This is a genomic window from Rhodococcoides sp. S146-33 (assembly GCF_059489205.1).
Genome location: NZ_JCAJWY010000002.1, coordinates 1375292 through 1432962 on the forward strand (window position 1 = coordinate 1375292; position 57671 = coordinate 1432962).

Annotated in this window: 28 protein-coding genes (2 of these 28 running past the window's edge); 19 read left to right on the forward strand and 9 right to left on the reverse strand. The window is 64.7% G+C overall.

Features of this window, described 5'->3' with window-relative positions:
• From tatC to AC5WEY_RS14980, 3 genes are all read left to right on the forward strand, one after another.
• Positions 1-854, forward strand: partial view of a twin-arginine translocase subunit TatC gene (gene tatC / locus AC5WEY_RS14970; protein ID WP_495646405.1) — the 3' portion only. The gene continues 118 nt to the left of window position 1, outside the view; 854 of the gene's 972 nt are visible here — the last part of the coding sequence; its start codon lies beyond the left edge, outside the window; its stop codon occupies positions 852-854.
• Positions 855-881: 27 nt separating this feature from the next.
• A complete protein-coding gene (locus AC5WEY_RS14975; protein ID WP_495646406.1) occupies positions 882-3656 on the forward strand; it encodes a DEAD/DEAH box helicase in 2775 nt (924 codons plus the stop codon).
• Between the two features lie 99 nt (positions 3657-3755).
• The gene (locus tag AC5WEY_RS14980) at positions 3756-4781 is read left to right on the forward strand and encodes a DUF4333 domain-containing protein (protein ID WP_495646407.1); all 1026 of its coding nucleotides are present in this window, start codon (positions 3756-3758) and stop codon (positions 4779-4781) included.
• Between the two features lie 18 nt (positions 4782-4799).
• On the opposite strand, the gene AC5WEY_RS14985 is transcribed toward AC5WEY_RS14980, so the two are convergent.
• Positions 4800-5777: a 5'-3' exonuclease gene (locus AC5WEY_RS14985; RefSeq protein WP_495646408.1), complete on the reverse strand. Its 978-nt coding sequence runs from the start codon at positions 5775-5777 to the stop codon at positions 4800-4802.
• A gap of 27 nt (positions 5778-5804) precedes the next feature.
• Here AC5WEY_RS14985 and AC5WEY_RS14990 point away from each other — a divergent pair, with 27 nt between their 5' ends.
• Together AC5WEY_RS14990 and AC5WEY_RS14995 are read left to right on the forward strand one after the other, a co-directional pair.
• Entirely contained in the window at positions 5805-6947 is a 1143-nt protein-coding gene (locus AC5WEY_RS14990; RefSeq protein ID WP_495646409.1) for a M24 family metallopeptidase, read from the forward strand.
• The gene (locus AC5WEY_RS14995) at positions 6944-7522 is read left to right on the forward strand and encodes a nucleotidyltransferase family protein (protein ID WP_495646410.1); all 579 of its coding nucleotides are present in this window, start codon (positions 6944-6946) and stop codon (positions 7520-7522) included. The genes AC5WEY_RS14990 and AC5WEY_RS14995 overlap by 4 nt, the downstream gene beginning before the upstream one ends.
• 21 nt (positions 7523-7543) lie before the next feature.
• Here AC5WEY_RS14995 and AC5WEY_RS15000 read toward each other — a convergent pair whose 3' ends face one another.
• On the reverse strand, positions 7544-7957 hold the full coding sequence (locus AC5WEY_RS15000) for a TIGR03618 family F420-dependent PPOX class oxidoreductase (protein WP_495646411.1): 414 nt from the start codon (positions 7955-7957) through the stop codon (positions 7544-7546).
• 64 nt (positions 7958-8021) lie between these two features.
• Here AC5WEY_RS15000 and dprE2 point away from each other — a divergent pair, with 64 nt between their 5' ends.
• The 3 genes from dprE2 to AC5WEY_RS15015 are packed head-to-tail and all read left to right on the forward strand — an operon-like array spanning position 8022 to position 10752.
• Positions 8022-8780: a decaprenylphospho-beta-D-erythro-pentofuranosid-2-ulose 2-reductase gene (gene dprE2 / locus AC5WEY_RS15005; protein WP_495646412.1), complete on the forward strand. Its 759-nt coding sequence runs from the start codon at positions 8022-8024 to the stop codon at positions 8778-8780.
• The gene (cbiE, locus tag AC5WEY_RS15010; RefSeq protein ID WP_495646413.1) at positions 8753-10009 is read left to right on the forward strand and encodes a precorrin-6y C5,15-methyltransferase (decarboxylating) subunit CbiE; all 1257 of its coding nucleotides are present in this window, start codon (positions 8753-8755) and stop codon (positions 10007-10009) included. Before dprE2 ends, cbiE begins: the two co-directional genes overlap by 28 nt.
• Positions 9988-10752, forward strand: a complete 765-nt coding sequence (locus AC5WEY_RS15015; protein ID WP_495646414.1) for a cobalt-precorrin-6A reductase — start codon at positions 9988-9990, stop codon at positions 10750-10752. Before cbiE ends, AC5WEY_RS15015 begins: the two co-directional genes overlap by 22 nt.
• On the opposite strand, the gene cobJ is transcribed toward AC5WEY_RS15015, so the two are convergent.
• From cobJ to cobG, 3 genes are read right to left on the reverse strand one after another with little or no spacing between them, the layout of a single operon-like run.
• Positions 10735-12243 carry a precorrin-3B C(17)-methyltransferase gene (cobJ, locus tag AC5WEY_RS15020; protein WP_495646415.1) on the reverse strand — a complete coding sequence of 503 codons (1509 nt, stop codon included), beginning with the start codon at positions 12241-12243 and terminating at the stop codon, positions 10735-10737. The genes AC5WEY_RS15015 and cobJ overlap by 18 nt on opposite strands.
• Entirely contained in the window at positions 12240-12866 is a 627-nt protein-coding gene (locus AC5WEY_RS15025) for a precorrin-8X methylmutase (protein ID WP_057478755.1), read from the reverse strand. The genes cobJ and AC5WEY_RS15025 overlap by 4 nt, the downstream gene beginning before the upstream one ends.
• Before the next feature lie 54 nt (positions 12867-12920).
• Positions 12921-14051, reverse strand: coding sequence for a precorrin-3B synthase (cobG, locus tag AC5WEY_RS15030; protein WP_495646416.1), 1131 nt, complete (start codon positions 14049-14051; stop codon positions 12921-12923).
• Between the two features lie 232 nt (positions 14052-14283).
• On the opposite strand from cobG, the gene cobN reads away from it, so the two are divergent.
• The 3 genes from cobN to AC5WEY_RS15045 all read left to right on the forward strand — a co-directional run bounded on the left by cobN (position 14284) and on the right by AC5WEY_RS15045 (position 18798).
• Positions 14284-17889 carry a cobaltochelatase subunit CobN gene (cobN, locus tag AC5WEY_RS15035; protein ID WP_495646417.1) on the forward strand — a complete coding sequence of 1202 codons (3606 nt, stop codon included), beginning with the start codon at positions 14284-14286 and terminating at the stop codon, positions 17887-17889.
• A gap of 18 nt (positions 17890-17907) precedes the next feature.
• Positions 17908-18288 carry a PPOX class F420-dependent oxidoreductase gene (locus AC5WEY_RS15040; RefSeq protein WP_495646418.1) on the forward strand — a complete coding sequence of 127 codons (381 nt, stop codon included), beginning with the start codon at positions 17908-17910 and terminating at the stop codon, positions 18286-18288.
• Positions 18289-18372: 84 nt separating this feature from the next.
• Positions 18373-18798, forward strand: coding sequence for a VOC family protein (locus tag AC5WEY_RS15045; protein ID WP_495646419.1), 426 nt, complete (start codon positions 18373-18375; stop codon positions 18796-18798).
• A 12-nt stretch (positions 18799-18810) separates the two neighbouring features.
• Here AC5WEY_RS15045 and AC5WEY_RS15050 read toward each other — a convergent pair whose 3' ends face one another.
• From AC5WEY_RS15050 to AC5WEY_RS15060, 3 genes are read right to left on the reverse strand one after another with little or no spacing between them, the layout of a single operon-like run.
• On the reverse strand, positions 18811-20178 hold the full coding sequence (locus tag AC5WEY_RS15050; protein ID WP_495646420.1) for a metallopeptidase TldD-related protein: 1368 nt from the start codon (positions 20176-20178) through the stop codon (positions 18811-18813).
• Positions 20175-21701 (reverse strand): TldD/PmbA family protein, encoded by a 1527-nt coding sequence (locus tag AC5WEY_RS15055; RefSeq protein WP_495646421.1) that lies wholly within the window; start codon positions 21699-21701, stop codon positions 20175-20177. Before AC5WEY_RS15055 ends, AC5WEY_RS15050 begins: the two co-directional genes overlap by 4 nt.
• A 10-nt stretch (positions 21702-21711) precedes the next feature.
• On the reverse strand, positions 21712-22479 hold the full coding sequence (locus AC5WEY_RS15060) for a TSUP family transporter (RefSeq protein WP_057478761.1): 768 nt from the start codon (positions 22477-22479) through the stop codon (positions 21712-21714).
• Between the two features lie 17 nt (positions 22480-22496).
• Between AC5WEY_RS15060 and AC5WEY_RS15065 the strand changes: the two genes are divergently transcribed.
• From AC5WEY_RS15065 to AC5WEY_RS15100, 8 genes are all read left to right on the forward strand, one after another.
• On the forward strand, positions 22497-23660 hold the full coding sequence (locus tag AC5WEY_RS15065; protein WP_495646422.1) for a sensor histidine kinase: 1164 nt from the start codon (positions 22497-22499) through the stop codon (positions 23658-23660).
• 33 nt (positions 23661-23693) lie between these two features.
• Positions 23694-24350 (forward strand): response regulator, encoded by a 657-nt coding sequence (locus tag AC5WEY_RS15070; protein WP_057478763.1) that lies wholly within the window; start codon positions 23694-23696, stop codon positions 24348-24350.
• 81 nt (positions 24351-24431) lie between these two features.
• A complete protein-coding gene (locus AC5WEY_RS15075; RefSeq protein ID WP_495646423.1) occupies positions 24432-24968 on the forward strand; it encodes an FxsA family protein in 537 nt (178 codons plus the stop codon).
• Positions 24969-24985: 17 nt separating this feature from the next.
• A complete protein-coding gene (locus tag AC5WEY_RS15080) occupies positions 24986-26581 on the forward strand; it encodes an amidohydrolase (RefSeq protein ID WP_495646424.1) in 1596 nt (531 codons plus the stop codon).
• On the forward strand, positions 26571-28160 hold the full coding sequence (gene lnt, locus AC5WEY_RS15085) for an apolipoprotein N-acyltransferase (RefSeq protein ID WP_495646425.1): 1590 nt from the start codon (positions 26571-26573) through the stop codon (positions 28158-28160). Before AC5WEY_RS15080 ends, lnt begins: the two co-directional genes overlap by 11 nt.
• Before the next feature lie 516 nt (positions 28161-28676).
• Complete coding sequence (locus AC5WEY_RS15090) at positions 28677-28835, forward strand: hypothetical protein (RefSeq protein WP_156399624.1); 159 nt, start codon at positions 28677-28679, stop codon at positions 28833-28835.
• Positions 28836-55604, forward strand: coding sequence for a non-ribosomal peptide synthase/polyketide synthase (locus AC5WEY_RS15095; protein ID WP_495646426.1), 26769 nt, complete (start codon positions 28836-28838; stop codon positions 55602-55604).
• 100 nt (positions 55605-55704) lie between these two features.
• The gene (locus AC5WEY_RS15100; protein WP_495646427.1) at positions 55705-56301 is read left to right on the forward strand and encodes a DUF8020 domain-containing protein; all 597 of its coding nucleotides are present in this window, start codon (positions 55705-55707) and stop codon (positions 56299-56301) included.
• Positions 56302-56367: 66 nt separating this feature from the next.
• On the opposite strand, the gene pabB is transcribed toward AC5WEY_RS15100, so the two are convergent.
• Positions 56368-57671, reverse strand: the 3' portion of a protein-coding gene (pabB, locus tag AC5WEY_RS15105; protein ID WP_495646428.1) for an aminodeoxychorismate synthase component I. 757 nt of this gene lie beyond the right edge of the window; 1304 of the gene's 2061 nt are visible here — the last part of the coding sequence; its start codon lies beyond the right edge, outside the window; its stop codon occupies positions 56368-56370.

Genomic DNA, 57671 nt, shown 5'->3' on the forward strand with positions numbered 1-57671 from the left:
TCGCCGTCACCACGTCGTTCGGGTTCTTCTGGTACTCGCACACGATCCTCGGCGTCGAAAGTCTCGGTGACCTTCTGCGAGGGCCGTACTGCACACTCGATCCGAACCTTCGCGCGAACTTGAGCAACGACGACCAATGTCGCCTGCTCGCGACCGGACCGTTCGATCAATTCCTGCTGCGATTCAAAGTCGCGTTCACCGCCGGGGTCGTACTTGCCTGCCCCATCTGGCTCTATCAGATCTGGGCGTTCATCACGCCCGGCCTGTATGCCAACGAGCGGCGGTACGCCGTCTCCTTCGTCACCGGAGCGGCTGCTCTCTTCGTCACGGGCGCCGTCTTGGCGTACTTCGTGGTGGCCAAGGGCCTGCACTTCTTGCTGTCGATCGGCGACAACGTACAGATCACCGCGTTGAGTGGCGATCAGTACTTCGGATTCTTGATCAACCTCCTCATCATCTTCGGTGTCAGCTTCGAGATTCCGCTGCTCGTGGTTGCTCTGAATTTCGTCGGCGTGCTGACCTACGAGCGACTCAAGGCGTGGCGTCGCGGTCTGATCTTCGGTCTTTTCGTTTTCGCCGCCATTGCGACACCGGGGCAGGACCCGTTCTCGATGTTGGCGTTGGCGTTGGCGTTGACGGTCCTCTTCGAAATGGCAGTGCAGATTGCGCGAATTCACGACAAGCGTAAGTTGCGCAAGAGAAGAGACGAATGGGGTGATGTGTCAGATGACGAAGCAACACGTATCGAAGGCGCAAGTACGATCGAGTCCCCACACGCTGTCGCTCCGACACCGCCGCCCAGCGGATTCGGTGCAGCAACCCGTACCGAGTCACAGTACGAGGACACCATCTGACGTCCGCCGATGCGTCGGGACCGACGCATGACGGAGACCACGGCCGACGTCCAGCCGAGCACGACACCCACCGAGCTGCAACGTTTCTCGGCCGAACTTGGCTTCCCGCTCGACAGGTTCCAGGTCGATGCATGTACCGCGTTGGAGAACGGCCACGGCGTTCTGGTCTGTGCCCCTACCGGTGCAGGCAAGACGGTGATCGGTGAGTTCGCCGTTCACCTGGCCCTCGCAGCCGGGCGAAAGTGCTTCTACACCACACCGATCAAGGCGCTCAGCAATCAGAAGTTCGCTGAGCTGACCGCACGGTACGGCCGCGACACAGTGGGCCTGCTCACCGGTGACTCTTCGATCAACCCCGATGCCCCCATCGTCATCATGACGACGGAGGTTCTGCGAAACATGCTCTATGCATCGTCGGACGCGCTGCGAGGACTGTCACACGTCGTGATGGACGAGGTGCATTATCTGGCCGATCGCTTCCGGGGGGCGGTGTGGGAAGAGGTCATCCTGCACCTGTCCGACGACGTGCGCCTGGTGAGTCTGTCGGCCACGGTCAGCAACGCCGAGGAGTTCGGCGCGTGGATGAGCACGGTGCGCGGTGACACCACGGTCGTAGTGGACGAGAACCGACCGGTACCGCTCTCTCAGCACATCATGGTGGGGCGCCGGTTGTTCGACTTGTTCGACACCAGAGCGCAGTCACCCGACGGTAGCCAGAAGGTAGTGGTCGACCGCGAGCTCGTCCGGCACGTCAAACAGCGCCAATCTCTCGACTCGATGGACCGCTGGCACGCACCGCACAGCCGAGGCCGCGGCGGTCGAGGTGGCGGGGGAGGCCGCGGTGGCGGTCAGGGCAGCGGGGCCAACAACCGGCCACTGGCCCGGCCGGATGTGATCGCCAAACTCGACGAAGAGGGTTTGCTCCCCGCGATCACGTTCATCTTCAGCCGCGCCGGGTGCGACGGTGCGCTCACCCAGTGCATGCGCTCGCGTCTGGTGTTGACCACGCCCGAGCAGGCCGAAGAAATTCGGTACATCGTCGAGAAGCACACCTCGGAACTTCCGCGCGAGGACCTCGAGGTTCTGGGCTTCTGGGAATGGCGTGATGCACTCGAGCGTGGCTTTGCCGCCCATCACGCCGGTATGTTGCCCGTCTTTCGGCACACCGTGGAGGAACTGTTCGTCAAGGGCCTGGTCAGAGCCGTGTTCGCCACCGAGACACTGGCGCTCGGTATCAATATGCCGGCCCGAACGGTAGTACTGGAAAAGCTGGTCAAGTTCAATGGTGAAACCCATGCGGAGCTGACCCCGGGGGAGTACACACAGCTGACCGGTCGCGCCGGACGACGTGGCATCGATGTCGAAGGCCATGCCGTCGTGCTGTGGCAGCCGGGTACCGAACCGACCGAGGTGGCGGGTCTCGCGTCGACCCGTACATTCCCGCTACGCAGCTCGTTCGCGCCGGCATACAACATGTCCATCAACCTGATCGAGCAATTCGGTGCCGCGGATTCGCGTCTGTTGCTCGAGCGATCTTTCGCCCAGTTCCAGGCCGACCGCTCGGTGGTCGGCATGGTCCGGGGCATCGAGAAGAACATGCAGACGCTGGACGCGCTCGGTGCACGCCTGGGCGGACCCGACGGCGAATACTTCGAGTATGCGCTGCTGCGAGAACGCCTCAAAGACCGCGAGAAGACTCTCGAACGCCAGAGCCGCTCGGATCGACGAGACAACGCGGTCGATTCGCTGCGTGCCCTACGTCGCGGCGATGTGATCTCGGTGCCGACCGGTCGCCGCAGCGGCCTTGCCGTCGTCTTGGAGCCGGACGACGACCGGGCCGATCCGCGTCCGCTCGTACTGACCGAGGACAAGTGGGCGGGCCGACTGTCCGCAGCCGACTTCCCCTCGCCGGCAACGTCACTCGGAACAATGCGGCTACCTCGATTCGTCGACCATCGCACGGCGAAGACTCGCCGTGATCTCGCGGCGGCGTTGGTCACGCGTGGGATATCGCAACCGTCGGACCGTATCCGACGAAAGTCGACAGCAGCGGACGACAAGGAACTCGCCACCCTCCGCCGGGCCATTCGATCGCATCCGGTGCACGCCCGACCCGATCGTGACGAACTCGGCCGTACCGGCGAGCGCTACAACCGGTTGGCGCGAGAGACCGAAACGATGCGTCAGAAGGTGTCGGCCACGACGAACTCCCTGGCTCGCACCTTCGACCGGATCCTGGCGCTGCTCGCCGACCGCGGGTACGTCACACCGGGTAAAGATCCCAAGGTGACCGACGACGGTGCCAGGTTGAGCCGGATCTATTCCGAGTCCGACCTGCTGGTGGCGGAATGCCTCCGCGGCGGCCTGTGGCAGGGTCTGTCGCCCGCCGAGTTGGCAGCGGTGGTCTCGGCAGTCGTCTACGAATCGAGGTCGGAGGGAGACATCACTCCGCACGGTCCGACGGGTCCGATTCGACACGCACTCACCGAGACGGTCCGGGTATGGCACGAGCTCCGTTCGGACGAAGTTCGGCACAAGCTGCCGCCGACCAGAGAACCCGACATGGGTTTCGTGAAGGCCATCTACAAGTGGGCGTCCGATCACTCGTTGGTCGATGCCCTAGTCACGGCCGGGGACAACGGCAAAGCACTCTCGGGTGGAGACTTCGTGCGGTGGTGCCGACAGGTGATCGATCTTCTCGATCAAGTTCGGCTCGCGGCCCCGGAGCCGGAGCTGTCGAGGACGGCGGCGCGCGCTGTCGCAGCCTTGCGCCGCGGAGTGGTCGCCGTCGATGCCGCATAAGAAGGAACAGCCGAATCGGACTGCCGGGTCGGTACGGCGGAGACTCACGCAGGCGAGCTACTGTACCCCCGACGAATCCAAAATTTCAGTGGAGGCGAGATGAGCGGCCCATACGGTCCGACCGACCCCGACAACGGTTGGTCGCGTACACCCGACCAGCAGGACGGCTCCGCCGAAGACGCACCGGAGACACGCGCCGACACTCCCGGATCTCCTGGTCATTCCGCGGGCTCCACTCCCGGATCTTCACCGGACTCGCAAACCTCGGCACCGTCGGCATGGGGCCAGTACGGACAGCCGCCCGCAGCGTCGACCACGCCGTACGGAGAGTCAGCGCCGGGCGCATACGGGCAGAATCCACAGCAGCCCGGCGGTCAGTACCCACAGGGCCAATACCCACCGACCGGGTATCCACAGGGCCAGTACCCGCACGCCGGCTACCCCCAAGGGCAATACCCGCAGGGGCAATACCCGCAGGGGCAGTACCCTCAGGGCGCGTATCCCCAGGGCCAATACCCCCAAGGCCAGAGTCCGCAGGGCCAGAATCCACAGGCACCGGCCGGTCAGAACCCCACCGATCAGTACCCGGCCGGCCAGCAGTACGGAGCGCCCTATCCCGGGGCGGGCGCACCGCCGTCCGGTGACGCGGGCTATCAAAACCCTTACGCCCCACAGCAATTCGGCGGCGGTCAATACGGTCCCGGTCAGTACGGTGCCACTGCGTACGGACAACAGCCGCAGCAACCATGGAACCCGAACCAGCAGTACCCCAATCAGCAGGTGCCCGGTCAACCGGGCCCGCGGCCGGCCGGATCGCAGTCGAAGAAGCCCCTGATCATCGTCGGTGTCGTCATCGCGGTCGTTGCGGTGCTCGCACTGGTGTTGTTCTTCGCATTCGGCCGCTCGACCACCCTCGATACTGCGGCCGCCCAAGAGGGAGTCCGTAAGGTCGTCACGGAGTCCTACGGAGCGTCCGACGTCTCGGGGGTGTCCTGTCCCCAGGACATCGAGGTGAAGGCCGGCACCAGTGTGGATTGCACCCTGACGGTCGACGGAGCGTTCAAGAAGGTGACGTTGACCTTCCTGGACGACGACGCCAATTACGAGGTCTCGCTACCGAAGTAGTCACCTGAAATTGCTCGGTCAGGTCGGCGATGCCGTGGCCGCCATCGCAGCGACGAGGCGGGCCACGGCATTTTCCACTCCGAGGGTCCCGGCAAGGTCGTTCAGTGCGTCGACGTCGGCGGGCTCGGCCGGGATCTCGTCCGACTTCGACAGCACGACGTCGGCGTCGGTGACCACTCGGACGACAGGAAGGGCCGCGTCGAGGTAGTCGCTCGCGTTGGCCAGTTTCGCCCGGATCCCCTTGGCCATGTCCGACGACGGATCGAGTGCCGCGTCACGCAATGCTGCAACGGACTCGTACTGCAGCATCAGGGTCGAGGCCGTCTTCTCTCCGATTCCCTTGACTCCCGGTAGGCCGTCCGAGGCGTCACCTCTGAGTAGAGCGAGCTCGGCGTACGCCGCGCCCGCGCGGTGCAGAGGGACTCCGTAGCGTTCGGAAACCAGTGCGGGGTCGAACATTTCGGCCTTGGCCAGCCCTCGACCCACGTACAGCACCCGAACCTCGTTCGGTTCGTCTGCCGCGACCTGCAACAGATCTCTGTCCCCGCTGACCACGACCACCGGGTCCTGTCGCTCCCGCGCAGCCAAGGTGCCCAGCACGTCGTCTGCCTCCAGCCCCTCCGCGCCTGCCGTCGCAATGCCCAGCGCGGCGAGAACGTCCATGATCATGTCCACCTGAGGAGTCAACGTTTCCGGAACCTCCTCGCTCTCGGCGACCTCGGGAGCAGCCTCTGCCACCCGGTGCGCCTTGTAGGACGGCACGAGGTCGACTCGGAACTGCGGCCGCCAGTCGAGATCGAGGCACACGGCCAGCCGACTGGGTTCGGTGCGTGCGATCAGCGCCGAGATCATGTCGAGAAAGCCACGGACGGCGTTGACGGGTCTTCCGTCAGGCGCCGTAATCGACTCGGGCAGTGCGTAGTAGGCCCTGAACCACAGGCTCGCGCCGTCGAGGAGCAGTAACGGCGACTTTCCGGGGGCGGTCATGGCGCTCATCTTGCCGTACGGCATTAGCCTGGAGGTATGAGTGTCGATACTTCGGTCAGTTCCTCACGTTTCTCCAGTGATGTCTACGCGTCGCGGCTCGCACGAGCTGCGCGTCTGACATCGGATGCGGGATTGGATGCGCTGCTGATCACCCCGGGTCCGGATCTGCAGTACCTGATCGGCTCGAAGGCCAGTTCGTTCGAGCGTCTCATCGCCCTGGTGGTGCCGGCCGACGGCAGCACCCCCAGTGTTGTCGTGCCGCGGCTCGAGCTGGCCGCGCTGGGAGATTCCGCGGCTGCAGATCTGACGCTGAACCTCGTCGACTGGGTGGACGGCGTCGATCCGTACGCATTGGTGGCTGCGGCGGTTCCGGCCGGAACGAAGACTGCCGTCGCCGACGCGATGCCCGCACTGCATTTCGTGCCGCTGGCCGAGGTGTTGGGAACTGTGCCGGTGCTGGCGACGGATGTGCTCCGCGAACTTCGGATGGTCAAGGACGAGGCCGAGATCGACGCGCTGCGGCGAGCCGGGTACGCCATCGATCGCGTGCATGCCCGCATGGGTGAATGGCTCCGCGTGGGCCGCACCGAGGCTCAGATCGCCGCGGACATTGCTGCCGCCATCGTCGAAGAGGGGCACACGGCTCCCGAATTCATCATCGTCGGGTCCGGCCCGCACGGCGCCGATCCGCACCACGAGGTGTCCGATCGTGTTGTGGAGGCAGGCGACATCGTGGTGATCGACATCGGCGGGCCCGTTGCACCGGGGTACAACTCCGACTCGACCCGCACCTACAGTCTCGGCGAGCCGACGGCGGAGATCGCCGAGCAGTACGCGGTACTCGAACGCGCACAGCAGGCAGCTGTCGATGCGGTGGTGCCCGGTGTCACGGCGCAATCCATCGATGCGGCCGCCCGCGATGTCCTGGTCGACGCCGGGCTGGGCGAGGCATTTCTGCACCGCACCGGTCATGGAATCGGTTTGTCCGTCCATGAGGAGCCGTACATCGTTGCCGGCAACGACATCACTCTGACCGAGGGGATGGCGTTCAGCATCGAGCCGGGGATCTACTTCCGTGGACAGTGGGGTGCGCGTATCGAAGACATCGTCGTCGTCACCGCGGACGGGTGTGAATCGGTCAATCTTCAACCCCACGGTCTGGCCGTCCTCCCGGTGTGACGACCGCGCGCGAGGCCGAGTTCGTGTCGGTCGTTCGATCCAATCCTGCTGTGGCCGAGATACTTCGACGTGCTCCGCAACTCGGCCTTCCCGGGTGGTACCTGACGGCGGGTGGCCTGTTCCAGACTGTCTGGAACCATCTCGCCGATCGGGATCCGCAGGCGGGTATTCGTGACTACGACTTCTTCTACTTCGACGACTCCGATCTGTCCTACGAGGCCGAGAACGAGGTGATCGAGACTGCGGCCTCGCTGTTCGCAGACCTCGGGGTGGACGTCGAAGTGCGCAACGAAGCACGCGTGCATCTCTGGTACGAGCAGCACTTCGGTAGTCGGATCGCACCGTTCGAGAGCACCGAGGATGCGATCGACCATTTCGTGTCCACCACGTGCTGTTTCGGAGTCACGTCCGATGCAGACGGGGGAGATGCCGTGTATGCGCCGCACGGTTTCGAGGATCTGTTCGCCGGAATTGTGCGGCCCAATCCGCGCGTGCCGATGCAGCACGTGTACGAGGCCAAAGCCGCCCGCTGGACGACGGAATGGCCGAACCTGACGGTTCTTTCCTGGCCGTGAAGGACGAGGCGGTGGCTCTCGTCAGCGATCGAGCAGTGAGCGACTACCCAGTACCCGTTGCACCTGAATCTCGATGACGACGCGGGTGGGGTTCTCCCGCGGTACGCGGTAGCGCTGGGCGTATCGGTTCTCGGCGTCGACGACGGATTCGCGATCGTCCCGCACCACGGCCGGCCCCTCCAGCGTCAGCCAGCGGGCACCGTCGATCTGAGTCACGGCCGCGTACGCTCCACGACCGGCGTTGATCGCTTTCTGCGACACGTCGTTGGTGATGACTCGGGCAATCTGCGCGTCGCCGTCGTATGTGAAGCCGACCGCTACGACGTGGGGGGTGCCTTCCGGGCGCAATGTTGTCAGCGTGGCAAGGTGCCTCTCGGTGAGGAATTCGATTGCGTCATCGGTGAGTGAAGTCGCGTCAGCGGGTTGTGCGGCCATAACCCGACTGTAGTGATGTGCCCCGACTGCCACGAGCGGGGTTCGATCGGCCAGACTGATCCGCGTGAGCAGACGAGCAGAACCCGCACCCGGAACGCTGTTGTTGCTGGGTGGACGAAGCGAGATCGGGCTGGAGGTCGCCACCCGATTGGCACCGGGGCGCACCGTCGTACTGGCCGCGAGACGCAGCAACGAGCTGGCAGCAGAACAAGACCGGGTGAAGCAAGCAGGCGCGGGCGCCGTGCACAGTGTCGAATTCGACGCGAACGCAATGGACACCCACGCCGAGTTTCTGAGTCGAATCGCACAGCTGCACGGTCCGATCGGGATCGTGGTTCTGGCGTTCGGTATCCTCGGCGACCAGGCTCGCGCCGAGAACGACGCCCAGCATGCGCTCGACATCATCACCACCGACTTCCTGGCTCAGGTGTCCGTACTCACTCACGCCGCGACGCTTCTCCGAGCACAGGGGAGCGGCGACATGATCGTGTTCTCGTCGGTCGCGGGTGTGCGAGTACGCCGCGCCAACTACGTGTACGGGTCCGCCAAAGCCGGCCTCGACGGATTCGCCAGCGGACTGAGCGATTCGCTGCACGGCACCGGAGTGCACCTGTTGCTCGCCCGTCCCGGATTCGTCATCGGGTCCATGACCGAGGGTATGGACCCGGCACCGATGTCGAGTACCCCCGGTCAGGTCGCCGACGTCGTCGTGTCCGCCCTGAACGAACGACGCAGCAGTGTGTGGATCCCCGGCACCCTTCGCCCGGTCTTCTTCGCCATGCGCCTACTGCCGCAATGGCTCTGGCGCAGGATGCCGCGCTGATGACGGTACCGACGCCCCGACCGATAGTCGTCGTCGGAATCGGCGCGGACGGCTGGGGCGGGCTGCCTGCGACCTCCCGCAGGGCCATCGAGAACGCCGATGTGGTGTTCGGTTCGGTTCGCCAGATCGCGAGTGTCCGGCCACACTGCACCGAAACAAGGACGTGGCCGAGCCCGTTGCTTCCGAACCTGCGGTCGACGCTCGACGCCTACGAGACGTCACTCGTCTGCGTGTTGGCCAGCGGTGATCCGATGTTTCACGGCATCGGGGTGACGTTGACGCGCGAGTTCGGTGCCGAGCGACTACGCGTGCACCCGGCACCGTCCTCCGTGTCGTTGGCATGCGCGCGGCTGGGCTGGGCACTGCAGGACACCCCGACGGTGTCTCTGGTGAACACGCCGGTCGAGACACTGTTGCCGGACCTGGCCGACGGTCGCCGGCTGATCGTGTTGAGTCGGGGGCGCAGTACACCGGGTGAAGTAGCGAGGTTGTTGTCTCGGAACGGGTTCGGCGGCAGCGTGATGGCAGTGCTCGAACAACTCGGCGGGCCGGCCGAACGCGTCGTCCGCGGTCGAGCTCGTGTGTCGGGCTTCGACGACGTCGACCCGCTCAACGTCGTTGCGCTGGAGTGCGTGAGAGATCCCGACGCCCCCCGCCACGGCCGCGTCCCCGGCCTGGCCGATTCCGCGTACACCGGCGACGGCCAGATGACCAAGCATGAGGTTCGAGCACTGACCCTCAGCGCGTTGGCACCAGCGCCCGGAGAACTGTTGTGGGACATCGGAGGCGGATCGGGAACCATTGCCATCGAATGGATGCGCACCGACAGATCCTGCCGCGCCGTGACGTTCGAAAGTTCGCAGGCGCGTCGTGAGCAGATCGAGGGCAACGCCCTGCAGCTGGGAGTTCCGGGACTCGTCGTCCACGACGCGGCGCCCGCGAGCTTCGCGTCCGTCTCGGCCGCGAATGCGGTACCCGACGCGGTGTTCATCGGTGGTGGACTGACCGGTGCCGACATACTCGAGGAGTGCTGGAAGGCGGTGCGCACCGGTGGGCGTGTGGTCGCCAATTCGGTGACCGCAGAATCGGATTCGTTGTTGCTGACTGCGGCAGCGAAGTACGGCGGCGAGCTCCGCCGATTCCAGATCTATCGCGGTGAGCCGTTGGGCGCGTTCACGACGTGGAGACCACAATTGCCGGTCACACAATGGAGTGCGATCAAGCGGTGAAGGTCCTCATTCTCGGCGGAACCACAGAGGCGCGGGCACTCGCGGCAGCGCTGGATCGGGTACGAGGAATCGAGACCGTCACCTCACTAGCGGGGCGGGTCGCGCGGCCGATACTGCCCGTCGGGCAGACGCGAATCGGCGGATTCGGCGGGCCCGATGCCCTGGCGGAGTGGCTGCGAGACAACGCGGTCGACGTCGTGGTGGACGCGACGCACCCGTTCGCATCCACCATCGGAACGCATGCCGAGCATGCCACCGCTGCAACGGGAGCCGCACTCCTCGTACTGACGCGGCCACCGTGGAACGAGATCGAGGGCGATCGGTGGACCGCGGTTGCCTCGTTGCCCGACGCGGCGGCGGCGATCACCCCCGGCAGCCGGGTGTTCCTCACGACAGGCAGGCAGGGCGTTCACCATTTCGCGGGTGTCGACCACTCGTGGTTCCTGGTCCGAGCGATCGACGCACCTACCGGACCGGTGCCACCGCGCATGCGCCTCCTGCTCGACCGCGGCCCTTTCGACCTCGATCACGAGTCGAAGGTGCTCGCAGACAACCGAATCGACTTGTTGATCACCAAGAACAGCGGCGGCGACATGACGCGGGCCAAACTCGATGCGGCGAGGGCAGTATCGATCCCGGTCCTCATGGTTTCCCGTCCCTCGGCAGCGACCTCGGCACCGATCGTGTACGAGGTGGAGACCGCCGTGGACTGGTTGACGAACCGGTTACGCGCTGCCCTCTGACGACTCGAGCCGAGACGGGTACCGCCGGGTGGTGAAGACTTTCGGACCGCTGCCGGTCTCCACCACCGTCGTCATCGAAGATCCGACAATGAGAAGGCACCTCATGTCGATCGACTCGGGGTCGAGGTCGCCGAGCGTCACGGTACGAACGGATTCGTGCTCACTGCCTACCGCACGACCGATCGTCACCGGGGTCTGTGGTGAACGATGCTCGAGCAGAAGATCTTTCATGGCTGCAACTTGCCAGGTTCGCGACTTCGACGCCGGGTTGTAGATCGCGATCGCCATATCGGCTTCGGCCACTGCCGAGAGCCGTCGGGCCACCACGTCCCAGGGCTTGAGGCGATCGGAGAGGGAGATGACGGCGTAATCGTGCCCGAGTGGCGCGCCGACGCGGCTGGCAACAGCATTGGCTGCCGTCATTCCCGGCACCACCCGTACCGGTACCGAACTCCATTGCTGTTCGGCTGCAACCTCGATGACCGCTGTCGCCATCGCAAAGACCCCCGGATCACCCGAGGACACCACAGCGACACGGCGACCCTGCTTGGCGAGGTCGAGGGCGAACGCCGCACGTTCGGATTCGACCTTGTTGTCGCTCGCGTGCCGTATCTGACCCGGCCGCGGCGGTACCCGATCGATGTAGGTGATGTAGCCGACGAGATCGGTGGCTGCGGTCAGTTCGGCTCGGACCTCGTCCGTCGTCCATGCATCGTCACCCGGACCGAGGCCGACGACGACCACTTCGCCCCTGCTGGTGGGCGTCTCGGCTCGGTTGGAGGGGCTCGGCACCACGATCATCGAGAAGTACGGGACGTCGTCCGCGGCGGCGGCATCGAGAACGCGTTGCTCGGGTGTACTGGCCCGCTCGACGTAGTGCGCCTCGTCGAGCCGGCCCGATCGTTCCAGTGCCTCCAGCACCGTCGGATAGGTCCGGCCGAGCTTCATGATGACCGCGGCGTCGGTGCCCCGAAGTCGTCGGGTCAGCTCGTCCACGGGCAAGGTGCCGGGCAGGACCGTCAAAACCTCGTCCCGTTCCACCAGCGGAGTCGCCAATGCGGCCGAAGCGGCACTGACCGAGGTCACGCCGGGGACCACCTCCACATCGAAACGGTGTGCCAGTCGTTTGTGCATGTGCATGTACGAGCTGTAGAACATCGGATCACCCTCGGCCAGAAGCGCAACCGACCGGCCGGCGTCGAGATGTGCGGCGAGTCGAGCGGCAGCGGACTCGTAGAACTCGTCGATCGCCCCCTGATACCCACCGGGATGAGCAGTCGCCTCGGTGGTCACCGGGTACACCAGGTGCTCCTCGAGCTGACCGTCACGCATGTACCCGGCCGCGAGGGCACGCGAGATGCTGCGGCCGTGCCGAGCACTGTGGAATGCAACCACATCGGCCTCGGCGATCACCCGGGCAGCTTTGACGGTCAACAGCTCCGGGTCACCCGGGCCGACGCCGACTCCCCACAACTTTCCGGAGGTGCTCATTCCTGTTCGCTCGCAATGGCATTGACCGCAGCGACGGTGATGGGACTGCCACCTCGTCTGCCCCTGACGACCAGATACTCCACGCCGAGGTCGGCGGCGATCAGATCTTCCTTCGACTCCGCTGCGCCGATGAATCCGACCGGGCCACCGACGATGGCTGCAGGTTTCGGGGCTCCGGCCGCGAGCATCTCCATCAGGTGGAACAGTGCAGTCGGCGCGTTTCCGATGGCGACGACGGCACCGCCGAGCTTCTCACCCCACAACTCCAGCGCGGCAGCAGTTCTCGTGGTGCCCATACTCCGAGCCAAATCCGGTACCCGAGGATCGGACAGGGTGCACAGCACCTCGTTGTCGGCCGGAAGACGGCGACGAGTGATCCCGGCGGCGACCATGTTGGCGTCGCACAGCACGGGTGCCCCCGCGCGCAGAGCGGTTCGGGCGGACCCCACCACGTCGGGCGTGAATCCGATGGTCTCGGTCAGGTCGATCTCACCGACCGCGTGGATCATGCGCACGACGACCTGGGCGACATCCGGCGCGAATCGAGACAGATCTGCTTCGGCCCGAATGGTTGCGAAAGACTGGCGGTAGATCTCCGCGCCGTCGCGGATGTAGTCGTGCATGCGTGTCACGATAGGGGAGAGGGACCCCTCGGCCGGAAGCCGGTCTCCGGGTGCTCAGGACACCTGGTAGCCGATTCCCGTCGCGATCACGTCGGTGACCTCACCTTTCGGCCGCCCACAGCGACGCTCACACCCGGACCAGTGTTGCCGCTCGTCACGCGGAGTCATCCGGGCGTCGACCGCTGCCTTCAGATCGGATCGGACGTCGGCCAACGACTTCGCGCAGCCCGGCGATCCGGTACACGCGCTCACCCGAATCCACGGTGATTCCGCGTCGAAGATCAGGCCCATCGGTGCCAGCACCCGGACCACTTGTTCGGCGGGCTCCTCGTCCAGATCGCACACGATCAACGATCTCCACGGAGTCATGATCACCGGTCGGTCGATGGCGGCGAGGAACTCGGCCAACCGTGCGCCGAGAACGCCGTTGGCGAGTCCCGCTGCCAGTGCCACCGACCCGTCGTCCTGGTCCAGCCAGCCGATCGGTGGCACCTCGACAGGTGCGGGCACGGGCAGCGCAGTGCCCGCAGTGAGTGCGAGCCGCTCGACGATTCTGGCCACCCCGTCGTGGAGTTCGGCCAACCGCCATTCGGAATCGCGAAGTTCCACGAACGCTGCGGCGCAGTTCAGCAACGTCGGCACCACGCTGTCTCGATCCACTCGAACGCCACAGTCTCGGCCTGCGAGCAGCAACGCGTACGACCCGTCGGACTGGGCGTACACACCGAAATCCGGTTCCAGTCCGCACATGTCGCCGCGTCCGTCGTCGAGAGCGAACAGCGTTCGTCCGGGCAGTTCGGCCAGGTCGGGGCGCGCGCAGAGTGCTTCGTCCAGCTCGCCGACGAGCGCACGCACATCGGTGAGACCGCCGACCCGCCCCGAGAGCGGTGAGGCGAGAATGTTGCGCACCCGCTCGTGCGTTGCGGACGGCAGCAATCCGGCGTCGGCCAATCTGCTCGCCAAGGCGACCGGGTCGGACACCGCCCGCAGCTGCACGTTGCCCCGAGAAGTCAGCTCCACCGTTCCGTCGCCGAGTTCCTCGGCGGCCCGTGCCAGGACCTGCATCTGTGCCGGCAGCACGACGCCACCCGGCAGCCTGATCCGCGCGAGCGGACCGTCCGCTGCGAGGTGCGTCGTCAGCGCTCCTGGGCAGCCGTCGGGCACCGATCTGTCAGGCGAACTCATGTTCACCAGGCTACAAGTGCGACGAATGGACCGATGTGGCGCTCACACCGGTAGCATTCTGTGTCACGGCTCAGGCCGGGAGGAAACCGGCGAGAATCCGGTACGGTCGCGCCACTGTGACGGCCCCTGCACTTCGGGTGCACGGGCCCGGAGTCAGACCCTCTCGCCGACGAACCGAAGAGAAGATTCACCTAGGTCAGGGGCGCGAAAACCCCCGAGGAGGGCGTCACCCGTGTTCTTGTTGCTGTCCACGTCCGACACAGATCTGCTCAGTGCCCGTGCCAGTGGTGCCGATTTCACCTGGGGCAACCCCTCTCGCCTACTGGCGCAGGACATCCCGTCGATGGCCGAATCGGCCGAGCTGATCATCGTGCGCATTCTCGGATCGCGCCGGTCGTGGGAGGCGGGCCTCGACGCCGTACTCGCCACCGGGCTTCCCGTTGTCGTCCTCGGCGGTGAGCAGGCACCGGACGCGGACCTGATGGAGGTCTCGACGGTGCCCGCCAATGTCGCGGCGCAAGCACACAACTATCTGGCCGAGGGCGGGTCGGACAACCTGCGCGAGCTGTACAACTTTCTCTCCGACACCGTGTTGCTGACCGGGCACGGCTTCGATGCTCCTCGACACCTGCCGACCTGGGGCCATCTCGAACGGAACTCGACTCCGCGCCCGGGCGGCCCGACGGTGGCGATCCTCTACTACCGCGCTCAGCATCTGGCCGGAAACACCACGTACATCGATGCCCTTGCCACCGCGGTCGAGGACAAAGGTGCCACGGCCCTTCCGATCTACTGCGCGTCGCTGCGCACGGCGGAGCCCGATCTTCTCGAGACGCTGAAGTCGGCGGATGCCCTGATCGTGACGGTGCTGGCAGCGGGCGGAACCAAACCTGCCGGGGCGTCTGCAGGTGGCGACGACGAGGCCTGGGACGTGGCCGAACTCGCGGCTCTCGACGTTCCCATCCTCCAGGGTCTGTGCCTGACGAGTTCACGCGCGACGTGGTCGGAGAACGACGACGGACTGTCGCCACTGGACGTGGCGACACAGGTTGCCGTCCCGGAGTTCGACGGTCGGCTCATCACGGTTCCGTTCTCGTTCAAGGAGATCGACGACGACGGCCTGACCACGTACGTCCCGGACCACGAACGAGCAGCGCGCGTCGCCGGCATCGCCGTTCGCCATGCGCGGCTACGACACATCCCGGCCGCCGACCGCCGCATCGCTCTGATGTTCTCGGCCTATCCCACCAAACATGCGCGGATCGGTAATGCCGTCGGCCTCGACACCCCGGCCAGCGCGATCGCGTTGATGTCGGACATGCGGACTGCCGGTTACGACCTCGGCCCGCTCGACGGCCCGGATTCGGTGCCCGGTCTGGCTGCTCGCGACGGTGACGCTCTCATTCACGCCCTGATTGCCCGCGGTGGCCAGGATCCCAACTGGCTGACCGACGCTCAACTCGAGGGCAACCCCATCCGCATCTCGGCGGCGCAGTATCGAATCTGGTTCGAGCAGCTCCCCGCAGATCTGCGGGACGGCGTGATCGAGCATTGGGGTCCGGCACCGGGCGATCTCTACGTAGACCGGTCTGCGGATCCGGACGGTGAGATCGTCATCGCAGCAATGCAATTCGGCAATGTGGTCATCATGGTGCAGCCGCCGCGCGGATTCGGTGAAAAGCCCGTTGCGATCTACCACGACCCGGATCTGCCGCCGAGCCATCACTATTTGGCGGCCTACCGGTGGATCTCCGCAGCCCGCGAGGACGGCGGCTTCGGTGCCGATGCGATGGTCCATCTGGGTAAGCACGGCAATCTGGAATGGTTGCCGGGCAAGACGCTCGGCATGTCCGCCTCCTGCGGAACCGATGCGGCCCTCGGCGACCTGCCGCTGATCTACCCGTTCCTGGTCAACGATCCGGGGGAGGGCACGCAGGCCAAGCGGCGAGCGCACGCCACTCTGGTCGACCACCTCATACCCCCGATGGCGCGCGCGGAGAGCTACGGAGACATCTCGAGGCTCGAACAATTGCTCGATGAGCACGCGAATATCTCGGCCCTGGATCCGGCCAAGCTGCCGGCCATTCGCCAGCAGATCTGGACGCTCATGACCGCGGCTCAGATGCACAAGGATCTGGGGCTCGAGGAACGCCCCGACGAGGAAGTGTTCGACGACATGCTGCTCAATGTCGACGGATGGCTGTGCGAGATCAAGGACGTGCAGATCCGCGACGGACTGCACATCCTGGGTCAGGAGCCCGTCGGCGACGCCGAGGTCGAGCTGGTTCTGGCGATGCTGCGCGCCCGGCAGATGTGGGGCGGTGAGCAGACGGTCCCCGGACTTCGCGAAGCCCTCGGGCTCAGCGAGGACGGCGACGAGGACCGCACGCGCGTCGACACCATCGAGGCTGTGGCGCACGGGCTGGTCGCGGCCATGCAGGCCACGCAGTGGAGTCCGGACGAAGCCGAGCGCGTGGCCGGCGAGCACGGCGACGTGGTCGCAGAGATTCTGAAATTCGCTGCCGCAGAGGTGGTACCGCGTCTGCGTGGAACCTCTCGCGAGATCGAGCAGGTGCTGCACGCTCTCGACGGCGGTTTCATCGCGGCCGGGCCGAGCGGATCCCCACTGCGCGGACTGATAAACGTGCTGCCCACCGGGCGCAACTTCTACTCCGTGGATCCGAAGGCCGTCCCGTCGAAACTGGCCTGGGAGACCGGACAGGCGATGGCCGAATCACTGCTCGCTCGGTACCGTCAGGATCACGGCGAGTGGCCGAAATCGGTGGGACTGTCGGTGTGGGGAACGTCGGCCATGCGCACGTCCGGCGACGACATTGCCGAGGTCTTCGCGCTGCTGGGCGTGTCGCCGGTATGGGACGAGGCATCACGCCGGGTCACTCGGCTCGAGGTCATCGATCTCGGCGAGCTCGGTCGTCCTCGTATCGACGTCACGGTCCGAATCAGTGGCTTCTTCCGCGACGCGTTTCCTCACGTGCTGGCCCTGCTCGACGACGCGGTTCGGATGGTCGCCGCCTTGGACGAGGAGCCCGAGCAGAACTTCGTCCGCGCACACGCGCAGGCCGACCTCGCCGATCACGGTGACGAGAGACGTTCCACAACAAGGATATTCGGTTCCAAGCCGGGGACCTACGGTGCCGGATTACTTCAGCTCATCGACAGCAAGACGTGGCGCAGCGACGACGACTTGGCGCAGGTCTACACCACCTGGGGCGGCTTCGCGTACGGCCGCGGCCTCGACGGCGTTCCCGCGTCGGACGACATGCGGACCGCGTACAAGCGCATCGCCGTCGCCGCGAAGAACACCGATACCCGTGAGCACGACATCGCTGACTCAGACGACTATTTCCAGTACCACGGCGGCATGGTGGCAACTGTGCGCGCATTGACCGGAAAGTCGCCCGAGGCGTACATCGGCGACAGCACCCGTCCGGAATCGGTGCGCACTCGCACCCTCTCCGAGGAGACCGCGCGAGTGTTCCGTGCCCGCGTGGTGAACCCACGGTGGCTCGAGGCCATGCGCCGACACGGATACAAGGGCGCATTCGAGATGGCCGCAACGGTGGATTATCTGTTCGGCTACGACGCCACCACAGGCGTCGTTCAGGACTGGATGTACGAGAAGCTGGCCGAAACGTACGTGCTCGACGAGCAGAACCAGAAGTTCATGCAGCAGTCGAATCCCTGGGCACTGCACGGCATCGCCGAGCGCTTGCTCGAGGCGGTGGAACGACAGTTGTGGGCCGAGCCGAACGAGCAGATCCTCGACGGGTTGCGCCGGGTCTACCTCGAGGCCGAGGGCGAGCTCGAAGGGGAGTAGCGACGTATCCTGTGCGGTATGGCCACCACGTTCGACACCATTGCCACAGGCAAGTACGTACTACTGACGACGTTCAAGAAGGACGGCACCGGCGTGCCGACCCCGCTATGGGGTGCTCTGGACGGTGACCGGCTGCTCATGTGGACGGTTGCCGATTCGTGGAAGGTCAAACGCATTCGACGCAACCCGAAGGTGACCATTGCTCCGTGCGACATGCGCGGCAACCCTCAGGGCGACGCAGTGGACGCCACTGCCGAGATTCTCGACGAGACCGGTACCGAGAAGGCCCGCGCAGCTGTCGCCTCGAAGTACGGAATCCTGGGTTGGCTCACCGTGAAGGGCAGCGTGCTGCGTCGCGGCAAGAGCGGCTCGGTGGGACTGTCCATCACTGCGGCCTGAAACATACGACGGCACCATCGCTTGCATGCGCGGTTCCGAATACTTCACGAGGCGGCTTCCCCTGCTGCCGGAATGGAGTATCACGTGCCTATCGCAGTGACCGACTACAACCACGTACGTCTCACCGTTCGCGACATCGAGCGCTCGAGGTCGTTCTACGACTCGGTGTTCGGCTTCGAGGTCGCCTACGCCTGGGATCCCGACGCCGACGAAGAGACCAAGAAGGCGCTGTGGTTCCTGTTCGGTGGAGTCATCTACAAGTTCGGCGGGGGACTGCTCGGCCTGCGTCCGGTTGCACCGGGCGACGACACGTTCACCGAAGACCGCTGCGGACTCGACCACCTCAGCTTCACCGTGGACACGCGGGCCGCACTCGAAGATGCAGTCGAGACGCTCGACGAGCTCGGCATCTCGCACGAGGGCATCAAGGACGCAGGGCCCGGTCTGTCCATCGTCGAATTCCGCGACCCGGACAACATCGCGCTCGAGCTCTCCGGACCCGACAAGTAATTCGGACCGGCACTACTGGGCAGCGCTGACCGACGACATGTGAAAGTCGGGAATGCGCAGGGGCGGCATCGCCGTGCGAGTGAACCAGTCCTTCCACTCGCGCGGCAGTGTCGCTTCCGTAGCACCCGCTTCGGTCACGCGGCGCAGCAGATCGAGTGGGCTTTCGTTGAACCGAAAGTTGTTCACAGCGCCGGTGATTCGACCGTTTTCTATTGCGTACACGCCGTCTCTGGTCAGTCCGGTAAGAAGTAGTGACGTCGGATCGACCTCTCGGATGTACCAGAGCGTGGTCAACAGCAGTCCGCGCTCGGTATCCGCCACCATCTTGTCCAGGCTTGCATCGGTGCCGCCCGTCATGACGAGGTTCTCGCCGGGTACCGCAACGGGAGCTCCGTACTTGCGGGCCGCTGCACGCGGATAGGCCAGAGCGGAGACCGATCCGTCCCGTACCCAGTCCACCCGCTCGATGCCCATACCGTTGTCGAACACCGACACCGAATCGCTGGACGATCCCGCCACCACGAACGGCGTGTACTCCAGACCGACTGCACGCGGGTCCGAGTACAACGTCAGCGGCAGAGTGGTGAGCTTCTCGCCCACGCGCGTTTCGCCTGCACCCGACAGTGCGGTGCGGCCTTCCTGCGCGCCACGACCCTCCATGGTCCACATCAGGTAGATCATCAAATCTGCCACGGCCGACGGCGGTAGCAGTGTCTCGTATCGTCCTGCCGGCATCTCGACGGTGTTCTGGGCCCAGCCGAGCCGGGTGGACAGCTCGTCCAACATCTTCTCGGCGGACACGTCCCGAAAGTCCGTGGTGCCGGTTCCGACCCAGGCGCTTGCCCCGGATCGTTTGCCGTTGATCTCGACCGATCCGGTGGGCTGCGTGAACGTACGACGTAGACCGGTCGAGGTGCCGAGCCAGACGTTGTCGACCCGGTGCTGGGCGAAGCCGTACAGGGCGTCGCTACCGTCGAACCCGATGTTCAATTCCGTTGCCAGAGAGCCGAACACATCGATCGACGTGTGTTGTGCGTGGCGGTCCCAGCCCTGCGGGTCCGAGGCCGACTCTCCGGGCAGCAACGGCACCGCGTCGTCGGCGGGCTCCGCCGATCGCGCCGCCGCTTCGCTCGCGCGTACCACGGCCTCGATGTCGTCCGGATCGACACTCGTCGACGACACGGTACCCACGCGCGCGGAGATCGAATCTCGCACGATGGAGACCACTTCCCAGCGTCGCGATGTCGCGATTCCGTTGGTGGTCATCGAGTTTCCGGCCCACCGCAGTGTCGCGTCGCTGGAATCGGTGACGATCACGATCGTGTCGTCGACGCTCGCACAGGCGAGGGCGCGCTCGATCACGTGTTGTGCGGCGATCATCGACCTGCCTCCGATCGGGTGTTGAGGACGTTGACGCCGCGGAACAGCGCTGAGGGGCAACCATGGCTCACAGCGGCGACCTGGCCGGGCTGCGCCTTGCCGCAGTTGAAGGCACCGCCGAGCCGCCAGGTGGACGGTCCGCCGAGCAGCTCCATCGAACCCCAGAATTCGGTGGTGGTCGCCTGGTACGCAACATCGCGTACTTGGCCGTCGAGCACGCCGTTGCGAATGCGGTAGAAGCGTTGACCGGTGAACTGGAAGTTGTACCGCTGCATGTCGATCGACCAGGACTTGTCACCGACGACGTAGAGGCCGTCCTCCACCGCACCGATGAGGTCGGCCGTCGTGCGATCGGTGTCCGGGTCCGGCTGCAGGGATACGTTCGCCATCCGCTGAATTGGTACGTGATGCGGTGAATCCGCGTATGCACACCCGTTGGACCGCTCCAGTCCGAGCCTGGGAGCGAAGACCCGATCGAGCTGATAGCCGACCAGTGTCCCGTCGCGAACCAGATCCCACCTTTGCGAACCCACTCCGTCGTCGTCGTAACCGATGCTGGCCAGGCCGTTGCGTTCGGTACGGTCCGCCGTGACATGCATGATGGGCGATCCGTAGCGCAGCGTCCCCAGCTGGTCCGGCGTCGCAAAGGACGTGCCGGCGTACGCCGCTTCGTAACCGATGGCTCGGTCGTATTCTGTTGCGTGACCGATGGATTCGTGAATGGTCAGCCACAGATTCGTCGGGTCGATGACGAGGTCGGTCGGTCCGGCCACCACCGTCGGTGCCTTCACCTTCTCGGCCAGCCATTCGGGAATCCGGCCCAACTCGTCGGCCCAGTCCCAGGTACCGGTTTCACCGAGGTATTCCCAACCACGTCCCACCGGTGGAGCGAGGGTGCGCATGGTTTCGAAAGCTCCGACGGACCGGTCGACGGTTGTCGCCTCGAACTGGGGATGTAGTCGCACCCGCTGCTGAGTGATGCTGCTGCCGGCCAGATCGGCGTAGAAGGACTGCTCTTTGACCTGAAGTACCGACGCGGTGACGTGGTCCACCCCATCGGACGCCGCCAGGCGGGACGAGTACTCCGCGAGCAGCCCCACCTTGTCGGCGGTGGGCACTTCGAACGGATCGATGTCGTAATCCGACACCCAGGTCGCATTCGAGTAGACCGGCTCGTACGCGAGCTCGACCCGTTCACGATTGAGAGCACGTAATGCCGTCGCCACCTCGACGGCCTTGCGGGCCGTCTCGGCAGCTGCGTCGGTGCCGAGTTCTGCATGGGAGGCGAACCCCCAGGTCCCGTCGACCACCACCCGCACGGCGAGGCCGATCTCACCGGCATCGACCGAGGACTGCACCGAGCCGTCGCGCAACGAGATCGACTGTGTCGTCAAGCGCTGGACGCGCACATCGGCGTGGGTGGCTCCAGCGGAGCGTGCAGTGCTCAGTGCGGCATCCGCGAGATCGTGCAGGGGAAGAGCGAGGAAGTCGGCGTCGACCGACCGATCCGGGTGTCTCGTCACCGCACCGACGCTAGCCGAACTGCTGCCAGCCGAGTCGAACAACCATCCCCACCACGACGACGAGCAGGACAATTCTGACGAAACCGGCCCCTCGTGCCACCGCTGTTCTGGACCCGACCACCGCCCCGACGACGTTGCAGACCGCCATGGCTGCTCCGAGTTGCCAGTACACGCTGCCGGTGGCGGCGAAGAAAGCGAGTGCCCCGACATTGGACCCGACATTGATCACCTTGGCCATCGCAGCGCTTCGCACGAATTCCGTCCCGAGCATCGTGGCGAACACGATGATCAGAAACGTGCCGGTTCCGGGCCCGAGGATTCCGTCGTAGAAGCCGATCCCCGCGGCCGCGAGACCGACGACGATCAGAACCTTGCGATGCGTAGGCGGAGACGACGCCACGGTGAGACCGATGGTGGGGCGACACGTCACGAGCAGCGCCACGCCGACGAGAACGACCATGATGATCGGGATGAACAGGTCGCGGTCGATGAGCGAGACTGCGGCAGCACCGGCCGCCGACGTCACCGCAGCGAGGACACCGGCCGGGACCAGTACCTTCCAGTTCAGCGAGACCTTGCGAGCGAACGTCACCACTGCGGCAACGGTGCCGAATATCGCGGTGGCCTTGTTGGTCGCGAGCGCCGCTTGCTGTGTGAGTTGTGGTGCCACGAGCAGGATTGCGGGCAACAGGATCAGGCCGCCTCCACCGACCACCGCGTCGACCCAACCAGCGGCCGTCGCGGCCACCATCAGCAGTCCCCAGTCCGCGGCAGTCATACGGCAAACTCAATCACATGCGTCGTTTCAGCCTGTGGCTCCGTGGGCAGCCCTTCGTTGCCGATGCATTGCTGGCGGCAGGACTGTTCGTCGTCGAGGTGTTGGTGTTCGTCAGTTCGGCCGATGGACCGAACGGGCCGTTGTTTCTCGTGTTCTCGGTCGTCTTGTCGGTACCCGTTGCATGGCGGCGACGCTGTCCTCGATCGATAGCGGCGTTCACGCTCGTGGCCACGGGCGTGAGCGATATCGCGGGCGCCATGGCGGGCGACTCCGTCAACGGCCACCCCGCGACGCTGGCTCTGCCGATCATGCTGTACACCCTCGTTGCGTACGTCGGACGAGTTCAGGGTGCCGTGTACGCCGTTGCTCTCGCGGCGTATTCGGTGGCGTCCATGCTGCTGTTCGAGCAACCGATCTTCACGACACTGTTGTTCGGTGCGCTTCTCTACGCGCTGTCCTGGCTCGCTGCGGAATTTCTCGGTGCTCGCCGGGCCTACGACGAGGCGACCCAGGCTCGGCTGGTCGTCGCCGAATACGACCGAGACCGCCGCGCCGAGGAAGCCGTGATCGCGGAACGCACGCGCATCGCGCGAGAACTTCACGACGTCATCGCCCACAGCGTCAGCGTGATGGTGGTTCAGGCCGATGGTGCCTCGTACGCCATCCGGCGCAATCCGGAACGAGCGGAGCAGGCCGTCGCCAACATTTCCGCCACCGGTCGGCTTGCGCTGGCAGAGCTGCGCAGAACCGTCGCGCTGATGCGCACCTCCCCGGACTCGGACGACATGCCTCAGTACGGCACAGCCGGGCTCGCCCGGGTGGTCGAGATGATGGGTCGCGCAGGCTTGTACGTCGAGCTCGAGCAGACCGGAAATCTCGACGACATCAGCCCGGCAATCAGCCTGGGGGTGCACCGTGTGGTGCAGGAATCGCTCACCAACGTTCTACGGCACGCCGGCCACGCCCCGCGTGCCGTGGTCAAAGTGGTCCGAGAAGAACAAGCGGTGACCGTGGAGATCTCCGACAACGGCACCGGCACCGGCGCGCTCTCACCCGTGGACGGTGGCGGACACGGACTGCTCGGCATGCGCGAGCGGGTGGCCGTGCTCCAGGGCACGCTGCACGCGGGCCGTACTCCGCACGGCAGCTGGCTCGTGCGGGCGACGCTGCCGATCGAGTGAGGGCTGGGTGCTTTCTACGGCTAGGTTGGATCGGTGCCGATCACCGTTGTCGTCGTGGACGACCAAGAGCTCATGCGCATGGGATTGAACATGGTGCTCGAGGCCCAGGACGACATCGAGGTGGTCGGTGAGGCGTCCGATGGTGCAGGGGCCATCGAGGCCGCACACAGGCTGGCACCGGCGGTCGTGTTGATGGACGTCCGGATGCCCGGCATCGACGGCGTCTCCGCCACTCGAACCATCACCGAATCCGGTTCCGATACAAGGGTTCTGGTGATGACGACATTCGATCTCGACGAGCACGTCCTGGGAGCGCTTCGGGCGGGCGCAAGTGGATTCCTGCTCAAGGACACACCACCCGAGGACTTGGTATCCGCAATCCGCAGCGTGGCCGCGGGCGATGCCGTCGTCTCACCGAAGGTCACCAAGAGGCTGCTCTCGCGGTTCGTCGCCCAGTCCGTCTCGACCGCCGATGCGTCGGTTCTCGACGCACTGACCGGTCGGGAGAGGGAGGTGCTGGTGCACTTGGCTACCGGTCTGTCCAACGCCGAGATCGCGGCGGCACTGCACCTGTCCGAGGCGACGATCAAGACCCACATCGGGCGAATTCTGACGAAATTGGATGTGCGCGACCGAGTACAAGCGGTCGTCCTCGCATACGAGACCGGTCTCGTACGACCGGGTTCCTGAGAATTCTTTGGCAACCAGGGCACCTCGGGAGCGATTTCGTCGCCTCGAGCGTTGTACCGGTGAAGCGAAGAAAGGACCGTCATGCTCGCTCTGTTCGTACTTTATGTCGTCGTCGAGGTGGCGGCACTGGTCGCCGTCGGAAGCGCGCTCGGCGTGCTGTGGACTGTGGTGTTGTTGATCGGTGGATCGCTCATCGGCTCGCTGCTGGTGCGGTCGCAGGGAAAGCGCGTATTGGATGGACTTCGGAGAGCATCGCGCGGCGAACAGTCGGCCGGTGGCGCAGTGGCGGACGGTGCGTTGTTCGCGGCGGGGTCTGTCGCGATGTTCGTCCCCGGACTGGTGACCACGGTGATCGGGTTGCTGCTGTTGATTCCGCCGACTCGGTGGCTGCTGCGCCCGGCGGTGATGTGGGCTGCTGCGCGCTGGCTGCCGCAGGTCGCCACGGCAACGCGACGCATGCGCCCGACGGTCATCGACGGCGAGATCCTCGACGATCGTGCCGACGCCACGGGCACAGCGTCGACGGCGGCGGGTTCTGCACTCGTCCTCGAAGGTCAGGTGATCGAGGCCGACCACATCGATCAGCCGACGGGGGATTTCCGGAAGCCGTACCGGTAAGGGCAGACTGGTCGTTCGTGACCACCGAATTGTTCTGCGGCGGACGGATCTACAGTCCGATGGCCTCCGACGCCACCGCCATGGCCGTGACCGACGGAGTCGTCAGTTGGATCGGTGAGGATCGCACCGGCCGTGCGCTACATCCCGGCGTGCCGGTAACCGACCTGGACGGCTCCTTCGTGGCACCGGCTTTCGTCGACACGCATGTACACGTCACCGATCTGGGGTTGTCTCTGATCGGACTGGATCTGTCCCACTGTCGTTCCCTCGACGACTGCATGCGCGCACTCGCCGAGTACGCCGCGAAGACGTCGGACGCGCTCGTGTGGGGGCACGGCTGGGACGAATCGGAGTGGATCGAACACCGCCCACCGACGACGTCCGATCTCGATGCAGCAGCTCCGGGCCGCCCGGTCTATCTCACGCGTGTCGATTCTCACTCCGCTGCCGTCTCGACTCCGTTGCGGGCAGCGTCATCGGGAATCGACGCCGCGGCGGGGTTCTCGCCGCAGGCCCCACTCACCGCCGATGCACACCACCTTGCGCGGCTGACGGCTCGCGCCATGCTCACCCCGGACACTCGCACTCGGGCCCGGAGGGCGGCGCTCGACCACGCCGCAACGCAGGGAATTGTCGCCGTACACGAGAACGGGGGCCAGATCGTGTCGGGCATCGAGGACTTCCGTGAACTGATGGCAACCGAACACGGCGTGGAAGTTCGCGGTTATTGGGGCGAGCCGGTCGACACGGCCGAACGGGCACGGCAGCTGCTCGCCGAGACCGGGGCCCACGGCCTGGCCGGCGACATCTTCGTCGATGGATCACTGGGATCGCGAACCGCATGGTTGTCGTCGCCGTATGCGGACGACCCCGGAACGGGAGTCTCCTACCTCGACGTCGATGCGATCACCGCGCACATCTCGGCCTGTACCGCGGCCGGAGTCCAAGCCGGATTCCACGTCATCGGAGATGCGGCAGTCACGGCAACCGTGACTGCCTTCGCGCGTGTGGTGGCCGAACTCGGCACACCTGCCGTCGCTGCATGCGGACACCGGCTCGAACATCTGTCGATGGTGACACCGGAACAAGCCGATCTTCTGGCCTCGTGGGGCGTGATCGCCAGCGTGCAACCGCTGTTCGACGCACTGTGGGGCGGTTCGGACCGACTGTATTCAGCACGGCTCGGTGCCGAACGCAGCGCCGCACTCCACCCGTTCGCCCGATTGGCCTCGGCCGGCGTCGCCCTCGCTTTCGGTTCCGACGCACCGGTGACTCGCCTCGATCCATGGGCGACGACGAGAGCCGCCGTCAACCACCACACGCCTGGCAGCGCCGTTTCGCCCCGGGCTGCGTTCTCCGCCGCGACGCGGGGAGCGTGGCGCGCAGGCGGAGTCCGGGACGGCCTGGCCGGCACGCTGGTGCCGGGTGCGCCCGCGTCCTTCGCGGTGTGGGACGTCGACGAACTCGTCGTACGGGCACCGAAAGACAGCGTCCAACGGTGGTCGACGGACCCACGTGCTGGGGTGTCACCGCTGCCCAGCCTCGACGCGTCTGCCGAGAGCCCGCGTTGTTCCATGACCGTGCATCGCGGCAGGGTCATCCATGAAGAGTGACAGCATTCCGGCGGTCCCGAAACCCGCGTCACGGGGTGATCGTCTGCGCAGGGCTGTGGAGTCGACCCTGCTCTCGGTCGGAGCCGGAATTCTGATCTTCGCAAGCTTCCCTCCACGGACCCTGTGGTTCCTGGCACCGATCGGCATTGCGGTCCTGGCGCTGGTCCTGACCGGCTTCGGCGGTCGGCGATCGGTGTCCCTGAAGGCAGGCTTCGGCTGCGGATATGCCGCCGGACTCGGATTCTTCGTTCCGCTGTTGCCGTGGATCGGTGTCTACGTGGGGCCGATGCCGTGGTTGGCGTTGGCCGCTGCCGAGTCCGTCTTCGTGGGATTGTTCGGGGTACTCGCCGTGATCGCGGCGAGAAGTGCCTGGTGGCCACTGTCGATGCCGTTGGTGTGGAGTCTGACCGAATGGCTGCGATCGAGCATTCCGTTCGGCGGCTTCCCATGGGGTCGGCTGGCCTTCGGACAACCCGAGGGCTGGCTGCTGCCATTGGCGAGCGTGGGAGGTGCACCGCTGCTCTCTTTCGGGGTGGCCCTGAGCGGAGCCGGCCTGGCCGCACTGATCCTGGCGAGCCGGCGCCCGCGAAATGTGCGCTCCTTCGTCGTTCCCGTGGCTGCGACGACGGTTGCGTCCATCGTCGCCGTTGCTCTGCTGCCGACTCTGCACACCAACGACGCAAAGGATGGAGAACGCACGGTCACCATCGCTGCGGTGCAGGGCAGCGTTCCGCGGTTGGGCCTGGATTTCAACGCACAGCGCCGCGCTGTTCTGGACAATCACGTTCGGGCGACCATGACTCTGGCAGCCGATGTGGAGGCAGGCAGACAACCGGCACCCGATCTCGTCGTGTGGCCGGAGAACGCGTCCGATATCGACCCGTTGAGAAATTCCGACGCTGCGACTCTCATCACACAGGCATCGGTTGCCATCGGTGCGCCGATTCTCGTGGGCACTGTGCTCGTCAATGCCGATGGTACGAACTCGAATTCCGTCATTGCTTGGAACGGTGACGACGGCCCTGGCGAGCGACACGACAAAAAGATAATTCAACCGTTCGGCGAGTACTTGCCCTATCGAAGCTTTTTTCGTTTGTTTTCCGAATATGCCGACCGGGCGGGATATTTTGTCCCTGGTAGCGGTAACGGAGTGGTCCACGCCGCAGGAATAGCCGCCGGGATAGCGACGTGTTACGAGGTCGCATTCGATCGCGCTCTCGAAGAATCTGTCCGATCCGGCGCAGAATTCATTGCGATTCCGACCAACAACGCGACATTCGGCGACACCGAAATGACCTACCAACAACTGGCGATGTCGCGAGTTCGGGCGGTCGAACACGGACGGACTGTGGTGGTGGCCGCGACGAGCGGTGTCAGCGCAATAGTCGCGCCCGACGGCGACGTGCTGCAACAGACGCCGCTCTTCACACCAGATGTGCTCGTGTCCAGTGTTGCCCTGCGGCGGACGAACACCGTCGCCACGCGGGTGGGCTTCGGATCCGAGCTGGTCCTGTGTCTCGCCGCTGTAGGCGCGCTCGGCATGGTCCTGGTGAACGGGCGTCGCAGGCCTTCATCGTAAACAATCATGAAGTCGGTAAATCGAGCATTTTCCGATCTTGCAGTCGGTTGAATAATCCGAGCCGTTGCATCCGCGTTATCGAGCAGTCATTCGATCGGACGAATTACGCACGTTGGAGTGGCGACCGAGGTCACTCCTGTAACAGGCTGGAAGCGGTCGTCGATGGTCCTTATGACTACTGCACAACAGGCTGCTGCCAATGTTGTATCTTTGTAAGCCGCTGGAGGTGTTGGCGGTGGGTTTTCGAGTATCGGCTTCGGCGCGGCCCAGCACGGTCGCGCTTGTGGGACGTTGGAGATGAATCGAGTATGGATGCGGGCGCTGTGTCCGCGTCGCATACCAGGCCGGGGAGGGGAAGTTCATGTCGCGAGCGACACCGAGTTCGGCAAGTGAGACCCGCCCGTACTGCCAACTCAGGGTTCGGTTCGTGCACTGAAACGGGCAACGTCCCCGTTTCCATCCGCTCGGTTACTCGTGACGAACCAATACGAGCCCTATTCCAGCCGACGAACGTGCGTGAACCGGCACGAACGCAGACCAGAACGGACACCAGAATTGCTCAATCGCGCGCACAAGCCGCCGCGGCTCGACACCCCGAATCGGACCGAAAGCTTCGACTCGATCAATCCGGCGTCGGATTTCGCCGCCGTGACCGTGCCGCCGAAGGGCAAGTGAATGCGCGCAACAACGTCCGGTGGGTCTCAGACGCCTCCGACCGGCACCGGTTTCGAAAACGGCTTTCCACTCTCGTCCGCGCAGCGGGGAATGTGGTTTGCCCAGCAACTCGCACCTGACGTTGCCGTCTGCATCGCCCAGTACGTGGACCTGCGAGGCAACCTCGACATAGCTGTCCTGCAGGAAGCGTCGGCTCGGGCCGGGCACGAATTCCAGTCCGCCTACCTTCGTCTGGCCGAGGTCGACGGAGAGGCCGTTCAGCTGGTCGATCACTCGATCGAACAATCCGTGCACTATCTGGACCTTCGCGGCGAAGACGATCCGATGTCCTCGGCCTTGCAGTGGATCGACCACAACTACGTGCAACCGGTCGACATGGAGAATGATCCGCTCGTCGAGAGCTGGATCATCCAGGTCGAGGACGAGCGCAACCTCTGGTACAGCAAGATCCACCACGTGGCCCTTGACGGCTACGGTGCCATGACGCTCGTCCAACGCACCGCAGCGCTGTACACAGCCGCCGTAGAGCACACCGAACCCGAGCCCAACAAGGCGGCCGAACTCCGTCGCCTGTACGAACTCGATCAGGAGTATCGGACGTCGACGCGTTTCGAATCCGACAAGGAATACTGGGTCACCCGCGCCGCCGACATCCACGACGGAGCAACGCTGTCGAACACGGACGGCCGCACGATTGCCGCCAGCAAGTTGCGCAGCATCGCTCTGCCCGAGGACGTCGTCACCGCTCTCGAAGGGTCCGATTCCACCAAGGGTGGAACCGCAGCCGCAGTGTTCATCGCAGCGTTCGGCTGCTACCTCTCCCGAATGACCGGACGAGACGATGTACTGGTCAACATTCCGGTATCCGCCCGAACCACGGCGCTGCTCCGTCGATCCGGCGGCATGCTGGTCAACGTTGCACCGATCCCGATGCGCGTCCGAGAGGACGCCACCGTCGGTGAACTGGTACAGCAGGTACAGCTGGAATTGATGGGCGCTCTTCGACACCAACGGTTCAGCATCGAGGACATCCGACGCGAGCTGGCGGCCTCGGGCAGCGACAAGCAGCTCACCGGGCCGCTGGTCAACATGATGCTGTTCCACCAGCAGATCAACCTCGGTTCGATCGTCGGCGAGTTCAACATCGTCACGTCGGGTCCGGTGGAGGATCTTCTGGTCAATGTGTACCAGAGTGGTTCTCCGGCAAAAACATTCGTCGACTTCAGGGCAAACCCGAACCGATACGACGACGACGACCTCACGGCGCATCACTCGAGTTTCGTGGACATGGCCGAAGCATTCATCGCGGCTGGGCCCGATGTCGTTGTGTCCGAGGTACATCCGGACAGTGCTCGCGAGGGCCAACGACGCCGACGTGCCACCGCTCAGCTCGCCTACTGGACCGATCGACTCGCCGATTCCCCCGACCTGATCGGTATCCCCAGCGATCGCGTCCGCCCTGCACGCATCGGCCATGTTCGTGCATCGCACGAGATCACTCTCGGATCCACGTCCTGGGCAGCAGTCGAACAGCTGGCCGCCGACCGCGGGACAACGCCGTTCGTGGTGTTCGAATCCGTTCTTGCCGTACTTGTTTCACGCCTGGCCAGCACCGAAGACGTCTCGATTGCCGTGCCCGCCGACCGCGGAGAAACCGTCGTTCTGCGGACCAATCCGGACGGACGCCAGTCTTTCGGCGACTTCGTCGCGACGACCAAGGTCGAATTCGACGCGGCACTCGCACACGGTGACGTGTCGTTCGACGACGTCGTCGAGGCCCTGGGCCTGTCTCGGTCCGGTTCGCACAGCCCGTTGGCTCAGGTTGCGCTTCGTTTCGGTTCCGCGGTTCTGCCGCACGACGGTATCGACATGGATCTGGTAGTCACCGTCGACGAGTCCGATTCGGTCGATGTCGTTTTCGACTACGCCACAGAACTTTTCGACGCTGGAACCATGTCGCAATTCGGCCGCCGAGTGGTACGAATTCTCGAAGCGCTCACAGCTGAGCCCGAGTTGCTGATCGCGGACGTGGACATGCTGTCCGCCGCCGAGCGAGCGCGACTGGCTCCGGTTCGTGGTCCGCGGTCTGTGGTGGGTGTGGTGTTGCCGGAGTTGTTGGCTGGTGCGGTGGGTGTGGCTGGTGTCGGTGGTGTTGCGGTGGTGTCGGGTTCGCGGGTGCTTTCGTATGGTGAGTTGGATGCGGCGTCGTCGCGGTTGGCGCGGATGTTGATGTCGTGTGGTGTGGGTCCGGGGTCGTTCGTGGCGTTGGCGTTGCCGCGGTCTGTGGAGTCTGTGGTGGCGGTGTGGGCGGTGGCGAAGGCCGGTGGTGCGTTCTTGCCGGTGGATCCGAATTATCCGGTGGATCGGATCGAGCACATGTTGGTCGATTCGGGTGCTGTGGTGGGTGTGACGTTGGGTGCTCATGTGGGTGCGGTGTCGGGTGTGGGTGGGGTGTCGTGGGTGGTGCTCGATGATGCGGATGTGGTGGCGGATCTGGCGTTTCGGTCGGCTGCTCCGGTGTTGGATGCGGAGCGTTCGGGTGTGTTGCGTCTCGATGATGCTGCGTATCTGATTTATACGTCGGGTTCGACGGGTGTGCCCAAGGGTGTGGTGGTCACTCATCGTGGTGTGGGGAACTTGGCTGCCGAGGAGCGGGTTCGGTTCGGTGTGGGTCCTTCGTCTCGGGTGTTGGCGTTTGCGTCGCCGAGTTTCGATGCGTCGATTCTCGAGTTCGTGTTGGCGTTCTCGGGTGGGTCGACGATGGTGATTGCTCCGCCGTTGGTGTTCGGTGGGGTGGAGTTGGCGTCGTTGCTCGCCGAGGAGCGGGTCACGCATGCGTTCGTGACGCCGGCGGCGTTGGCGTCGGTGGATCCGGTGGGGCTCGAGTGTGTGGAGGTCGTGGCTACCGGTGGTGATGTGTGTGCGCCGGAGTTGGTGGCGCGGTGGGCGCCGGGTCGGCGGATGTTCAATGCGTACGGTCCGACGGAGGCGACGATTTTCTCGTCGATTTCGTCGGCGTTGGTGGTGGGGGAGTCGGTCGATATCGGTTCTCCGACTATCGGTTTCGCGGAGGTGGTGTTGGATGCGCGGTTGAATCCGGTGCCGGTGGGTGTGGTGGGTGAGTTGTATCTGGCGGGTCCGGCGTTGGCTCGTGGGTATCACGCTCGGTTGGGTTTGACGGCGGAGCGGTTCGTGGCCAATCCGTTCGGTGGTGCGGGGTCGCGGATGTATCGCACCGGTGATGTGGTGCGGTGGAATTCTTCGGGTGCGTTGGAGTATGTGGGGCGTAGCGATTTTCAGGTGAAGGTGCGTGGTTTCCGGATCGAGTTGGGTGAGATCGATTCGGTGTTGGCGGCTGTGCCGGGTGTCGATTTCGTGGTCACCATCGGGCGTGACAATCAGGCCGGGGCGACGGTGTTGGTGTCGTACGTGTTGCCGGTGGTCGGTACCACGCTGGATGCGGCTGTGTTGCGCGAGCATGTGGGGTCGGTATTGCCGGCGCATATGGTGCCGTCGGCGTTGGTGATGCTCGAGTCGATTCCTCTTACTCCGGCAGGCAAACTCGACCGAAACGCACTACCCGAACCCGAACTCGGATCGCAGGGTGCGTTCGAGGCACCGGAGACCGAGTACGAGGCTGCTGTGGCAGCGGTCTTCTGCGATGTTCTCGAGGTGGATCGGGTCGGCGTGACCGACAGCTTCTTCGACCTCGGCGGAAACTCGCTGGTGGCAACGCGATTGATCGCGCGAGCCAACTCTGCCCTCGGAACCGATCTGAAAGTACTCGATCTGTTCGAGGCATCGACGGTGCGGACCCTGGCAGAGCGTGCAGAGGCGAAGGGTGCCTCGTTGCACCGCCGTCCGGCACTCGTGGCGCTCGACCGACCCGAGTCTGTTCCGCTCTCGCTCGCGCAGCAGCGGATGTGGTTCATCAACCAGTTCGACGTGGCGTCACCCGCTTACAACATTCCACTCACCGTTCGGTTGACGGGTCGACTGGACGTCACCGCGATGTCTGCAGCTATCGGCGACGTTCTGGCGAGACACGAATCACTCCGGACCGTCTTTCCCACGGTAGGCGATCTGCCGAATCAGGTCATCACCCCGGTCGAGGACGTCACCGGCCCCAACCTCCCACTCGATTACGTCGAGGTCGACGTCGCGTCGGTGGATGCACTCGTCCGCACTTCTGCCACAACAGGATTCGACGTCACTGTCGACCTTCCGTTCCGGGCCGTGCTGTATCGAACCGGCGCGGAGAGTTTCGTTCTCGCCATCGTGGTCCACCACATCGCTGCGGACGGCGCCTCGATGGCACCGCTGGCGCGCGACGTCATGGTCGCCTATGGTGCCCGGTCCGCGGGATCGGCTCCGACGTGGGAACCCCTGGCCGTACAGTATGCGGACTTCGCCCTGTGGCAGCATGCCGTCCTCGGCAACGAGAACGACCCCACATCCGTCGCCTCGCGGCAGATCGAATTCTGGCAGTCGGCACTGGCAGACCTGCCCGACGTGTTGCCGATGCCGCTCGATCGACCACGGCCCATTCGGCAGTCGATGCGTGGCAGCGTCACCCCGTTCACGATTCCGGCCGATGTAGCCGCTCGATTGTCCTCGGTGGCAGCCGAACACGAGTCGACGCTGTTCATGGTGGTCCACTCCGCGCTTGCCCTGCTGCTCGCCCGGTTGAGCGGCACCCGCGACATCGCTATCGGAACCCCGATCGCCGGTCGAGGGGATGCAGCACTCGACGATCTCGTCGGTATGTTCGTCGGCACGCTCGTGTTGCGGACACAGGTCGAGCCACACGCGACTTTCGGCGAGTTGTTGGCCGGTACCCGACGCTCGGATCTCGCTGCCTTCGACAACACCGACATTCCGTTCGAGCGACTCGTCGATGTTCTCGATCCGGCTCGATCGACCGACCATTCACCGCTGTTCCAGGTTCTCCTGGAATTCCAGAACAATGCCTCGGCCACGCTCGAACTGCCGGATCTCACTGTCGAGTTCGAGGAAATCAGCACCGACACAGCGAAGTTCGATCTGCAGCTACGCGTCGATCAGAACCCTGCCGACGAGTCCGGTGCGTTGTCGGCTGCCTTCACCTACGCCACAGATCTGTTCGATTCCGACACCATCGATCGGTTCGTCGACCGATTCCTGCGAATCGTCTCCACCATCGGCACGTCGACGGACGTCCGCACCGGTGACATCGACATCCTGTCCGCCGCAGAACGAGAACTGGTTCTGTTCGAGTGGAACGACACCGCACGACTGATCGAGTCGTCGTCGATCCACCAGCAGATTCCGAACGGGGATATCGGCGTCACGCTGAGCAGCTTGTTCGACCGGCAGGTACTTCGCAGCCCGTACTCGACCGCTCTGGTGTTCGAGGACGAGCAACTCACGTATCTCGAACTGGACGAGCGTGCCAATCAGCTCGCTCGGCACCTCATCTCGCTCGGTGTGGCACCGGAATCCCACGTCGGCCTGGCAATGCGTCGATCGATCGACCTGCTCGTGGGCATGTACGCCATCGTCAAGGCCGGTGGTGCGTATGTTCCGATCGACCCGGACCATCCGGTCGAACGGTCGTCCTACGTACTGTCGAGTGCTCAGCCGGTGTGCATTCTGACCACGAGCCGCGACTGGATCAACATTCCGGTGGCTACTCCGGTTCTCGCCGTCGATCTGTTGGACGTCTCGGATCGAAGTCACTCCTCGATCACCGATGCCGATCGACTGGGCAGCCTGAGTGGTTCGAATACCGCCTACGTGATTTACACCTCCGGCTCCACCGGCCGGCCCAAGGGTGTGGCAGTCACGCACTCCGCCATAGTCAATCGCCTGCTGTGGATGCAGCACGAGTATCACCTCGAGCCCGCGGACACAGTTCTGCAGAAGACGCCGGCCACCTTCGACGTCTCGGTGTGGGAATTCTTCTGGCCGCTTCAGGTGGGTGCAAAACTCGTCGTGGCAGAGCCCGACGGGCATCGTGATCCCGCGTACCTCTCCCGCATCATCGCCGATGAGCACGTCACCACCGTGCACTTCGTGCCGTCGATGCTCGCTGTGTTCGCAGCCGGTGCTCGGGCTGCAGATTGCGTGTCGCTGCGGCTCGTCTTCTGCAGTGGCGAAGCACTTCCGCCTGCCACCGCGGCACAGTTCGCTCAGTTCTCGCTCGCGGAGTTGCACAATCTCTACGGCCCGACCGAAGCCGCAGTCGACGTCAGCTACTACCACGTGACCGGACGAGATCCGGTCTCCATCCCCATCGGCGCACCGGTGTGGAACACCCGGTTGTACGTTCTGGACGCCTCGTTGCGCTTGGCACCCATCGGTGCGCCCGGCGAGCTGTATCTCGCGGGTGTCCAGCTCGCACGCGGTTATGTCGGCCGCGGCGATCTGACGGCAGATCGCTTCGTCGCCGACCCGTTCGGTCAACCGGGTGAGCGGCTCTACCGCACAGGCGATTTGGTGCGCTGGCGCGCCGACGGTGAGCTCGAGTACATCGGTCGTACCGATTTTCAGGTCAAGTTGCGCGGCCTGCGCATCGAGCTGCCCGAGATCGAAGCCGTACTGCTGCGGTCCGAGTCGGTCGCCCAAGCGATCGCCTTGGTTCACAAGGACCCGAACACCGGTGAAACGCTGGTTGCCTACGTCGTGGGCGCACCCGGCGCTGCCGTCGACACCACCGATCTGACGGCCGAGGCCGCGCGACGGCTTCCGGGCTACATGGTGCCCACACACGTGGTGGTGCTCGATTCGCTGCCGGTCAACGCCAGTGGAAAGCTCGATCGCAAGGCGCTGCCTGCTCCCGAGTTCACCGTCGCCGCTTCGGAATTCGTCGGTCCGGAGAACCCCGTCGAAGAAATCGTGGCCGGCATCTTCGCCGACCTCCTCGGTGTCTCGCAGGTGGGCGTCACGTCGAGCTTCTTCGAGATCGGCGGCAACTCGCTGATCGCGATGCGATTGGTAGCGCGGGTGAATGCCGCGCTGGGAAGCAACATCGGTATCCGCGATCTGTTCGACGCGCCGACCGTGCGCGCATTGTCCGCAGGCATCGACATCCGCGAACACGATTCCGAGTCGGCACCGCGACTGGTTCCACAGGACCGCCCCGATGTCGTCCCGCTGTCGCTGGCGCAGCAGCGGATGTGGTTCATCAATCAGTACGACACGGAGTCGGCTGCCTACAACGTCGCGTTCGCCATGCGATTGAGCGGTGCCCTCGACATCGACGCGATGCGATCGGCCATCGGCGATGTGTTGACCCGGCACGAATCTCTTCGCACCATGTTCCCGCTGTCGGACGACGGCCCTGTGCAGTCGATTCTCGACGTGGCGTCTGCACTACCGGATCTGACTCCGATCACGGCGGACGACGAGCGGCATGTGCAGGAACTGATCGGCGATGTCGCCGGCTCGGGCTTCGACGTGGTGGCGGACGTTCCGCTGCGCGTCCGATTGATCCGAGAGCGCGAGAACGAGCACGTGCTCGTCATGGTCGTGCACCACATCTCCTCCGACGGGTTCTCCAGCGCCCCGCTGGCACGCGATCTCATGGTGGCGTACAGCGCACGTGCTGCAGGGCATGCGCCGAGCCAGGACCCGTTGCCGGTGCAGTATGCCGATTACGCACTGTGGCAGCGTCGGTACCTCGGCACCGAGTCCGATCCCGAGTCGCTGATGGCACAGCAATCGGCCTACTGGGTCGACACACTGTCCGGTAGCCCCGAGGTTCTGCCCCTGCCCACCGATCGCCCCCGCCCGGCGGTGGCGTCTCTGCGCGGCGACTCGATCTCGTTCGAGATCGATGCCGCCGTCCATGCACGCCTCGCAACTGTTGCTGCCGAGCACAATTCGAGCTCGTTCATGATCGTGCACGCCGCGTTGGCCGTTCTTCTCGCCCGGCTGTCCGGCACCGAGGACATCTCCGTCGGAACGCCGATCTCGGGCCGAGGAGATGCTGCACTCGACGAGCTCGTCGGCATGTTCGTCAATACGCTCGTGCTTCGGACCCAGGTGGCTGGTTCCACACGTTTCGAGGATCTCCTGTCGGAGGTTCGCGCCACCGACCTGGCGGCGTTCACACACTCGGACATCCCGTTCGAGCGCGTGGTCGATGCTGTCGATCCCGCGAGATCGACCGCCCATGCTCCTTTGTTCCAGGTGATGCTCGAGTTCCAGCACACCGACCGGCCGACGGTGACATTGCCCGGCCTGTCGATCGAGGGCATCGAACTGCCCAATGACATTTCGAATTTCGACTTGCAGTTGACGGTCTCGGAAGAATTCGACAAGTTCGGCGCACCGGTCGGCATCGGCGCCGGTTTCCGTTACGCCACAGAACTGTTCGACGCCGACACGGTTCGAGTCCTTGCCGACCGCCTCACGCGAATTCTCGATGTCGTCACGACGGACCCGTCCGTCCTGATCGGGGACATCGACATTCTGTCGAACGACGAATACGCCGCCTTGGCTCCGGTTCGTGGTCCGCGGTCTGTGGTGGGTGTGGTGTTGCCGGAGTTGTTGGCTGGTGCGGTGGGTGTGGCTGGTGTCGGTGGTGTTGCGGTGGTGTCGGGTTCGCGGGTGCTTTCGTATGGTGAGTTGGATGCGGCGTCGTCGCGGTTGGCGCGGATGTTGATGTCGTGTGGTGTGGGTCCGGGGTCGTTCGTGGCGTTGGCGTTGCCGCGGTCTGTGGAGTCTGTGGTGGCGGTGTGGGCGGTGGCGAAGGCCGGTGGTGCGTTCTTGCCGGTGGATCCGAATTATCCGGTGGATCGGATCGAGCACATGTTGGTCGATTCGGGTGCTGTGGTGGGTGTGACGTTGGGTGCTCATGTGGGTGCGGTGTCGGGTGTGGGTGGGGTGTCGTGGGTGGTGCTCGATGATGCGGATGTGGTGGCGGATCTGGCGTTTCGGTCGGCTGCTCCGGTGTTGGATGCGGAGCGTTCGGGTGTGTTGCGTCTCGATGATGCTGCGTATCTGATTTATACGTCGGGTTCGACGGGTGTGCCCAAGGGTGTGGTGGTCACTCATCGTGGTGTGGGGAACTTGGCTGCCGAGGAGCGGGTTCGGTTCGGTGTGGGTCCTTCGTCTCGGGTGTTGGCGTTTGCGTCGCCGAGTTTCGATGCGTCGATTCTCGAGTTCGTGTTGGCGTTCTCGGGTGGGTCGACGATGGTGATTGCTCCGCCGTTGGTGTTCGGTGGGGTGGAGTTGGCGTCGTTGCTCGCCGAGGAGCGGGTCACGCATGCGTTCGTGACGCCGGCGGCGTTGGCGTCGGTGGATCCGGTGGGGCTCGAGTGTGTGGAGGTCGTGGCTACCGGTGGTGATGTGTGTGCGCCGGAGTTGGTGGCGCGGTGGGCGCCGGGTCGGCGGATGTTCAATGCGTACGGTCCGACGGAGGCGACGATTTTCTCGTCGATTTCGTCGGCGTTGGTGGTGGGGGAGTCGGTCGATATCGGTTCTCCGACTATCGGTTTCGCGGAGGTGGTGTTGGATGCGCGGTTGAATCCGGTGCCGGTGGGTGTGGTGGGTGAGTTGTATCTGGCGGGTCCGGCGTTGGCTCGTGGGTATCACGCTCGGTTGGGTTTGACGGCGGAGCGGTTCGTGGCCAATCCGTTCGGTGGTGCGGGGTCGCGGATGTATCGCACCGGTGATGTGGTGCGGTGGAATTCTTCGGGTGCGTTGGAGTATGTGGGGCGTAGCGATTTTCAGGTGAAGGTGCGTGGTTTCCGGATCGAGTTGGGTGAGATCGATTCGGTGTTGGCGGCTGTGCCGGGTGTCGATTTCGTGGTCACCATCGGGCGTGACAATCAGGCCGGGGCGACGGTGTTGGTGTCGTACGTGTTGCCGGTGGTCGGTACCACGCTGGATGCGGCTGTGTTGCGCGAGCATGTGGGGTCGGTATTGCCGGCGCATATGGTGCCGTCGGCGTTGGTGATGCTCGAGTCGATTCCGTTGACTCCGGCAGGCAAACTCGACCGAAACGCACTACCCGAACCCGACTGGTCCGCTCAGGTCACCACAGGCGGCCGCGATGCCGACAATGCGGTCGAGAAAACTCTGTCCGGATTGTTCGCCGAGGTCCTGCGGTTGGACCATGTAGGCGTCGACGATTCGTTCTTCGCGCTCGGCGGCGACAGCATCATGTCCATTCAGTTGGTCTCGCGCGCCAAGGCTGCCGGGCTCGCCCTCTCGCCACGAGATGTGTTCGAGCACAAGACAGTTGCCGCACTGGCGGAGGTAGTCGCAGCCGGTGACGGGACTGCTCCACTGGTGCTGGAGGAATTGCCGGGAGGCGGCGTCGGAGACGTACCGCTGACCCCGATCGTGGCATGGATGCTCGATCGCACGGCAGTGCTCGACAAGCACACTCAGACCGCTGTGCTGTCGCTTCCGGCGGACATCGAACTCGATGTTCTTCGAGCCACGGTTCAGACGGTTCTCGATCACCACGACATGCTTCGAGGCGTGCTGCATCGCGGTGAGCACCCCGCGATGGAGGTTCTGCCCGTCGGATCGGTGTCGGCGCAGTCGGTAGTCCACCGAGTCTCGTCGTCCACCGTTCACGGACCGCAGTTCTCGGAGCAGGCCAAGACGGAGGCAGCGGCCGCTGTGGCCCGCTTGGCACCTGATTCCGGCGTCATGATCCAGATGGTGTGGTTCGACGCAGGAACCGAGGGAAGCCGTCTGCTCGTCGTCGCTCATCACCTGGTGATCGACGGTGTGTCCTGGCGAATTCTGGTCCCGGATCTCGCGTCCGCATGGGCGCAGATCATCGGTGGAAGCACTCCGGAACTAGCACCGGTCGGCACCTCGATGCGCCGTTGGTCTCACGGATTGCGTGAGGTCACCGCAACCCGCGCCGACGAGCTCGAGATCTGGCGATCTGTTGTGGCGCAACCTGATCCGCTCATCGGATCTCGCGCGCTCGATCGCGAGATCGACGTGTACCGGACCGTGGACAAGATCGAGCTGACCCTGCCGACCGACGTCACCGAGGGTCTGCTGACAGCTCTGCCCGATGCGTTCCACGGCAGTGTCAACGACGGTCTACTCGCCGCTCTCGCCCTCGCCACCGCCGTGTGGCGACGGGGTCGCGGCGTGGTCGTCGACGACGCTCTCATCTCCCTCGAGGGTCACGGCCGTGAGGACCACGTCGTACCCGGCGCTGATCTCGGCCGCACCATCGGCTGGTTCACCACCATCTACCCACTCAGGTTGACCCTCGACGGGATCGATCTGGACGACGCTCTCGCCGGCGGTGCCGATGCAGCGCGCCTGATCAAGTCGGTCAAGGAGCAGTTGCTGGCCGTCCCGGATCACGGCATCGGCTACGGCATGCTGCGATACCTGGACGAGACCGGCGCCGCTGCTCTTCGCAACTTCCCGGCTCCACAGATCAGTTTCAATTACCTCGGGCGCTACAGCACCGACATTCCGGACGAGCTTCGCGGGCACGGTTGGTTGCCGGTCGACGATTCCGGTGTCGGCGATTCGCAGGACGAGGATCTCCCCGTCGCCGCTGTGCTCGACATCAACGCCGTCACCACGGCGACACCGACCGGCCCGCGGCTGGAAGCGTCGTTCGCGTTCCCCACCGGCGTGCTCGACGCGGCCGAGGTCGCAGAGCTGGTCGAACTGTGGCGTCAGGCGCTCACCGCGCTGACCACGCTGGCGCAGCGTCCCGGTGCCGGCGGTTTCACGCCGTCGGATCTCGATCTCGTCCGGCTCGACCAGAGCTCCATCGACGACCTCGAACGCGTCTACCCGACCCTGGACGACATCTGGTCGATGACGCCGCTGCAGGCCGGTCTGCTGTTCCACGCCGAGCTGTCGGATCAGTCCGTCGATGCCTACATCGTCCAACTCGTGCTGGAACTGCGCGGGGACGTCGACGAGGCGCGGTTCCAGCGGTCCGCTCAGGCGCTGCTGCGTAGACACGCCAACCTGCGAACCGCCTTCGTACACAACACGGACGGCGAGTCCATCCAGATCGTGCATCACGACGTCGACGTACCGTGGTCGTCGATCGACCTCACCGGTCTGGACGTCGACGACCGGGCAGCCGAGCTCGAGCGCATCGAACACGAGGACCGAGCCACCCGTTTCAACATGGCTCAAGCTCCGTTACTGCGCTTCATGCTGATCACGATGGCTCCGGGCGAGTGGCGTCTGGTGATGACCAACCATCACATTCTGCTCGACGGCTGGTCGACGCCGCTGCTGCTCAAAGACCTCTTGACTCTGTACGTGGTGGACGGCGACGAGACCGTTCTGCCTCGCGTGCCTGCCTACCGCGACTACCTGTCGTGGCTCGCCAGACGTGACCGTTCGGCAGCAACTGCGGCGTGGACCGATGCGCTCGCAGGACTGTCCGAACCCACTCTGTTGACGCCGGTCGAAAGTCGACGCCAGGAATCGACGCTGGCGGGCCGAGCACTGATCTCGCTGGACACCGCGCAGACCGACCGTCTGCGGGCCGTCGCCCGAGCACGCGGCGTGACGATGAACTCCATGGTGCAGGCGTCGTGGGCCATGGTCCTCGGCACCTTGACCGGACGGTCCGATGTGGTGTTCGGCGCGACCGTGTCCGGACGACCGCCCGAGGTCTCCGACATCGAGTCGATGGTCGGCCTGTTCATCAACACCCTGCCGGTCAGAATCGTGCTCGATCCGTCCGAGACACTCGGTGAATACCTCGATCGGGTGCAGGCCGAGCAGGCTGCTCTGCTCGATCACCACTACCTCGGACTCACCGACATCCAGCGGGCCGTAGGACCGGCCGTCGCCTTCGACACCCTGACGGTGTTCGAGTCCTACCCGATGGACCGCGCCGGACTGTCGGCCGAGACCGACCTCGCCGGCATGCACGTTCACGACGTTCACGACGGCAGCGACACGGCGCAGTATCCACTGACCCTGGTCGCCATGGTCGACGACCGCCTGCACATCGAAGCCAAATATCTGCCCGAGCTCTTCGAGGACAGCGTCGTTCGAGCGACGATCGACAGGATCGTCCGGGTATTGGAGGCCATTGCTGCCGATACCGATCGGCGGATCGGATCGCTGTCACTGTTGTCCGAGGACGAGCTGGGCCGATTGGCGCCGGTTCACGGCCCGGCGTCGTCGAGTGTTCGTCTGCTCCCCGAGATCCTCACCGATGCTGCGGCGACGAACACCGACGGCCTCGCACTGTGGAGTGAGAGCGGCAGCCTCGGCTACGACGAGCTCGACTCACGGTCGTCCGCTCTTGCCCGTGCGCTCATCGCCCGCGGTGCCGGACCGGAAACCGTTGTCGCACTTGCTCTACCTCGCTCCGTCGATTCGGTCCTCGCCATCTGGGCTGTCGCCAAGACGGGCGCGGCATTCCTGCCGATCGATCCGAGCTACCCCCGCGATCGCGTAGAGCACATGTTGGTCGACTCGGAGGCCTCGATCGGTCTCACACTCGCCACCCACGTGTCTGCGGTCGACGGTCTCGGGTCGGCCCGGTGGACCGTCCTCGATCAGGACGAGACACGCGCCGAGCTAGAACATCTCCCGACCACCCCCGTTCGCGACGACGATCGAACGCGTCCGATGAATGTCGATCAGGTTGCCTATCTGATCTACACGTCGGGCTCGACCGGTGTCCCCAAGGGCGTCACGGTCACCCATCGCGGTCTTGCAAACCTGGCAGAGGAAGAGCGAAGCCGTTTCGAGGTATCTCCCGATGCCCGAGTTCTGGCTTTCGCTTCGCCGAGCTTCGATGCCTCCATCCTCGAACTGGTCATGGTGTTCTCCGGTGCCGCGACGATGGTCATCGCACCGACCTCGGTCTACGGTGGCACCGAGCTGGCAGCACTGCTCGCCGAGCAAAACGTGACTCACGCGTTCGTCACGCCTGCCGCACTGGCGTCGGTGGACCCCGAAGGCCTCACCGAGCTGCGCGTCGTCGCCACCGGTGGAGACGTCTGTCCGCCCGAGCTGGTGGCTCGCTGGGCACCGGATCGTCTGATGTTCAATGCGTACGGACCCACCGAAGCGACGATCTTCTCGTCGATCAGCGATTCGCTGAACGTAGATTCCCCGATCGACATCGGTTCGCCGACAATCGGTTTCAGCGAGGTCGTTCTCGACGCACGGTTGCACCCAGTTCCGGTCGGAGTTGCGGGAGAGCTGTATCTTGCCGGACCCGCGCTGGCTCGGGGCTACCATTCCCGATTCGGTTTGACCGCAGACCGATTCGTCGCAAACCCCTTCGCCGAGCCGGGCGCGCGAATGTACCGCACCGGAGATGTCGTGCGGTGGACCGAATCCGGAACGCTCGAATACGTCGGGCGCAGCGATTTCCAGGTGAAGGTGCGCGGCTTCCGCATCGAACTGGGCGAGATCGACGCAGTACTCACCGACGATCCGACGGTCGAATTCGCCACCACGGTGGGAGTCGACGGTCCCGCGGGAAACACGATTCTGGTCGCCTACGTTCTCCCGCGGCCGGGTCGACAGATCGACACCGCATCTTTGCGCACCCACGTGTCGAGTTCGCTTCCCACACACATGATCCCGACGGCTTTCGTCGAGCTGGAGTCGATTCCGTTGACCCCGGCCGGCAAGCTGGATCGAAAAGCACTGCCTGCGCCCGACCTCCATCTCGGAAGTGATTCACGTGCCCCGCGTACCGAGACGGAACGGATCATCGCCGAGATCGTCGGTGAGGTGCTCGGAATCGACGCAGTCGGCATCGACTCGAGCTTCTTCGATCTGGGCGGCGACTCCCTCAGCGCTACCCGACTCACTGCACGGGTCAACACTGCCCTCGACGCTGCGATCAGTGTGCGCGCCCTGTTCGAGGCCCCCACTGTCGAATCGCTCGCCGAGCGTGTGGACAGCAATCCGCGTGGGACGGTTCGCCGCCCCGCGCTGGTGGCGAAGCCGCGGCCGAGTTCGATTCCGTTGTCCCTGGCTCAGCAGCGAATGTGGTTCATCAACCAGTTCGATGTGACGTCGGCGGCGTACAACATCCCGCTCGCGGTACGCCTGACCGGTCGCCTCGACATTGCCGCGATGAGTGCAGCCGTCAACGATGTTCTGGAACGACACGAGTCGCTGCGGACGGTGTTCCCCACCCAGGGAGAGCGACCCGAGCAGAAGATTCTCGATGCACAGACTGCGTCGAGGGAGCTCGACGTCGTCGATCTCGAAGCCGATGCGATCGTGGCGGCCGTGTCGGCTGCCGCGGCACAGGGGTTCGACGTCTCGACCGAGCTGCCGTTCCGCGCGGTTCTGTACCGTGTGGCACCGGACGAGTTCGTACTCTCGATCGTCGTGCATCACATTGCCGCGGACGGAGCGTCCATGGCACCGCTGGCGCGAGACGTGATGGTGGCCTACGGATCCCGTGTCGCCGAGACGGCTCCGATGTGGACACCGCTCGAGGTTCAGTACGCCGACTTCGCGATCTGGCAGCGTGATGTTCTCGGTGACGAGTCCGATCCGTCGTCCTTGGCCGCACAGCAGCTCGACTTCTGGAAGACCGCCCTGGCGGATCTGCCCGAGGTCCTCCCGCTGCCGTTGGATCGCCCGCGCCCAGCTCGTCAGTCGTTGCGTGGCAACAGTGTTCGATTCGAGATCGAGCCCGACACCCACGCCAAGCTGGTCGACATCGCGCGCGCCAACGAAGCAACCGTCTTCATGGCCGTGCACGCTGCATGGTCGGTCCTGATGGCGCGACTGAGCGGCACCGAGGACATCGCGGTCGGTACCCCCATCGCCGGCCGCGGCGACGCCGCGCTCGACGATCTGGTCGGCATGTTCGTGGGTACGCTCGTTCTCCGTACCGAGGTGGCACCGCAGCTCTCGTTCGTCGATCTGCTCCGTGCCACGCGCACAGCCGATCTGGCGGCGTTCGACAACACCGACGTCCCGTTCGAGCGGTTGGTCGACGTACTCGACCCGACCCGTTCGACCGACCATTCGCCACTGTTCCAGGTACTGCTCGAATTCCAGAACAACACCTCGGCGGCGCTCGAGTTGCCGGACCTGACCGTCCAGGCCGTGGACATCGACGCACACGTGGCGAAGTTCGATCTACAGCTGACCGTTGCGGAGAAGTTCGACGAGACCGGTGCACCGTCCGGCATGACTGCGGCGATCACGTACGCGGTCGACGTGTTCGAGGAATCGTCCGTCCAGGAGTTCTCGGCACGCTTCGGCGCTGTCCTCGACGCAGTCACTGCCGATCCCGACCGTGCTGTCGGCGACATCGATCTGCTGCTTCCCGGCGAGCTCGGTGCGATGACGCACGAGTGGAACCATGCGGGTCTCGAGGCAGACGACTCGACCTTGTCCGACCGATTCGCCGCTGCTGCAGCACGATTCCCGGATTCGCGTGCTGTCGTCTTCGGTGATCGATCGATGACCTACGCCGAACTGGACGAACGTTCGAGTCGCTTGGCCCGGGTTCTCGTCAGTCGCGGCGTGACGTCCGAATCACTCGTTGCGGTCGCCATGCCACGTGACGAGCAGCTGATCGTGGCGCTGCTCGCTGTCATCAAGTCCGGCGGCGGATATCTGCCGATCGACGTCTCCTACCCCGCGGACCGACTCGCGTTCATGCTCGAGGACGCCTCGCCCGTCTGCGTCATCTCCACCGTTGCCGACAGTGCCTCGGTTCCGGCCTCCGATCTCGAGGTTCTCCTGGTCGATTCGCCCGAACTGATCGACGAGCTGAACGGTGTCTCCGGCACTCCGCTGACGGATGCGGACCGCTCGGGCACGACCAGTGCAGATTCGATCGCGTACGTCATCTACACCTCGGGCAGTACCGGCCGTCCCAAGGGCGTCCAGATCGCGCACCGCAACGTGGCGACACTGTTCGCGAACACTGCGGACCTGTTCGATTTCGACAGCCGCGATGTCTGGACGATGTTCCACTCGTACGCGTTCGACTTCTCGGTGTGGGAACTGTGGGGCCCGTTGCTGCACGGCGGAACCCTCGTCGTCGTCGATTACTACACGGCACGCTCGCCGGAACTGTTCCGCGAGTTGCTGGTGCGCGAGAAGGTCACGGTGCTCAACCAGACACCGACGGCGTTCTACCAGTTCGCGGAAGCCGACAGGGTTGCCACCGCGGCGGTGGGAACCGCCGATGACTCCGCAGAACTGTCACTGCGTTACGTGATCTTCGGCGGTGAAGCACTCGATCTCGGACAGCTGGGCCGTTGGTATACCCGGCACGACGAGTCCGCGCCGACCCTGGTGAACATGTACGGCATCACCGAGACGACGGTCCACGTGAGCCACCTGGCCCTGACCGAGGAGTTCGCCGCGTCGGCCTCCGCCAGCGTCATCGGTCAGGCGATCCCGGCACTGAACGTTGCCGTTCTCGACGCGCGCCTGAACCCCGTGCCACCTGGCGTGACCGGCGAAATGTACGTCTCCGGGGCACAGCTCTCACGCGGCTACCTCGGACGGGCGGACCTGTCGGCCACTCGTTTCGTTGCACACCCGTCGGGCATCGCCGGCTCGAGGATGTACCGCACCGGTGACACAGCGAGGTGGAACCGCGACGGGGCGCTCGAATACATGGGCCGCAGCGACATGCAGGTCCAGTTGCACGGGTTCCGCATCGAGCTCGGCGAGATCGAGAGCGCGCTGCTCGCGTTCGACGGCGTCGCGGCTTCGGTGGTCTCGGTACGCGACGACGGCTTCGGTGATCGTCTGATCGGCTACGTCGTTGCCGAGTCGGGTCGAACCCTCGACCACGCCGCGGTCCTCGATTTCGTGGGCACCATATTGACGTCCTACATGGTGCCTGCCGCACTGATCGTGCTGGACGAGTTGCCCCTCACCGCCAACGGCAAGCTCGATCGCCGCGCCTTGCCGGCTCCGGACTTCTCGGCCAATGTCACCGAAAGTCGTTTGCCGGCAACAGAAGTCGAGTCCATTCTCGCCGGCTTGTTCGCGGATGTGCTCGGTCTCGACGCCGTTGGCGTCGACGATTCGTTCTTCGCACTCGGCGGCGACAGCATCATGTCCATCCAGCTGGTCTCGCGCGCCAAGGCGGCCGGCCTGGTACTGGCTCCCCGTGACATCTTCGAGCGCAAGACCGTGGCCGCACTGGCCGAGGTGGTCGTTCTCGGAGGCGATGCCGTCGTACTCGAGGAACTCGACGGCGGGGGAGTCGGTCCGCTACCGCTGACTCCGGTCGTCCGGTGGATGTTGGACCGTAGCACCGACTTCGGTCGGTACACCCAAACGGCGCTGCTCCAGCTCCCGGTCGGTATCGACAGCGACACTCTCGAACGCACCGTTCAAGCCGTGCTCGATCGTCACGACATGTTGCGGTCGCGTCTGTTCCAGGACTCCGACGGCACCTGGCGCGAGGAAGTATCTCCGATCGGCTCGGTGTCGGCCGCATCGGTCGTGCACGCAGTGCCGGTGAACTCGATCGACGGCTCCGAGTTCTCCACCCGCGCTGCGGCGGAACTCGATGCCGCAGCAGATCGACTCGTCCCAGCCGACGGCGTCATGGTGCAGATGGTGTGGTTCCAGGGTCCAGGCGGATCCGGTCGCCTTCTCGTCGTCGCACATCACCTCGTCATCGACGGCGTGTCGTGGCGAATCATCGTTCCGGACCTGGCGACCGCATGGAGCCAAATCGTCGCAGGCAACGAGCCCGAACTGGCCGCTGTCGGCACATCGATGCGCCGCTGGTCGACCGGTTTGACCGAGGTCACTGCGAGCCGCGCCGGGGAACTCGGGCTGTGGCAACGCATCCTCGACGGCGAAGACCCGACCATCGGCTCGCGCTCGCTGGACAAGCGAGTGGACGTCGACGCGACCGTGCAGCGTATCCGTACCTCGCTACCCGTCGAGGTAACCGAGCGACTGCTCACCACTGTGCCGAATGTCTTCCGGGGCAGCGTCAACGACGGTCTGTTGGCGGGATTGGCTCTGGCGCTGACCGCATGGCGCCGTGAACGCGGAGACGCCGTTCGTAGCGCATTGATCACACTCGAGGGCCACGGACGTGAGGATGCCGTGGTGCCCGGCGCGGATCTCGGCAGGACCGTCGGCTGGTTCACCACGATCTTCCCGGTGCGCCTCGACCTCGGCTCCGTCGACATCACCGACGCGTTGGCCGGTGGAGACTCCGCCGGTGCACTGATCAAGGCTGTCAAGGAGCAGCTGCTGGAGATCCCCGATCACGGCATCGGCTACGGCATGCTGCGCTACCTTGATTCCGCGGGAGCCGAAGCTCTGTCCGGTTACGCCGCTCCGCAGGTCAGCTTCAACTACCTCGGACGCTTCTCGACCGGTTCATCCGAAGGCATGGAAGACGTGGGCTGGATTCCCGTCGCCGACGCAGAACTGGGTGACGCACAGAACCCGGACATGCCCGTGCCTGCTGCGCTGGACATCAATGCCGTCACGACGTCGACACCCGACGGCCCGCAGCTGGACGCCACGTTCGCGTTCCCGGCCGGGATTCTCGGAGCCGACGAGGTCGATCGTTTGATCGAGCTCTGGACGCAGGCACTCACCTCGATCACCGAGCACGCCTCGGCCGACGGTGCCGGCGGTCTCACTCCGTCCGATCTCGAGCTGGTCGACATAGATCAGAAGTCCATCGAGGTACTGGAGAACAGATTCCCGGACCTGGACGACGTGTGGTCGATGTCGCCGCTGCAAGCCGGTTTGCTGTTCCACGCGCGCCTCGCGGGCGAGGTCGGCAGCGACACTGCCGGTGTCGATGCCTACATGGTGCAACTCGGTCTCGAGCTCCGTGGCATCGTCGATTCCGTCCGGATGCATGCCGCAGTCGACAAGCTCGTCTCGCGTCATCCGAACTTGCGGGCAGCGTTCGTCCACAACAGCTCCGGCGAGTCGCTGCAGATCGTGCAGAGTTCGGTCACGGTTCCGTGGGCCGAGATCGATCTGCGCGGCGAAGCCGATGTCGAGGCTGCGCTGGAGGCAGTTCTCGAAGCCGATCGCGGCGTTCGGTTCGAGATGGACTCTGCGCCGCTCCTTCGTTTCACGCTCATCACCCTCGCCGACGATCACTGGCGACTGCTGCTGACCAACCACCACATTCTGCTGGACGGGTGGTCGACGCCGCTGGTCGTCAAGGAGCTCATCACGCTGTACGTCACCGAGTCCGACGACTCGATGCTGCCGAGGGTGCCCGCGTACCGGGATTACCTGACCTGGATGCGGCAACGCGACGTCTCGATCTCCACCGCGCAGTGGGTCAGTGCGATGGCAGGCGTCGAGGAACCGACTCTTCTGGTCACCGGCGATCGAGGTCGGCAACTGTCGACGGTCTCACGTGAATCCGAGCGCTCGTTGTCGATCGAGACCACCGCTGCGCTACGCGATTTCGCAGCACGCCGCGGCTCGACTCTCAACACGCTGGTGCAAACCGCGTGGGGCATCGTGCTCGCGACACTGACCGGTCGAGACGACGTCGTGTTCGGTGCCACCGTGTCGGGACGTCCACCTGAGGTCCCAGGCATCGAAGGCATGATCGGGCTGTTCATCAACACGCTGCCTGTTCGCGTCACGCTCGATCCGAAAGAGCCGCTGGGCGCACTGGTCGATCGTGTTCAGTCGGAGCAGGCGTCGTTGCTGGACCACCACTACCTCGGGCTGACCGACATCCAGCGTGCCGCGGGTGCCGGGGTAGCGTTCGACACGCTGACGGTGTTCGAGTCGTACCCGGTCGATCGCGCAGGAGCCTCTGCGGCAACGGATTTCGCGGGTATGCAGGTAACCGACATTCTGGGAACCGACGCTGCGCACTACCCACTGACTCTGGTCTCGTCCGTCGACGAGCGCCTGAATCTGAAGGCGAAGTACCTGCCCGAACTGTTCGACGTGGAGGACGTCGACGCCATCGTCGATCGAGTGGAGCGGGTACTCAGCGCAGTACTGGCAGACGAACAGCAGCCTCTGGCCCGACTCGGCCTGCTCGATCAGGCCGAATTCGCCTCCCTTGCACCGGTATTCGGAATCGAAGGCCGCTCCGAGCGTTTGTTGCCGGAGATCTTCTCCGACGCCGCAGCCATCGACCCGGACGCCGTCGCGTTGCGCAGCGTGGACGGTGAGCTGACGTATCGGGAACTGGACCGACGGTCGAACAGACTCGCTCGAATTCTGCTGAGCCACGGCGTGCAGACCGAGACGTTCGTCGCGCTCGGTATCGGACGGTCCATCGAGTCCGTTCTGACTGTGTGGGCGGTCGCCAAGTCCGGTGCCGCATTCGTTCCGGTCGACCCGAACTACCCGGCCGATCGCATCGAGCACATGCTGGCGGATTCCGGCGCGAGTTTCGGTGTCACCACCCGCGCCCATCTCGACGACCTGCCCTCGACCGTGCCGTGGATCATCTTGGACGATCTCGCCACGGACGGCCCGAACGGCATGAGCGACGAGCCGATAGCCGACAGCGAACGGCACGGTCGTGTCACTCTCGACAGTGCCGCGTACACGATCTACACCTCGGGCTCGACGGGCGTTCCGAAGGGCGTCGTGGTCACCCACTCCGGACTCGACAACTTCGCGACCGAGCAGCGCGAGCGCTACGACGTCTCGAAAGAATCACGCACACTGCATGTTTCGTCGCCGAGCTTCGATGCCTCCGTGCTCGAATACCTGCTCGCATTCGGCGTCGGAGCAACGATGGTGATCGTGCCGCCGACGGTGTACGGCGGCGAGGAGCTCGCGTCGTTGTTGGCATCGGAGGCAGTGACTCACGGATTCATCACTCCGTCTGCGCTCGCATCGGTCGACCCGACCGGTCTCGACACGTTCGCCGACGTCGTCGTAGGCGGCGAAGCCGTCCCGGCCGAGTTGGTCGGCAAGTGGGCGCCGGGGCGCAACCTGTACAACGGTTACGGACCCACCGAAGCCACGATCATGTCCAACATCAGTACACCGATGGTCGCCGGCGAACCGGTGTCGATCGGCGGGCCGGTGCGCGGTGTGCACGAGGTCGTCCTGGATTCACGTCTACAGCCCGTACCCGTCGGCGTCGCAGGGGAGCTGTACCTCGCCGGTGTCGGTCTGGCCCGCGGCTACCACGATCGAATGGGCCTCACGGCCGAGCGATTCGTCGCCGATCCGTTCGGTGCGCCCGGTTCCAGGATGTATCGCACCGGTGACGTGGTGCGGTGGACACCCCATCTGACCGTCGAGTACGTCGGTCGGAGCGACTCCCAGGTCAAGGTTCGTGGATTCCGCATCGAACTAGGCGAAATCGACGCTGCGCTCTCTGCGCATCCCGCGGTGGATTTCGCGGCAACCTTCGGCATTCCGGGACCGTCGGGGGCGACGGTTCTCGTTGCCTACGTCCGTCTGACAGGGGTGGATGTCGACACCTTCGATACCGTTGTCTTGCGCGACCATCTGGCCGCTGCGCTGCCGTCCCATATGGTTCCGAGCGCCATCGTCGTGCTCGAGACCATTCCGCTCACCCCCGTGGGCAAGCTCGATCGCGCTGCACTGCCGATCCCGGAGTTCGGCGCAGCCACGTCGTACCGCGAGCCGACCACCCCTGCCGAGCTCACCGTCTCGGCGGTGTTCTCCGAGATCCTCGACGTCGACCGAGTCGGTGCCGATGACAGCTTCTTCGAGCTGGGGGGCGACTCGCTCAGCGCTACTCGTGTGATCGCGCGCGTCAACGCAGAATTCGGTACTGCCATCGGCGTTCGCACGATCTTCGAAACGCCGACGGTGTCGGGTCTGGCGAAAGCGGTCGGTACCGCAGACACCCGGACACAGCGGCCGGCCCTCGTTGCGGCTCCGCGGCCCGAGCACATCCCGCTCTCGCTCGCTCAGCAACGTATGTGGTTCATCAACCGGTTCGACACCTCCTCGGCGGCATACAACGTGCCGTTGGTCGTCAAGCTCACCGGACAGCTGGACACCGCAGCACTGGCAGCCGCGGTCGTCGACGTTCTCGAACGCCACGAGTCGCTGCGTACGACCTTCCCCGAGGGTCCGCAGTTCCCGGTGCAGCTGGTGCATCCGGCCGGCGATGTCGCACCGACGGTCGAACCCGAACGAATCGATGCCGGGGTACTGACCGATCGCGTGGCTCTGTTGGCGGGTCGCGGGTTCGACGTCACCACCGAGATCCCGGTGCATGTCGAGCTGTTCCAGGTGCTCGACACGACCGGCGCGGCGGCGGAAGATCAGGTCTTCGTTCTCGCCATGGTGGTGCACCACATTGCAGCCGACGGCGCATCGATGGCACCGCTGGCACGGGACGTCGTACTCGCGTACTCGGCTCGCAGTGCGGGACGCGCACCGGATTGGCGGCCGCTACCGGTGCAGTACGCCGATTACACGCTCTGGCAGCGTTCGCTGCTCGGCGACGAGAAGGACGAGTCGAGCGTGGCCGCGGCCCAGCTGAAGTACTGGACCACAGCGCTCGCAGGCCTGCCGGATCTGCTGCCTCTGCCCACCGATCGCCCTCGGCCCACCACTCAGGATTTCCGGGGTGGCCGGGTGCGATTCACCATCGACGCCGAGATACATCGGGCACTCGTCGAGATGACCCGCGAACAGAACGTCAGTATGTTCATGGTGTTGCACGCCGCGTTCGCCGTGGTGCTGGCACGACTGAGCGGCACCGATGACATCGCGATCACCACTCCGGTGGCAGGACGCGGTGACGCAGGACTGGACGACCTCGTCGGTATGTTCGTCAACACGTTGGTGTTGCGCAGCCGGGTTGTCGACGCCACCCCGTTCGTCGACCTGCTCATGCAGGTGAAGACACAGGATCTCGATGCCTTCGATCACACCGAGATGCCCTTCGAGCGCATCGTGGAGGTACTCAACCCCACGCGGTCGACGGCGTACGCACCGCTGTCACAGGTGGCATTGTCGTTCCAGAACAACGAGAAGGCGTCACTCGAGCTCCCCGAGCTGCGGGTGGAAGGCTTCGACTTCGACGTACCCGTGGCCAAACAGGACCTGCAACTCCTGGTGTCCGAGAATTTCGGGGACGACGGGCGACCGGCCGGCTTCGAGGCAGCGTTCGATTACGCCACCTCGTTGTTCGATGCGGCCACCGTCGACGCCATCGCAGCGCGACTGGTTCGCGTACTCGACGCCGTCGGAAGCAACCTACTCACAGCGGTGGGTGACATCGACATTCTCGGTGCCGACGAGAAGCAGGCCCTGGCACCGGCACGCGGGCCCGCCGACGTCGCGCTGCGGACATGGCCGGAGATGCTCGCCGCGTCGGTGGCCCTCGACCCGTATGCCGTCGCGGTCACGTACCGGGGTGTGAGCCTGTCCTACGCCGACCTCGACAGCTGGTCGAACCGAATTGCTCGGATGCTCATCGACTACGGCGTCGGGCCCGAGACGTTCGTCGCCCTGGCACTGCCTCGGTCGATCGAATCGGTTCTGTCGGTATGGGCGGTTGCCAAGACCGGCGCAGCGTTCTTGCCGGTCGACCCGAGCTACCCGTCCGATCGCATCGCGCACATGCTCGAAGATTCCCGCGCTGCAATGGGATTGACCGATGTCGACAGCAGGGATTCGCTACCCGACACCGTGCCGTGGCTCGTCTTGGACGATCCCGAAACGTCCTCGGAGCTGTCTCGTTATCCCGTGGACGCCGTCACCGACTCGGAGCGCACGGCGACGTTGCACCTCGACCATCCGGCGTACCTGATCTACACCTCGGGTTCGACGGGTCGCCCCAAGGGCGTCGCGGTGCGGCATCGAGGCCTGACCAACCTGCAGGCCGAGGTGATCGATCGATTCCGCCCCACGCGTGACTCGCGGGTATCTCACATCGCCTCGCCGAGTTTCGACGCGTCGGTGTACGAGCTGACGATGGCGTTCGGCGTCGGTGCCACGGTCGTGATCGTGCCGCCCGGCACGTTCGGCGGCAGCGAACTTGCCGACCTGCTGGAGTCCGAACACGTCACGCACGCATTCCTGACGCCGGCGGCGTTGTCCTCGATCGACGAGTCTCGGCTCGGCACCGTACGTGTCCTTGCCGTCGGCGGCGAGGCCTGCACTCCGGAACTGGTGGCGAGGTGGGCACCCGGCCGCACGATGTTCAACGGCTACGGTCCGACCGAGACCACGATTCAGGCGAGCGTCGGTGGGCCGTTGGTCCCCGGCGGCACGGTGGACGTCGGCAGCCCGGGCACCGGATTCCGGTTCATGGTGCTCGACGCACGGCTGCGCCCGGTCCCGGCGGGAGTGTCCGGAGAGCTGTACATCGCCGGCCCCGGCACCGCACGTGGGTACTTGCGACGGTTCGGGCTCACGGCCGAGCGGTTCGTAGCCGACCCGTTCGGCACACCGGGCGAGCGGATGTACCGGACCGGTGACGTCGTGCGCTGGGGGAGTACAGGTGCGGTCGAATTCGTCGGACGCAGTGACTTCCAGGTCAAGGTGCGCGGCTTCCGTATCGAGCTCGGCGAGATCGACTCCGCCCTCACCGAGAACGAACAGGTCGGATTTGCCGCCACGATCGGACACACCGCTGCATCCGGGGACACGGTGCTCGTGTCCTATGTCCTGGCGGCAGACGGAGAGGCGGTCGACACCGAAGCGCTTCGGGATCGAGTCGCGAAAGTGCTTCCGCGTCACATGGTTCCGTCGGCAATCATCGAACTCGACGACATTCCGCTCACCCCGGTGGGCAAGCTCGACCGCCGCGCACTGCCGATACCGGAGCTGACGGTCTCGACAACGCCGTACAGGGCACCGAGTACCGACGTGGAGGCGGCCATCGCCGATGCCTTTGCTCAGGTTCTCGGAGTCGAGCGAGTCGGTATGGACGACAACTTCTTCGAGCTCGGCGGAACCTCGCTGGTGGCCACGAAGATCGTGCCTGCCATCGAAGATGCCATCGGAGTACGAGTGCCGCTGCAAGCGTTGTTCGTCGACCCGACACCGGCCGGGCTGGCCGCACGGGTTGCGTCCGACGCCGATGCCGCGGGTGCCGATCTGGATTCGGTGTTCGGTGTGATGATTCCGCTGCGTGGAACCGGGTCGAAGGCACCGCTGTTCTGCGTCCATCCGGGGATTGGGCTCTCGTGGGGATACGCCGGTATCGTCGCAAAGCTGACCGACGACCGCCCCGTGTACGGCTTACAGCTGCCGAGCATTGTGGAAGGTACGACGTTCGGTTCCATTCGCGACCTCGCGCACCGGTACGCCGACGAGATCCGCACTGTCCAGCCGGTCGGGCCGTACCACCTGCTCGGTTGGTCGCTCGGCGGCTCGCTCGCTCACGCGATCGCTGTGGAATTGCGCAGCACCGGCAGCGAAGTACGCACTCTCGCTCTGCTGGACAGCTATGTCGACGGCCACGACGAGGACAACGTCGACGGCGCGTTGAGCGTCGAGAATCTGCTCGGTGGACTGGGTCTCGACCTGTCGGCGCAGCCGTCGGCCGAGCCGTTGACCTACGAGCGGGGTGTAGAACTGCTCGACGAGTCCTTGGGTCAGACGACCGGCGTGACCGCCGATCATCTGCGAAGGATCAACGCTGGATTCGAGAATTCGACGAAAATCATGGCCGAGTTCGTTCCGGATGTCTTCGACGGAGATGTTCTGTTCTTTTCCGCAACGAAGGGTGCGAGCGACGGAATTGTTCGGTCACCGCAGGAATGGCGACCGTACGTCACAGGAGATATCGTCATCCACGATGTCGAGGTTTTCCACAACGAGATGACAAATGCCGATGCGGCAGATGTAATCGGGCCGATCGTCGATTCTCATCTGGGTAATACACCTGAATAACGTTTTGGCGTGTTCTTCACATCCAGAGCACCTGTACGAATACCATCGGCGTTCGATACGAATGCGGTCGAATGCTCGTCACTACAACCAGGGGACAGAAGTGAAACTGATCAGAACAGCTACGGTCGCGGTGGCGTTGACCGCCGCAGTAGCCACCGGAGCGGGCCAGGCCGTAGCAGACCCGTCGTCGGACACGGTGAACTACCAGACGTCGGTCAACCCGGATGGAACCGTCAAGACCATCCTCGACGCCGGCCTGTTCCGGGTCGATGCGACGAGCGAGACAGTGTCGATCATCGATCAGTCCGGTGCCACACTCGCAACGGTTCCGCTGGAATACACCATCAACGGCACGGTCTACTCGATCGCACCCCTGATCGGTGCCGAGGGTCGCGAATTGACCTTGACTCCGCAGACTGTCCCCGTCGCCGACGTTGCGGGTCCTCGGACCAAGCAGCAGGCATTCGACAACATGGTCAACCAGCTGGCAATCGGCTGGAACAACGGCGGCGGCGTCGGCACGGCGATCGGTGCGGGCCTCGGCTTCGCCATTGGCTGCGTTTCCATCTTCCCGAACTTCATTTCGGGTTGCATCATCGGAACCGTGATCGGAACAGTGGCTGGTGCAGTCATCGGCACAGCCAACGGCAACCCGCAGGCTCAGCCCGCGGTATTCGAGTACTTCACTACTCCGTAGGGCGCGATGAGCGTCGACAGACGCTAACAAGACAGTGGGTAGGGCGCATGCGCCCTACCCACTGTTTTACTTTCGGCCGGTCAGCGCCCGGCGCATCGACACGGCCTTGACCATCGTTTCCTCGAACTCCTCATCGGGATCGGAGAGTGCGACGATCGCACCGCCGACTCCGTAGGTCACCTCGTGTTCGGTGGCGACAATCGTGCGGATGACGATCGAGAAGTCCGCAGTACCGGTGATCGAGAAGTAGCCGATAGCACCCGAATACACACCACGCGGACCGTCTTCGAGCTTGTCGATGATCGCCATGGTGCGAATTTTCGGGGCACCGGTCATGGATCCACCCGGAAACGCAGCGCGGATACAGTCCGCCGCCGACGCATCGTCACGCAGGCGACCACGGACCGTCGACACCAATTGATGTACGGGAGCGTAGGTTTCGACGTCGAACAACTTCGGAACGTGCACCGAACCCGGAATACAGACCTGAGCCAAGTCGTTTCGGACCAGATCGACGATCATGAGGTTCTCGGCCTTGTCCTTCTCGTTCGCGACGAGGTCGGCTTTGAGCGCGTTGTCCTCTTCGGACGTCGCTCCACGCGGACGAGTTCCCTTGATCGGCTTGGATTCCACGATGCGATCCGCGTCGATTCGTAGGAAGCGTTCGGGTGACGCGCTCAAGACCGAGACTTCGGGGAAATTCAGGAACGCACTGTACGGGGTCGGGTTGATTTCCCGCATGTACGAGTAGGTTGCCGCGGGGTCGATGGTGCCGGCCACCGTGGCGGTGTTCGTCAGGCAGACCTCGTAGGTTTCACCGGAGCGGATTTCGGCGAGGCACTGGGAAATCAAATCGAGGTAGTGGGCGCGATCGTGACGCAGTCGCGGTTCGAGTGAGTTCTCCGCCCCGAGCAGAGGAGTGCCGGACGAGCCCATGTGGGAACGGACCGCCTCGGCGGATTGCCCGGACAATCCACGCAGTGTGGCAGTCACCGAGTCGAACCACTGCGCCAACACGGGGTCACCGGGGGTGGTGGCCAGACCCATCAGATAAAGAGTGCCGGCCTCGTGGTCGAAGACCAACGCGCGATCGGCGAAGACCATCGAGGCGTCCGGGGTGGCGGACGTGTGTACCAACTGTCCGCCGGTGTCGGCCTTCAGCTCGTAGCCGAGATATCCGACGTAGCCGAGTCCGAAAGCAAACGGGAGGTCATGGCGAGGGGGAGTGGCACGCTCGCGCAATCGATCGTCGATGTAGTCGAAGAATGTGGAGTGAACGAGCTCCGCCGTACCGTCGGCACCCTGCACGGTCACCGTGGTCTCGGCGACCGAATAGGTGATGTACTCCGCATGTGGACCCGAGCAGTCGC

Bases quoted from the DNA above. Each gene is read 5' to 3' on its own strand.
- AC5WEY_RS14975 (WP_495646406.1), top strand. From the start codon at position 882: ATGACGGAGACCACGGCCGACGTCCAGCCGAGCACGACACCCACCGAG.
- AC5WEY_RS14980 (WP_495646407.1), top strand. From the start codon at position 3,756: ATGAGCGGCCCATACGGTCCGACCGACCCCGACAACGGTTGGTCGCGT.
- AC5WEY_RS14985 (WP_495646408.1), bottom strand. From the start codon at position 5,777: ATGAGCGCCATGACCGCCCCCGGAAAGTCGCCGTTACTGCTCCTCGAC.
- AC5WEY_RS14990 (WP_495646409.1), top strand. From the start codon at position 5,805: ATGAGTGTCGATACTTCGGTCAGTTCCTCACGTTTCTCCAGTGATGTC.
- AC5WEY_RS15000 (WP_495646411.1), bottom strand. From the start codon at position 7,957: ATGGCCGCACAACCCGCTGACGCGACTTCACTCACCGATGACGCAATC.
- cbiE (WP_495646413.1), top strand. From the start codon at position 8,753: ATGGCTCTGGCGCAGGATGCCGCGCTGATGACGGTACCGACGCCCCGA.
- AC5WEY_RS15015 (WP_495646414.1), top strand. From the start codon at position 9,988: ATGGAGTGCGATCAAGCGGTGAAGGTCCTCATTCTCGGCGGAACCACA.
- cobJ (WP_495646415.1), bottom strand. From the start codon at position 12,243: ATGAGCACCTCCGGAAAGTTGTGGGGAGTCGGCGTCGGCCCGGGTGAC.
- AC5WEY_RS15025 (WP_057478755.1), bottom strand. From the start codon at position 12,866: ATGCACGACTACATCCGCGACGGCGCGGAGATCTACCGCCAGTCTTTC.
- cobG (WP_495646416.1), bottom strand. From the start codon at position 14,051: ATGAGTTCGCCTGACAGATCGGTGCCCGACGGCTGCCCAGGAGCGCTG.
- AC5WEY_RS15040 (WP_495646418.1), top strand. From the start codon at position 17,908: ATGGCCACCACGTTCGACACCATTGCCACAGGCAAGTACGTACTACTG.
- AC5WEY_RS15050 (WP_495646420.1), bottom strand. From the start codon at position 20,178: ATGATCGCCGCACAACACGTGATCGAGCGCGCCCTCGCCTGTGCGAGC.
- AC5WEY_RS15060 (WP_057478761.1), bottom strand. From the start codon at position 22,479: ATGACTGCCGCGGACTGGGGACTGCTGATGGTGGCCGCGACGGCCGCT.
- AC5WEY_RS15065 (WP_495646422.1), top strand. From the start codon at position 22,497: ATGCGTCGTTTCAGCCTGTGGCTCCGTGGGCAGCCCTTCGTTGCCGAT.
- AC5WEY_RS15075 (WP_495646423.1), top strand. From the start codon at position 24,432: ATGCTCGCTCTGTTCGTACTTTATGTCGTCGTCGAGGTGGCGGCACTG.
- lnt (WP_495646425.1), top strand. From the start codon at position 26,571: ATGAAGAGTGACAGCATTCCGGCGGTCCCGAAACCCGCGTCACGGGGT.
- AC5WEY_RS15095 (WP_495646426.1), top strand. From the start codon at position 28,836: ATGCGCGCAACAACGTCCGGTGGGTCTCAGACGCCTCCGACCGGCACC.